Origin of the sequence: Xylanibacter ruminicola (assembly GCF_900142525.1) — a bacterium.
In the GTDB taxonomy this organism is placed as follows: Bacteria; Bacteroidota; Bacteroidia; order Bacteroidales; family Bacteroidaceae; genus Prevotella; species Prevotella ruminicola_A.
The window spans coordinates 1-57,671 of record NZ_FRBD01000022.1; the positions used below are offsets into that span (position 1 = coordinate 1).

General features: G+C 47.4%; 41 protein-coding genes and 1 pseudogene (1 of these 42 running past the window's edge). 15 read left to right on the forward strand and 27 right to left on the reverse strand.

The features are described 5' to 3' along the window. Nucleotides 1-69: 69 nt before the first annotated feature. From BUB86_RS18045 to BUB86_RS13730, 3 genes and pseudogenes are all read left to right on the forward strand, one after another. Nucleotides 70-123 (forward strand): annotated as a pseudogene (locus BUB86_RS18045) (hypothetical protein); the annotation flags it as partial. 16 nt (nucleotides 124-139) lie between these two features. Beyond that, on the forward strand, nucleotides 140-631 hold the full coding sequence (locus tag BUB86_RS17870; protein WP_254795180.1) for a hypothetical protein: 492 nt from the start codon (nucleotides 140-142) through the stop codon (nucleotides 629-631). Between the two features lie 55 nt (nucleotides 632-686). Beyond that, nucleotides 687-1,034, forward strand: a complete 348-nt coding sequence (locus BUB86_RS13730; protein WP_254795176.1) for a D-Ala-D-Ala carboxypeptidase family metallohydrolase — start codon at nucleotides 687-689, stop codon at nucleotides 1,032-1,034. Nucleotides 1,035-1,309: 275 nt separating this feature from the next. Here BUB86_RS13730 and BUB86_RS13735 read toward each other — a convergent pair whose 3' ends face one another. The 18 genes from BUB86_RS13735 to BUB86_RS17285 all read right to left on the reverse strand — a co-directional run bounded on the left by BUB86_RS13735 (nucleotide 1,310) and on the right by BUB86_RS17285 (nucleotide 31,348). Beyond that, a complete protein-coding gene (locus tag BUB86_RS13735; protein WP_073210505.1) occupies nucleotides 1,310-2,842 on the reverse strand; it encodes a glycoside hydrolase family 32 protein in 1,533 nt (510 codons plus the stop codon). Nucleotides 2,843-2,868: 26 nt separating this feature from the next. After that, nucleotides 2,869-4,374 (reverse strand): DUF4960 domain-containing protein, encoded by a 1,506-nt coding sequence (locus BUB86_RS13740; RefSeq protein ID WP_073210507.1) that lies wholly within the window; start codon nucleotides 4,372-4,374, stop codon nucleotides 2,869-2,871. A 43-nt stretch (nucleotides 4,375-4,417) separates the two neighbouring features. Continuing rightward, nucleotides 4,418-6,154, reverse strand: a complete 1,737-nt coding sequence (locus BUB86_RS13745; RefSeq protein WP_073210509.1) for a RagB/SusD family nutrient uptake outer membrane protein — start codon at nucleotides 6,152-6,154, stop codon at nucleotides 4,418-4,420. Between the two features lie 37 nt (nucleotides 6,155-6,191). After that, a complete protein-coding gene (locus BUB86_RS13750) occupies nucleotides 6,192-9,305 on the reverse strand; it encodes a SusC/RagA family TonB-linked outer membrane protein (protein ID WP_073210627.1) in 3,114 nt (1,037 codons plus the stop codon). A 178-nt stretch (nucleotides 9,306-9,483) separates the two neighbouring features. After that, nucleotides 9,484-11,649, reverse strand: coding sequence for a substrate-binding domain-containing protein (locus BUB86_RS13755; protein ID WP_073210511.1), 2,166 nt, complete (start codon nucleotides 11,647-11,649; stop codon nucleotides 9,484-9,486). Nucleotides 11,650-11,733: 84 nt separating this feature from the next. Beyond that, nucleotides 11,734-13,338, reverse strand: a complete 1,605-nt coding sequence (locus tag BUB86_RS13760) for a glycoside hydrolase family 32 protein (protein WP_073210513.1) — start codon at nucleotides 13,336-13,338, stop codon at nucleotides 11,734-11,736. A 15-nt stretch (nucleotides 13,339-13,353) separates the two neighbouring features. Continuing rightward, nucleotides 13,354-14,742, reverse strand: coding sequence for a DUF4960 domain-containing protein (locus tag BUB86_RS13765; RefSeq protein ID WP_073210515.1), 1,389 nt, complete (start codon nucleotides 14,740-14,742; stop codon nucleotides 13,354-13,356). Between the two features lie 45 nt (nucleotides 14,743-14,787). Then, on the reverse strand, nucleotides 14,788-16,533 hold the full coding sequence (locus BUB86_RS13770) for a RagB/SusD family nutrient uptake outer membrane protein (protein WP_073210517.1): 1,746 nt from the start codon (nucleotides 16,531-16,533) through the stop codon (nucleotides 14,788-14,790). Between the two features lie 15 nt (nucleotides 16,534-16,548). After that, a complete protein-coding gene (locus BUB86_RS13775) occupies nucleotides 16,549-19,659 on the reverse strand; it encodes a SusC/RagA family TonB-linked outer membrane protein (protein ID WP_073210629.1) in 3,111 nt (1,036 codons plus the stop codon). Nucleotides 19,660-19,811: 152 nt separating this feature from the next. Next, nucleotides 19,812-21,350: a substrate-binding domain-containing protein gene (locus BUB86_RS13780; protein ID WP_073210519.1), complete on the reverse strand. Its 1,539-nt coding sequence runs from the start codon at nucleotides 21,348-21,350 to the stop codon at nucleotides 19,812-19,814. A 129-nt stretch (nucleotides 21,351-21,479) separates the two neighbouring features. Continuing rightward, nucleotides 21,480-22,358 carry a carbohydrate kinase family protein gene (locus BUB86_RS13785; protein ID WP_073210521.1) on the reverse strand — a complete coding sequence of 293 codons (879 nt, stop codon included), beginning with the start codon at nucleotides 22,356-22,358 and terminating at the stop codon, nucleotides 21,480-21,482. Then, entirely contained in the window at nucleotides 22,355-23,521 is a 1,167-nt protein-coding gene (locus BUB86_RS13790; protein ID WP_073210523.1) for an MFS transporter, read from the reverse strand. The genes BUB86_RS13785 and BUB86_RS13790 overlap by 4 nt, the downstream gene beginning before the upstream one ends. 20 nt (nucleotides 23,522-23,541) lie before the next feature. Then, nucleotides 23,542-25,230, reverse strand: coding sequence for a DUF4980 domain-containing protein (locus BUB86_RS13795; protein ID WP_254795177.1), 1,689 nt, complete (start codon nucleotides 25,228-25,230; stop codon nucleotides 23,542-23,544). A 248-nt stretch (nucleotides 25,231-25,478) separates the two neighbouring features. Continuing rightward, nucleotides 25,479-26,330 carry a TIGR02172 family protein gene (locus tag BUB86_RS13800; protein WP_073210631.1) on the reverse strand — a complete coding sequence of 284 codons (852 nt, stop codon included), beginning with the start codon at nucleotides 26,328-26,330 and terminating at the stop codon, nucleotides 25,479-25,481. Nucleotides 26,331-26,373: 43 nt separating this feature from the next. Beyond that, nucleotides 26,374-27,468: a C1 family peptidase gene (locus BUB86_RS13805; RefSeq protein WP_073210528.1), complete on the reverse strand. Its 1,095-nt coding sequence runs from the start codon at nucleotides 27,466-27,468 to the stop codon at nucleotides 26,374-26,376. A gap of 31 nt (nucleotides 27,469-27,499) precedes the next feature. Next, nucleotides 27,500-28,603 (reverse strand): alanine dehydrogenase, encoded by a 1,104-nt coding sequence (gene ald / locus BUB86_RS13810; protein WP_073210529.1) that lies wholly within the window; start codon nucleotides 28,601-28,603, stop codon nucleotides 27,500-27,502. A gap of 90 nt (nucleotides 28,604-28,693) precedes the next feature. Then, nucleotides 28,694-30,958 carry a TonB-dependent receptor gene (locus BUB86_RS13815; protein WP_073210531.1) on the reverse strand — a complete coding sequence of 755 codons (2,265 nt, stop codon included), beginning with the start codon at nucleotides 30,956-30,958 and terminating at the stop codon, nucleotides 28,694-28,696. A 45-nt stretch (nucleotides 30,959-31,003) separates the two neighbouring features. After that, nucleotides 31,004-31,348 carry a hypothetical protein gene (locus tag BUB86_RS17285; protein ID WP_175549510.1) on the reverse strand — a complete coding sequence of 115 codons (345 nt, stop codon included), beginning with the start codon at nucleotides 31,346-31,348 and terminating at the stop codon, nucleotides 31,004-31,006. Between the two features lie 113 nt (nucleotides 31,349-31,461). Between BUB86_RS17285 and BUB86_RS13820 the strand changes: the two genes are divergently transcribed. Next, nucleotides 31,462-32,592 carry an SGNH/GDSL hydrolase family protein gene (locus BUB86_RS13820; RefSeq protein WP_073210533.1) on the forward strand — a complete coding sequence of 377 codons (1,131 nt, stop codon included), beginning with the start codon at nucleotides 31,462-31,464 and terminating at the stop codon, nucleotides 32,590-32,592. A 7-nt stretch (nucleotides 32,593-32,599) separates the two neighbouring features. Here the strand turns inward: BUB86_RS13820 and dusB are convergent, their stop codons facing one another. Next, nucleotides 32,600-33,547 (reverse strand): tRNA dihydrouridine synthase DusB, encoded by a 948-nt coding sequence (gene dusB / locus BUB86_RS13825; protein WP_073210535.1) that lies wholly within the window; start codon nucleotides 33,545-33,547, stop codon nucleotides 32,600-32,602. Between the two features lie 89 nt (nucleotides 33,548-33,636). Between dusB and BUB86_RS13830 the strand changes: the two genes are divergently transcribed. Both BUB86_RS13830 and dprA read left to right on the forward strand, forming a co-directional pair. Continuing rightward, nucleotides 33,637-34,932, forward strand: coding sequence for a DUF2851 family protein (locus tag BUB86_RS13830; RefSeq protein ID WP_073210536.1), 1,296 nt, complete (start codon nucleotides 33,637-33,639; stop codon nucleotides 34,930-34,932). A 4-nt stretch (nucleotides 34,933-34,936) separates the two neighbouring features. Then, nucleotides 34,937-36,061 (forward strand): DNA-processing protein DprA, encoded by a 1,125-nt coding sequence (gene dprA, locus BUB86_RS13835; protein ID WP_073210538.1) that lies wholly within the window; start codon nucleotides 34,937-34,939, stop codon nucleotides 36,059-36,061. Here dprA and BUB86_RS13840 read toward each other — a convergent pair. From BUB86_RS13840 to panB, 6 genes are read right to left on the reverse strand one after another with little or no spacing between them, the layout of a single operon-like run. Next, nucleotides 36,021-36,821 carry a Rossmann-like and DUF2520 domain-containing protein gene (locus BUB86_RS13840; protein ID WP_073210540.1) on the reverse strand — a complete coding sequence of 267 codons (801 nt, stop codon included), beginning with the start codon at nucleotides 36,819-36,821 and terminating at the stop codon, nucleotides 36,021-36,023. The two genes, dprA and BUB86_RS13840, sit on opposite strands and share 41 nt — an antisense overlap. Then, nucleotides 36,818-37,582: a type III pantothenate kinase gene (locus BUB86_RS13845; RefSeq protein WP_073210542.1), complete on the reverse strand. Its 765-nt coding sequence runs from the start codon at nucleotides 37,580-37,582 to the stop codon at nucleotides 36,818-36,820. The genes BUB86_RS13840 and BUB86_RS13845 overlap by 4 nt, the downstream gene beginning before the upstream one ends. A gap of 1 nt (nucleotide 37,583) precedes the next feature. Beyond that, nucleotides 37,584-38,774 carry a bifunctional phosphopantothenoylcysteine decarboxylase/phosphopantothenate--cysteine ligase CoaBC gene (gene coaBC / locus BUB86_RS13850; protein WP_073210544.1) on the reverse strand — a complete coding sequence of 397 codons (1,191 nt, stop codon included), beginning with the start codon at nucleotides 38,772-38,774 and terminating at the stop codon, nucleotides 37,584-37,586. Nucleotides 38,775-38,799: 25 nt separating this feature from the next. Beyond that, complete coding sequence (gene panD / locus BUB86_RS13855) at nucleotides 38,800-39,189, reverse strand: aspartate 1-decarboxylase (protein WP_073210546.1); 390 nt, start codon at nucleotides 39,187-39,189, stop codon at nucleotides 38,800-38,802. Nucleotides 39,190-39,195: 6 nt separating this feature from the next. Further along, nucleotides 39,196-40,041 (reverse strand): pantoate--beta-alanine ligase, encoded by an 846-nt coding sequence (gene panC, locus BUB86_RS13860; RefSeq protein ID WP_073210548.1) that lies wholly within the window; start codon nucleotides 40,039-40,041, stop codon nucleotides 39,196-39,198. After that, on the reverse strand, nucleotides 40,038-40,901 hold the full coding sequence (panB, locus tag BUB86_RS13865) for a 3-methyl-2-oxobutanoate hydroxymethyltransferase (RefSeq protein ID WP_073210550.1): 864 nt from the start codon (nucleotides 40,899-40,901) through the stop codon (nucleotides 40,038-40,040). The genes panC and panB overlap by 4 nt, the downstream gene beginning before the upstream one ends. 150 nt (nucleotides 40,902-41,051) lie before the next feature. On the opposite strand from panB, the gene dapB reads away from it, so the two are divergent. From dapB to BUB86_RS13905, 8 genes are all read left to right on the forward strand, one after another. Continuing rightward, nucleotides 41,052-41,768: a 4-hydroxy-tetrahydrodipicolinate reductase gene (dapB, locus tag BUB86_RS13870; RefSeq protein WP_073210551.1), complete on the forward strand. Its 717-nt coding sequence runs from the start codon at nucleotides 41,052-41,054 to the stop codon at nucleotides 41,766-41,768. Beyond that, nucleotides 41,765-43,198 carry a signal peptidase I gene (lepB, locus tag BUB86_RS13875; RefSeq protein WP_073210553.1) on the forward strand — a complete coding sequence of 478 codons (1,434 nt, stop codon included), beginning with the start codon at nucleotides 41,765-41,767 and terminating at the stop codon, nucleotides 43,196-43,198. The genes dapB and lepB overlap by 4 nt, the downstream gene beginning before the upstream one ends. Before the next feature lie 9 nt (nucleotides 43,199-43,207). Then, nucleotides 43,208-43,810 (forward strand): WbqC family protein, encoded by a 603-nt coding sequence (locus BUB86_RS13880; RefSeq protein WP_073210555.1) that lies wholly within the window; start codon nucleotides 43,208-43,210, stop codon nucleotides 43,808-43,810. A gap of 18 nt (nucleotides 43,811-43,828) precedes the next feature. Next, a complete protein-coding gene (locus BUB86_RS13885; RefSeq protein WP_073210557.1) occupies nucleotides 43,829-47,677 on the forward strand; it encodes a two-component regulator propeller domain-containing protein in 3,849 nt (1,282 codons plus the stop codon). Between the two features lie 168 nt (nucleotides 47,678-47,845). Then, complete coding sequence (locus tag BUB86_RS13890; protein WP_410543947.1) at nucleotides 47,846-50,890, forward strand: SusC/RagA family TonB-linked outer membrane protein; 3,045 nt, start codon at nucleotides 47,846-47,848, stop codon at nucleotides 50,888-50,890. A 23-nt stretch (nucleotides 50,891-50,913) separates the two neighbouring features. Then, entirely contained in the window at nucleotides 50,914-52,881 is a 1,968-nt protein-coding gene (locus BUB86_RS13895; RefSeq protein ID WP_073210560.1) for a RagB/SusD family nutrient uptake outer membrane protein, read from the forward strand. A gap of 175 nt (nucleotides 52,882-53,056) precedes the next feature. Further along, nucleotides 53,057-54,841 carry an arginine--tRNA ligase gene (gene argS / locus BUB86_RS13900; RefSeq protein ID WP_073210562.1) on the forward strand — a complete coding sequence of 595 codons (1,785 nt, stop codon included), beginning with the start codon at nucleotides 53,057-53,059 and terminating at the stop codon, nucleotides 54,839-54,841. 33 nt (nucleotides 54,842-54,874) lie between these two features. Then, nucleotides 54,875-55,339, forward strand: coding sequence for a reverse transcriptase-like protein (locus tag BUB86_RS13905; protein ID WP_073210564.1), 465 nt, complete (start codon nucleotides 54,875-54,877; stop codon nucleotides 55,337-55,339). 49 nt (nucleotides 55,340-55,388) lie between these two features. On the opposite strand, the gene ribD is transcribed toward BUB86_RS13905, so the two are convergent. Further along, on the reverse strand, nucleotides 55,389-56,306 hold the full coding sequence (gene ribD, locus BUB86_RS13910) for a bifunctional diaminohydroxyphosphoribosylaminopyrimidine deaminase/5-amino-6-(5-phosphoribosylamino)uracil reductase RibD (protein ID WP_073210566.1): 918 nt from the start codon (nucleotides 56,304-56,306) through the stop codon (nucleotides 55,389-55,391). Between the two features lie 54 nt (nucleotides 56,307-56,360). Between ribD and prmC the strand changes: the two genes are divergently transcribed. Continuing rightward, nucleotides 56,361-57,224, forward strand: coding sequence for a peptide chain release factor N(5)-glutamine methyltransferase (prmC, locus tag BUB86_RS13915; protein WP_073210568.1), 864 nt, complete (start codon nucleotides 56,361-56,363; stop codon nucleotides 57,222-57,224). Here prmC and BUB86_RS13920 read toward each other — a convergent pair. Then, on the reverse strand, nucleotides 57,221-57,671 hold the 3' portion of the coding sequence (locus BUB86_RS13920; protein WP_073210633.1) for a ComF family protein. Its footprint extends 251 nt past the window's final position; 451 of the gene's 702 nt are visible here — the last part of the coding sequence; its start codon lies off the right edge, out of view; the stop codon is at nucleotides 57,221-57,223. The genes prmC and BUB86_RS13920 overlap by 4 nt on opposite strands.

Consider the following 57,671-nt stretch of genomic DNA (forward strand, 5'->3'; position numbering starts at 1 on the left):
CCTTAATGACAATCATGACAATGACAATCCATGACAACGGTGTACAACATTATTAAAATAGAACAGACAATGACGTCGCTCGAGATTGCTGAGCTGACTGGTAAGCAACACAAAAACATTATGCAGGCTATCCGAAAAAATGGAGCCCGCGTGGGAAAAAGTACAAGGGCTGAAATTTCAGCTCTTGCAGAAAACCTACAATCTGCCGAATGGTGGAAAGAAGTTAATGCCCTACTACCAACTCACCAAAACCGAGACGCTCTATATCGCCACTAAGTTTAACGACGAGGCGCGAGCCAAGCAGTTCTCGATAGCACTAAAGGGTGCTGGTGTTACCCGCAACAGCGTTCAGCAGATGCTAAAGAACTGGCGTAGGCAGGAGCGCACAAGGCAGATGTTGGGCGGGCAGTACAAACGGTTCTGCATCCGCAATGTGTTGAAGGTGTGGTTCGGCCTGAAACCGCCATCGCTCTACCCGCGCAAGCATCGCGAGCTGCTTCGCGCCATCGTTGCCGTAAGCCTCGGCATCAGTCTGCGCAAGGTTGACCTCAAGGCCCTCGACGCCGCGTATAGCGTGGCATTCCCTAATAGTACACCGTTGAATATTAACAAGAAAAAGAGAAAGAAATAATGGAAACTCGCATCCCGAAGTATATAACATCCCCAGTCATGAGGCGATTGCAAATTTGAAGCGATTATGCGTGTGGCTGGAGGTTCTACGCAAGCGATACAACGAGAGGTACGGTCATGCTGAACCAGTGGTCATCAACTCAGGCTACCGCAGCCCTCAGCTCAACCGCAAGGTTGGTGGCGAACCCACCAGCAACCACCTTACCGGTTGCGCCGCCGACATCCGCGTATACGGAAAAGAGCAGCTACTGCGTTACGCCACTATCCTGCTAGACTACGCCGACGAAACCCATCAGGACTTCGACGAACTACTAATGGAAAAGAATCGCCATAACAAGCCATGGCTCCACTTTGCCGTCCGGCCCCAAGGAAATCGCCGCAAAACCGACTTCATGGTGGTGTAGAATCCCCCAACAACAAAGGCGCCACTCATCACGAGCGGCGCCTTTTCTTTTACTTTACCAACTACTAATAAACCTAAAACCAATTACTACAAAATCAAAACTAAATCTTTTACTCTAACTAAAAACAATATAACTAACGTATCCCAAAATTTTCTACGGCAAAGATACGATAGTTTCAATAGGAAGACGATAAAAAATGATTCAAAAAATAAAAAAAATCGTTCATTGTAACAATAATACATGCAATGAACGATTTTTTATTGTGACTGATAATATTACCAGATTCTGCTGAGCTGACGGACTTGAGCCTCGTAATCAGCACCAGACACTGTCAGAGTGTTATAAATGCTCTGGGGGAAGATGAGGTTGGTCATCGACATGGTGCCATTTTCTGTAAAGAGCTCTACCGACGACTGATCAACGTAGATGTCGAGCGTTACAGTAGTACCTGAAACATTCAGAGGGGCTCGCATTGAAGGAACTGAGAATGATCCGTTGAAATTAGTCTTACCTGTAGCAGAGGTGCGATGAACAGTAAGCATGCTGGATGAAGCATCAATATCGATGACGTATTTCTCATCGAACGAATTACCCAGCGTGATGGTAGAGTTCTTATCAAGATTGAGCTTGATTCTGAGCTGATAGGCATCTTTTACATCAAGACTTGAGCCTGCCGACAGCCAACTACCGGCTATCTTATCGATTTCGCTAACCACAGTGTTTGTCAACAAAGGAGTGCCGTTGTAGTTGATAAGTTTCAACTCGCGAGGCAAAGTCATTGCCGAACGCCAAGGCGAACAAGGCACAGCGTCAGCATAGCTCCAGTTGTTCATCCAACCAATCAGCACTTTTCTGTCGCCGGTATTGCTCCAGGTAACGCCAGCATAGTTGTCCATACCATAGTCGAGCCAGAGCGGATATTTGAGTGCATCGGCCTTGAATTCCTTGCCATCGAACTGACCAACAAAGTACATGGTGCCTGAGCCCAATACGGGGCCGCCTGGGTTAACACTTACTATCAGCACCCACTTATCGCCAAACTGCAGCAAATCGGGGCACTCCCACTGCAAGTCGGGACGACCAGGCAGGTCGACTACAAACGTGCTTAGCTTGGTCCAGGTCTTCATATCGGTAGAACCGAAGAACTCAATGCCCTTGCTCCAACCTTTGGCCAGCGACATAATCCATTGCTGGGAATCGGCATGCCAGAACACCTTGGGGTCGCGCTGACGGTCGTCATTATTCTTAATAACGGGGTTGGCGGCGTAGCGTGTAAATTTCTTACCGCCATCTGTAGAATAAGCCATGCTTTGCTGCTGTCCGGCATCGCCAGCCGAAGTATAGAATGCCACCATGGCGCCTGCACCGAAACCTGCGGTGTTGTTATGATCGATGACAGCCGAACCAGAGAAGATATCGCCTAATTCATCGCGTGTCAGGGCTACGGCCTGCTCTGTCCAATGAATCAGATCGGTGCTGGTGGCGTGGCCCCACGACATATTGCCCCAGCTGTTGCCTTGGGGATTATATTGGTAGAACAGATGATAAACGCCACCAACGTACACCATACCGTTGGGATCATTCATCCAGTTCTTAGCCGGCGTGAAGTGTATCTGCGGGCGATACAATTCGGTGTAGCTACCTGGTGTTGGCGTAGGTGGTGCAGGAGGATCAACAGGATCCACTGGCGTGGGGGGATTGGGAGCAGGCGGCTCCTTCTTGGGATCATCACTTGTACAACCAAGAATGGTAACCGCCATTGTAGCGGTTACCATCATTGCAGAAAAGAAATTCCAGAATTTCTTCATATAACTCAAAAAACCAATGCCATCTATTATCTTGTCTTCAGATATTCAAGAGAATTCTTGGCGAGAGTAAGGACATTGTCCTGATAGATATTGTTCTTTGGATGAGCGCTCTTGTCGGGAGTACCGTCGGCATTCTTCATAGAGAACTCGCAACCACCGTTACCGATGCAAAGCAATGTACCCTTGAACTCGGTATTACCCTGCTGAGCCTCCCAAACGTTCATCTGGCTAACCCACCATATCTGGCTGTCCCAGGTGCCGAGTGGATATACGCCGAAGGTCTGTGTGCACTGTGTGTAGCAGGCTTCCTCGGTATTACCAATACCTGTCCAGAGTGAAGGAAGATTGAAGAACAGACAGTTGTGGTCTTCAGTCCAACCTGGACCCTTGAAGGCGATAAGCTTGGTATCGGCATTTGTCTCAACCTCAAGACCCTTATAGATAGGATGTGATGAGTGATCCTTCTTGAACTTATGGTCAGGATACAGCTCTACAGCCATCTTCCATACATCGTTGTTGATGCCGCCAAAGCCTGTTCCGATAGCACGGTCGTTACTCTTCATCTCATCAAGACTGATACGGCCGAGATGTCCGGCATAAACAGTAGCATGGCTCCACAGCAGCAGGCTTCCACCTTCCTTATACCACTCCTTGATAAATGGTGTAGCAGCCTCTACAATCTCTGGCATAGCAAATACTTCACCTTCGCCAACACCTTCGAGATCGCGCAGCCAGAACAGTACACGGTATGGATCGATATCGTCGGTGCTATTTATATCGCCGAAGTAAACGTACTTAGCGGTTGGATAGGTCTCGTGCAGCCACAGCCAAGCCGAAGCCTCATCGTCGTCACCATTCTCTATCAACTCCTCAGGTGTAGCATAAACGCTCAGGAAACCGATAGCGGTCTTACCAATGCGGAGTGAAGACTTGGTTGACAGAGATGTACCCTTCTCGTTTTGGGCAACCAGTGTTACATCCCATGTGTCGCCTGTTTCTACATCGCTGATGGTATAGCTGGTTAAAGAACCGTTAAGCGTCTCATTGATGGTGCGCACGCCATTGGTTGCTGTCAGTAAGATAGATGTAGCATCTACAGCCTTGTCCCATTCTACGAGTGCATCGTAACCACCATCCTTATCAACCTGACTCATCTGTACGCCAGTAATGCTTGTGGCACCCTCGCGAAGATAGTTCTTGATGACACCTGTTGAGAAGTTTGTACCATCAGTAAGTTTGAACACATACTCAAAAGGTACATTGGTTGGTACATTCTTATGGGTATAGCTACTGCCGCTAACCATCTCGCTTGAAGAGAGTGTGCCATTACGATAGACCGACACCAACATCTGCGTTACCTGCGCATTGGATGATGACCATGTCCAAATATAATCGTCGCCAGAAAGCGAACCTGTTATCTGTGATGCATCGGGAGCGCTGAGCTTCATTGCCTCGCGGTCGATGTCCTTGTCCTGACATGCTGTCAGGACTAAGGCTACCATCGCCAATATAATGAATGATATTTTTTTCATAACTGTATTAATTATCTTCTTAACTACTTAACTTCTTAACTACTTAATTGTATCCCTTGTTCTGGGTGTAGAGACCAGGCACATAGTAGAGCTGGATATATGGCAGAGGGAAGTACTCATTCTTGCCTGCTGTGAAGTGGGCATCCTTGTAGTACTGTGCATATGTCTGCTTGCCATAGGTTACGTCCTTCTCGGTCTCAAAGAATGCATTCAGTGTCTGAGAAGCGATACCCCAGCGACGAAGGTCGAAGAAGCGGTTGCTCTCCATAGCCAACTCAAGGCGGCGCTCCCACTGCAGGCACTTACGTGCTGTTTCCTTATCCTGGAAGTAAGATGTAGGATAGAGAGCGATGTCACACTGGTCGGCAGCGTATGCAATGTGCTTTGCAACAGAATTCTTAGCGCGCTGACGGATATTGTTGATGATGGTACGTGCCTCTTCAAGAGAACCTGTCTCAATCAGAGCTTCGGCACGCATAAGCATCACGTCGGTATAGCGCAGTACATAGTCGTTCATAGCGAATGCCTGCCATGGGTTGTCGAAGGTCTCGCCCTTAGAACGCTGTGGCACTTCCTTCAGAGAGGCATAGTAGCCATAGGTGTTAGGTGTACGAGAGTTGTCGGTAGTCATGGTGTACTGAGCCTCGTATTTGTATGGGAATGTAGGCATACCTACTGTGTGGAATAAACGTGGATCCCACTTCTGTGCTGTTGGAACACCATTGATAGGATAAGCAATCTCCTTGTTAAAGTCGTCGAACATGGGCAGACCATCCTTTGTCTTAAAGGCATTTACCAGGTTCTGTGTAGGCTTGTGGAAGTCCCATCCGCACGACCAGATGCCCCAGCAACCATTCAGCATGTTACTCCAGTTTGCACGACCATACAGTGTATTATCGTCCTGATAGTCAGAGTGCTGTACGGCAAAGATGCTCTCCTTAGAGTTCTTATACTCAGGCAGGAAGATATCGCCAAAGTCCTCAAGATAGCCATACTGCGAGTTAGCCACGTCCTGTGTGTACTTCAGTACTTCCTGCATATACTGGCTGTTGATGTGGCTTACGCCGGTATTTGCCTCATATCCGTCGCCCCAAGCCATTGTGAGGTAGCACTTTGCCAGATAGGCAGCTGCAGCAATCTTATTGGCACGTCCGCCCTGAGCCTGGTGTGCTGGCAGTACATCGTAGGCAGCCTTAAAGTCGGCCACAATCTTCTTCATCAGTTCATCGTGAGTAAACTCATCATTACGAGTCTGCTCCTCGGTGTGGTTCTTATAAACCTCCTCATCAACCCAGGGCACCTGATTCCAAAGCTGAACCAGCTTGAAATAGAAGTGAGCACGGAGGAAACGAACCTCACCCTCGCGAATAGCCTTTGTCTGGGCATCCATACTCTCGCTGTTGGCCAAAGAAACCAAGGCACGGTTACAACGGCTTATTGAACAGTATAAGTGATACCACAGCTCATCCATGTGGTCGGGAGTAGAAGCTGTTAAAGTAGACCATACCTCTACTGGATGATAGTTTGTATCGGTGGTTCCTGAGCCGCCTTTCATAGCGTCGTCAGTCGATACATCGGCATAGGGCCAGAGATTAAACGGATAGGTGTACCAGTCATCACCAAGTTTTGCGTAAGCTGCTGTAACCATCTCCTCGGGCTGACTCATGGCCAGATCTTCGTTAATAACGCCCTTGGGTGTCACGTCTATGAAATCGTTGCACGAAGTGAGTGAACCGCAAACGATCAGACCTGCGCATATTGATTTATATATTGTTTTCATAACTCTATAATCTTAATTCTAAATTCTTAACTCTTAATTAAAACGTAGTCTGGATACCAAATGAAATGCTGGTGCTATTAGGATACATCCAACGTGGGTTCTCTGGATCCGAGCAAGTAAGTGAGCTACTCTTAATGGTGAGTAAGTTATGGCCAGAAACGTATACACGAGCACTGGTCATGTTCAACTTGCTGAGCAGACTCTTTGGGATGTTGTAACCAAGCTGTACCTGACGGAGCTTTCCATAAGAGCCATTCTCAACAAAGTAGGTAGAGGCACGGTTTTCGTTGCCAGTATTGTTGGTGGTCAAAGCAGGAATCTTGCTACCGGTGTTAGCAGTGGTCCATGCGCCAAGCATACGGTTACCCTTGTTAGAACCAGCATCGGTAATGCTATAGAAGTCGGTCTGGAACTTCTGGTCGTTGTAAACGTCCTGTCCAGCAACACCCTGCCAGAACATATTGAAATCGAAGTTCTTATAGCTCAGGTCAACATTAAGACCCCATGAGAAGTTGGGCACTGGATTGAAAATCCAAGTCTGATCCTGCTCGTTGATGATACCATTACCATCAAGGTCGGCATACTTCAGACCGCCTACGCGAGCGTTATCCTGGCCGCTTGCCAGAACTTCATCGCGATTCTGGAACAGTCCGTCAACCACATAACCTACGATAGAACCATAAGGATGACCAGACTCTACAAGATTCTCCTTTGCTGTGTGAACATACGAACCTGTAGTTGTTTCGGGCAGATAAGTAACCTTACTGCGATAGAAGTCCAGATTACCATTTACATTGTAAGTCAGGCCGTATTCTGTTGTATGACGATAGCCAAGGGCAAATTCCATACCCCAGTTCTTGAGACTTGGACCGTTAAGCCAGCTGGCACCACCTTCACCCATCGAACCCAGGTAAGCAGGGTTGATAAGCATATCCTTTACCTTTTTAATATAGGCGTCGACTGTACCATAGAGTGAGCTGCCGAAGAAACGGAAGTCAAGACCCAGGTTCCACTGCTCGGTTGTTTCCCACTTCAGATTGTTGTTCTGAGCCTGTGTGGCACGGAAACCAGAAGGGAAGATACCGCTACCAGCCAGATTCAGGTCGTAGGCTGTTGACTCGTTGCGGCCGCCACCGTATGTAGCTGCATAAAGACCATAGCGAGCATAGTTTGAGATAGCCTGGTTACCAGTCTGACCCCAAGAAGCACGAATCTTCAGATCGTCGATCCAGCTCTGCTTCAGGTGCTGAGAAATACGATAACCGAGTGTAGCAGCTGGGAATGTACCGTAGCGGTTGTTCTCACCAAAGCGGCTAGAACCGTCGTGACGGATAGTGAACGAAGCCAGCAGCAAATCCTTGAAGTTATAGTCGAGCTTACCGAAGAACGATACCAGGTTGTAGCCCTCCTGAATACCGGTTGCACGCTGTGTGCCAGTAGCAGCATCGGGATACATATAGTCGTAGTTCTCGATAGCAAACATCTGTGCGTATGCATTCGACCACTCGTTGATATCTCTGTGAAGCTCCATACCACCCAGTACGATAAATGAATGATCGGTACCAAGGGTGAAGTTATAGTTTGCGGTGTTTGACCATGTCCACTTAACCGATGTCTTGGCGCCCATATTAGCCGATGGAGTAGAGTTGTTTACAACATCAGAGTGCCAGGTATATGTTACACTGTGGATATTCTCCGACCAGAGGTCGAGACCGAAGTTTGAACGGAGAAGCAATCCCTTGATGGGCTCAATGTTAACAAATGCGTTACCAAATACGCGCCACATCTTCAGGCGATTGTCGCGGTTGTGATACAACTCACGCAGTGGGTTCTGACGGTCGCTCATACCACCTACAGGACCTGAGAATGTTACACCATCTTCCTCATATACAGGGAGTGTTGGCGACATCTTCAAGGCATTTTCCAGAGGCTGCAAGTCAACCTGATTAGAATATGTAATTGTAGCATTCTCACCGATAGTTACCAACTTGTTAATCTTGAAACTAGTGTTGATACGACCAGAGAAGCTCTCGAAATCGGTGTACTTCAGGATACCCTTGTTCTTCTTATAACCAAATGAGAACAGAGCCGACGACTTATCGGTTGCGTTCGAGATAGAAAGGTCGTAGTTCTGTGAGAAACCTGTGCGAGAAATGGCCTTCAACCAGTCGGTATCGCTAAAGCGCATGGTTCTCTTCGAGTTCATGTAGCCGTCGTACAGACCATTTACGGTAAAGTTCTCCATCTGTTCTGTTGCGGGGTTATAGGCAGAGATTGGTGTGCCGCTGCCTGCATGCAGAGTCAAACCGTAGTTGTTGGCATAAGCTTCAGGATCAAGTCCGTCGTTCATAGCAGCCTGAGCCATAGCTGTAGCATACTCAGCTGTATTCGACAGATCCATCATGCTCTGCTTGTTGTAGAACTGTGCAGTAAGATTTGCAGAGAAATCAATCTTTACCTTGTCGCCCTTCTTACCGCTACGGGTGGTGATGATAATCACACCATTGGCAGCACGGCTACCATAGATAGAAGCCGAAGCAGCGTCCTTCAAAACCTGCATCGACTCAATGTCGTTCATGTTCAGTGTGTTCAGATTGGTTGTGGTGGGCACACCGTCGATAACGAACAATGGATCCTGTGAAGAGTTGAACGATCCAATACCACGAATGCGAACGGTACCAGCACCTACAGGCGAACCGTTACTGGTAATAGTCATGCCTGGCACTTTTCCCTGCAGAGCACGCATGGGGTCGGTATCAGCCGATGTCTTCAGGTCTTTCGTCTCTACTACAGAAACCGAACCTGTCAGGTCGGCCTTACGCTGAGCCTGATATCCAGTTACTACGATTTCTGCCAGCTCCTTAGCATTGTCTTTCAAGGTTACTTGCATGCCATTTTTAGCAGGCAACTCCTGGGTTTTAAATCCAATGTACGAGAAGACAAGCGTTTTACCAGCTTCTACCTTTAGTTTAAAGTTACCATCAAAATCGGTAATCGTACCGTTCGATGTTCCTTTCTCCATTACTGTGGCTCCAATTACGGACTCGCCAGAGGCGTCGACCACGGAACCACTGATCTCCGTTTGCGCGTACATTACAGTACTAGCAAGGAGAGCAAAGAAACTCAGAATCAGTTTTCTTAGTTTTTCCATTGTTGAATGTTTAAATTGGTTAGTACTCATTGTGAATTTGATTGCTGCAAAAGTACTAACAAAAGCGGCTTGAACCTTTAAAAAAACGTTCAAACCGCCATAAAAAATGTTGCATGTATCAATATTGCGATGCTTTTTATAATATTTGTTATCGTTGCGTTTTCAAATGTATTATAGGCTATTCTCTTAATTCCATCGGCAATTTGCCGAACTGCTTCTTGAAACAATTCGAGAAGTAGCTCGACGAACTGAAACCTACCTCGTATGCTATTTCAGCTACTGTCTTGGTTGTGGTGTTCAGTAGTATCTTGCTTTTCTGTAGTCGCATCTGTCGTAGCAGTTCTACTGGTGAGAGGTCTGTCAGTGTCTTCACCTTGCGGTACAGCTGCACACGACTGATGCCCAACTGCTCGCCCAGCTCGTCCATCTTTAGGTTGGGATTGGACATGCTCTGGTTGATGGCTTCCTTCAGTTGGTCCATAAACAGTTTGTCCTGTGTTGTCAGCTTTACATCTGCTGGTGCATTCTCTTGTTTGTCGTCAAACAGGTTGCGCAGTTTTCTTCTCGATGACAGCAGATTGTAGATGCGGCTCACCAGCAACTCGGCGCTGAAGGGCTTGGTGAGGTAGGCATCAGCACCACTCTCATAGCCTTCCATCTGCTGGTGCTCTTCGCTGCGGGCCGTCAGCAGGATTACTGGTATGTGGCTGGTGATTAAATCTTCTTTCAGCTGTTTACAGAGTTGCAAACCGTCCATCACTGGCATCATCACGTCGCTTACTATTAGGTCGGGCACGCTCTCACGGGCCAGTTTGAGTCCGCTCTGTCCGTCGCTGGCCTCCAACACGTAGAATCTGTCGGCTAGCAGCGTGCGCAGATAGCGGCGCATGTCATCGTTGTCCTCCACAATCAGTATATTGGGCAGTTCTTCGGCATCTGTCTGATTCAGCATGTTGAGATGCGATTCGTGGACAATGTCTTTCGATGCCGCCAGGCTCTTTTCGTCGGGCACACTATCATCGCTGACGGTGTTTTGAACTTCACGTCGGAAGTTTAGTACATCCGACACCAGCGACTCCAGTTGCGAAACATTGCGGTCAACTATCTCCAGCAGTTCTTTATCGCTGTCTTTGAGCGTGTTTCGCTTCAACAACTGCTTCAGTGGCCCTGTGATGAGCGTCAATGGTGTCTTCAGCTGGTGGCTGGCATTGGTATAGAATTGTGTCTGTTCCTTGTTGAGCGCTTTCTGTTTGCGATGTGCCTTACGTATCTGCTTTACTGCAAGCCATGTAATCGCGATGGCCACCACCAGCAGCACGATGGCAAACACGCTGGCCCAGATAATCTTGCTCTGCACATGGTAGAGCCCGAAGTAGTTGTCTAGTTTCTCTTGTATCACCACCAGGTCTTCGTTCTGGTGCATCAACTCTGTGGCATAGCGGGATATCATGTCCACATTTTGGGGCGTGATTATCAGACTGTTCAGGTAGTTGATGCGTTCGTAAGGTTTCCTGTTCAGGATGTCGAGAGCTAGCCGCACGATTTCTTCACCGTGGGTGGGGTAGACGCAGGTGCCGGCCAGCCAGCCTTTCTGCACATATTTTATGCCTTCGATGGGCAGTCCGTCAACGCCTATCACCTTAATCTTGTTTTCAAGTCGTGCCTCAACGGTAGCGCGGTGGGCACCCAGAGCCATGAAATCGCTGTGGCAGAATACTACATCGGGTATACGGCCTGCTTCTATTTCTTTCTTCAGAATGTCATGAGTGTTGTTGTCGTCCCAGTTGCCTATGATGTAGTGATAGTTCGCGTCTTGGTGCTGCTTCATTACACGCTCAAAACCTTGGTGGCGCTCGCGTGCTGGCGATGTGTTTTGCAGGGCGGCAATCTCCAGTACGTTGTGTCCCTCCGATTCAGCCGCCAGCTGTACAGCATAGTTTGCTGCCATCTCGCCTATGGCCACATTGCTGCCGCCAATAAAGGCTGTGTAGTCGTTGCTCTCCACCATGCGATCGAAGAGCACTATGGGGATGCCCTTGTCCTTAGCACGCTTCAGGGCTGGGGCTATCTTATAGTCGTTGGGGGCTACTACCAGCAGGTCGATACCGCTGGCCACCAGACTATCTATCTGTCGTATCTGGTCGTCCGACTGGTCGTAGCAGTCTACGATTTCCACTTTCACGTCCTGGTCGAAGAGGTGCTGTGCAGCCAGCATCTCATTGTTCACCTTTGAGCGCCACAAGCCTATTGAACATTGCGATACACCTATTTTGTAGATATGGTCTGGCTTAGAGCATGCTGTCAGCAAGACCATGAGCATCAAAAAAGCCGTTATCTTTTTCATCTTCTACACATTTAATGCTGCAAATATAGCACTTTTTTTTGTGAAAGATGAAAAAGATAACAGCTTTTTTTAGGATACTATTGATTATTGCTGTGTAACCTTTACATCACTGACGGTGATTGACCCGCCGTAGTTGTTGATACTCCAGCAATTCTTTTGGATACCATAGATGCGCTGGGTATAGCATACTGTGTCGTTGATATACATGACAATCACGCTATTGTCGGTGTAGATATCAATATTGTAAGTGTTGTCGGCAGGACGCTCGAACCAGTAGCCGTCAGCAGCATCGATGAAACCTTTGCCTTCTTCGCCTTCCTGCTCGAAATTAACCTTGCGTCCGCGTCCATCTTCCCCCTCAGGGTTAACTACCATTGTATAGTACTTCTTTGAATCAGTGCCGCGTACAAATGATACACCGAACTTATCCAAGTTGTTCGAGGTCTTTACAGTAAATGAGATGTGATTGGCAGTGCCCAGACGGTTGTAGAGCACGTATGCTCCATCGCCGCTAAGCGTACCATTGTTATATCCATTAGACTCCATAACCTTCAAGTCAACGGTCTGATTATACTTGGTTGCCATTGCTGGTACAGCACCAAGCGTAAGAGTGCCATCGCTGTGCTGGATAATCTTGTGACATACCAGTGCTCCACTCCAGTTAGGTTCATTGCCGTCGCCAGCACCTACGTTGGTATTCTTCTCGTGAATATCGCTACCAGAACGGAATGGGCACCATCCCCAGATGTAACGGTCTGTGCCGTTAGAAGCAGTCTTGGCGGCATAGAGCGAACGGCTGTCGAGCACACCCTCGTGTCCGTCAGGAGCCCACTTTGGTCCGTCGTTCAGACAGCTCTTCAGGTCCTCGTAGGTAGAGGCTACCATATACTTCACCTTACGGCTCCAGTTGGCGCGATAGCTCTCGCTGAACACGATGTACCAGTAGTTGCCCATCTTGAAGATGTCGGGACACTCCAGCATACGGTCCCAGATCATACGGATACGTCCTACATGCTCCCAGTTCTTCAGGTCGCTCGACTTGAACTCTGCAAAACAGGGGTCGCCACCACCATTGGGATAGGTAGAGATAACCATGTGGTAGAGGTTGTCGTCGGCTACGAATATCTGTGGATCGCGGAAGTCATTACCTGAGTAGCCAAAGTCAGGACCATTCAGAGTCCAAAGCTCGTCCTTAGCCCAGGTCTTGAAGTCGGTAGATGTAGCTCGCATCACCACTTCGCGATTCTTGCAGTTTCCGTTGTGACCTGTGTAGTAGATATAATATGTACCATCCTTCTCGTATGCGCAACCTGTACCCAGTGCCGCATCCTGCTGATAGTCGTTAGCACCATATGCCAGTAACTCGCCCAGCGACTCGTAGTTGGCACCATCCTTGGTAGAAACTGCCCAAATGGGGTGGAAGCGATAAGTCATGTTGTTGATGAACTCCTGCAGATAGAGCACCTTGAAGTCGCCGCTCTTCTGATCGTAGAAAGGCATTGGGTCGCCTACACGGCCAACAGCTGGTGTATAGAATGTGCCAAAGCCGGCAGCATCAGTCGAAGCGAAGAATGTGGCAGTGCCGTTCCAGTCCTTTGCGGGATCGCCGCTGAACTTCTCGTCGCTGCACGCCGTCAGCACAGAGGCTGACAGCATGAGTGCGAATACTGAATATATCATTGTCTTCATAACTTACAGTTTTTTTTATTTGGTTAGATAATTGAATGCGTTGAGCAGGATAGTGCCCATGTTGTCGTGATAGTTCGACTCGTAAGGAGTTGGAGAATTCCAATCGTATAGACCTGAGCCCAGACAGATGATACCACCCTTACCAAACTCGCCGTTAGCAGCCTTCAACTCCCATGCGTTCACGCTGTTGTCGCCAGTCAGAGCGCGACCACCAGTCTTAGCTTCCATAGCATCCTTACCACCCTGATAAGTATCCCAGAATCCATACTGTGATGTGGTGTTACAGATGGTGTAATCCTTATCGAGTGTGTAGATAGCATTGTCTGGAGCATCTGGATAGGTTTTCAGATTGTTCCACAGTGGATGAGTGGGGTCGTAAGCAAATGTATGCCAAGGGTCGTCGCCCATCAGGTCGGAGCCTTCGCCGCCTCCGCCGCCCCAAACATTGTTTGGATAAGCGTCCTCAGGCATAGCACCCAGAGCAATAGCGTAGTTCACCGCGCTACGACCCAGTACGAATGCACCACCCTTCTGCCAGTATTCCTTCATCTTGGCCAGTGCTGTCATTGCTCCCTGTTCAGCCTCAGCAAATCCATTGTAATTGCCGTATGATGAGCAATGACGGTGGAAGAATATCAGCTTACACTTCTCAAGTGAGATATTTCCGCCAGCTACATCGCTCCATGATGCGTAGGCTGCACTTGCAATGTTACCAGTGAGCCACTTGGCAGCAGCCTTCTCCTCATCGTTCAGCAGTTCGATGTTTTCAGCATCGCCAACAAACAGTGCGATAGGATCCTCAATCAGTGTTACATATACCGTATATACTGTAGTAGCAGTATTGTCGTTAAGTGTAATCTGGAACGGCTCAGTGAAGTTGCCCTTAGTGCCGCTAGCTGGACTACATGTGGCATCCTCGCTGCATTCAACTTCGAAAGTAGCATTGCTAAGGTCGATACCGCTGTTGGCCATCACGCTTACGGTGATAGTCTTGTCCTGCTGGTTGATGGCACCTTTCACACCCTCAAGTATGAAGAGCGACATCAAGGCCTCGTCGTTACGTACGCTTACCTGATAGTCCATTACCAAGTCGCCATTGCTGATGTGAAGATTGCGATCGGCATCAAAGTTGATGTGGTCACCCACCTTCATATTGGTCTGTGCGCCAGCAGATACTGTCAGACTTGTTATCTCCATATCACCCTTCTGGGCGAAATCTACGGGCACTTTTACTTTTACCAGTCGCTTCTCTGTGTTGATGGTACCTTCGTATTGTCCGTTCAGGACAAACTTCTCAACCAAGCATGAACCGCTTACGTCGATGCTGCCCGTATGATCATCGTTACAAGCGGTGAGCCCGCATACGATGCATATTGCGCAGATAATGCTATATATCGTTTTCATAACTCTTAACTCTAAATTCTTAATTTTTAAATCTTAACTCGATTCTTACCACTGTCCACAGTTCTGAGTGTAGTGTCCGTTAGATGCTGCCATCTGCTCGAATGGTACAGGCAGGTACTCATTCTTGTTGGCTGTAAACTGCGATCCATTCAGGAAGTTCATCTTCTCACTCTCTGTAGAGTAGTACTTGTTGAGTACTGTAGCTGCATCGCCCCAACGTACCAGATCGAAGAAACGCTCGCTCTCCATAGCTAGCTCCAGTCGGCGCTCCATCTTTATTATCTTCATGGCCTCGTCCTTGCTGTAGTTACCGTTGTACTTACCTACTGCATAGTGTACGCCATATTTATTAGGATAGTTAGAAACGATGCTGTTTGTTGCCATACCTGCTGCACGATCGCGAACCTGATTAACCAGTGCGATGGCCTCTGAGGTTTGTCCTAGTTGAGCCTGAGCCTCAGCACGCATCAACAGAACGTCAGCATAGCGTAGAACGATGCGGTTCATCGAACTTGCCCACTGTGAATCGCACAGATACAGATAGCTGTCTGTCAGCGCAGGATCAACATTCTGCTTCAGCGATACAAAGTATCCGAATGTACCACCACTGCGGCTCCAAGCGTTGCTCTCGGCAATCATAAAGCTTGGGTTAAACATATATGGAGTACCAGGTACGCCTACTGTTACAAACAGTCTCGGATCTACAGTTTGGGGTGAACCAACGGTATATTCCTCGTCGGCATAAGTGTCAAGCATTGGCAGACCGTCGCTGTTGGTGCGATAGGCGCTCACCAGATTGTGAGAAGGCTTGTAGAAGTCGCAACCAGAGTCGTGAACCTTAGGAATACATGGCACAATCAGGCGGTAAGAGAAGTTCAGGTTGCCATAAACGGTACCGTCGTTTCTAGAGTACTGTATGGCCCAAAGACTCTCCTTACCGTTCTCATACTGCTCTTCAGGACGGAAGTTGTTGTGCATATCTGGCTCCAGACCATAGCCGGCCTTGGTATAGATGGCTGGATTGGTGTAATCTACAACCTTCTGCAGATCTGCCTCGTTGATGGCTGTTACCTGATTGCTGCTGGCATCGTCCTGACGATATGCCTTATACAGATATACCTTAGCCAGGAATGCTGCACAAGCGGCCTTTGTTGGGCGTCCCTTCTCAGTCTGAGCTTCTGGCAGTACTGCGTAGGCATCCTCCAGATCGTTGATAATCTGCTGCCACCCCTCGTCGTTGGTATACTCTGTGTTCGAGAGATTATTGTAGTCCTCTTCCTGCATGTTTGGCTTGTTCACAAATGGAATCTTCTTAAATAGTCGCTTCAGCTGGAAGTGGCCGTATGCACGCAGGAACTTCATCTCGGCAGTACGCTGCTGTATGGTAGCATTCTCCTGATCGGCACTTGCCAGAATGTCTATCGACAGACTTACGCGGCTAAGGTAATTGTAGAATCGAGTCCAGATAGAGCTGAAAGGCCAGTCGGTAGTAAGAATACCAACACCTTTTTCCAGTCTGTGGAAAGGTTCTCCATCAGAGAAGTCCGAACCGCCAACATATGCGTCGTCGCTTCGTGTGTCGTAGTTCCAGAGTGAGAACGATGCGTTCATATCCTCAATCGAAACCAGTCCAGCGTATGCTGAAATCAGCACGTTGTCGATATACTCAGGGTTCTTTACCTCGTCCTGAGTCAGCGTTGCCTGTGGCACCTGTTCCTCCAGGAAATCAGAGCAGGCAGTAAGACCACAGATTACGCAGATTGCGCAGATTGTTCTATATATCGTTTTCATAATCGTTGCTATATTTTAGAATGAAACATTAAGTCCGAATGTAAGATTGAGGGGGATAGGATAGTTGAATCCTGGGTTCTCAGGATCGGCACCTGTAAACTTATTGCTCTTGATGGTGAGCAGGTTCTGGGCCGATGCGTAGAGGCGTATACGATCCATACATAACTTCTCAGTAACCTTTTTGGGCAGATTGTAACCCAACTGTATGGTGCGCAGCTTCACGTAACTACCATTCTCTATATAGTAAGATGAAACACGTCCCTCATTGTTTGTATCCGATGTGGTGAGTGCAGGGATGTTGCTGCTAGGATTAGCTGGGCTCCAGGCATCGAGTGCTCGCTTACCCTTGTTCAGATAAGGTACGTTGATGGCTGAATTTGCCCAGAAGTCGGTCTGCGACTTATATCCGCGACAGTCTACATCAACACCCTGTACGCCTTGCCAGAACATAGTCAAATCCCAGTCCTTATACTGCAGATAGATGTTCAATCCCCAAGTGAAGTCGGGTGTTGGATCGTAAATCCAGTCCTGATCGGCCTCGGTAATAACACCGTCGCCATTCAGGTCTTTATAGCGTATGCGGCCCAGGCCAGCACCTTCCTGTGTGGCATGATTATCAATCTCCTCCTGACTCTTGAAGATTCCGTCGTAGATGTAGCCTACCTGCGAGAACATTGGATGACCTACAACACTCTTCACGCCGTTACCACCATACTTACCGTTGGCAGCTACTGTCTCAGGCAGTTTTGTAATCTCATTCACATACTTACTGATGTTTCCGTTGATATCCCACGAGAAACCGTTCTCCAACTGATGACGATAACCAATACTCAGTTCCCAACCGTTGTTCTTTACCTCGCCGGCATTGATCCACTGACCAGAGCCTTCACCCATAGCAGCGATACCTTCCATGAAGAGCAGAATGTCTGTGGTCTTCTTATTGAACCAATCAAAACTACCGTAGATTTCGTTTCTCAGCATTGCGAAATCAACACCGATGTTATGTTGTGTGGTGGTTTCCCACTTGATATCGTCGTTGCCGCGCTGATTACGCACGTAACCGTTAGCCAGATCGTAGCCGCCGTTCTTACCGCTGATGTCGTATGATGAACCTGCTTGTCCACTGCCCCATAGTCCAGTAGATACTACCGACTTGTAGAGGGTGTATCGTGAAGTGTTTGAGATTTCTTGGTTACCAGTCTGTCCCCAAGAGTAGCGCAGCTTCAAATTGTCGAGCCAGCTCTTTGTCTTAGCCATAAACTTCTCTTCTGAGAGACGCCAACCTGCTGATACTGATGGGAATGTACCGTACTGGTTGTTTGTACCAAATCGGCTCGAACCATCTCGACGGATAGTAAAGCTAGCCAGATACTTGTCATCATAGGTGTAGTTAACCTTTCCGAAGAAAGACACAAGACTGAAACCTTCGCCCGATCCTTCTGCCAGCTGCTTGCCTGCACCAGCACTTGGCCACATATAGTCTGTGTTCAGAATAGCCAACTCATAACGCTTGGCACTGTTCCACTTATAGTCCTGACGATTCACCTCAGTACCAATCATGGCGTCGCCGCGATGCTTGCCGATTTCAAGATTGTAGGTAGCTATGGCGTTCCACATCCAGCGCATCCAGTGCTCCTGCTTGCTCTCTACGGCACTATCGGTACGCTTTACCTTACCATTTTCGATAGGGTAGGTAAAGAATCGCTGCTCTTTCTGTGTGTAGTCCATACCAAGAGTGGTGCGAATCATGAAGTTCTTGAATGGAGTGATGCTCAGATGTACATCGCCGAATGAGCGCCACTGTGTATATTCATTGTCCTTTGCATTGTCGATCATGCTCAGTGGATTCTCGCGCTCAGAGTAAGCACCCAGTGCCTGAGCGTACTTGCCGTTTTCGGCATATATTGGGAAGTTGGGGTTAAACTCCAGTGCGTGCTCCAGTACGCCGCCAGGAGCGTCAACACCCTTTGTACGGTTCACTGTGAAGTTCTCGCCAATTACAACTTTACCATCGAATAACTTATAGTCTGCATTAGCACGAGCCGACAGGCGATTGAAGTTACTCTTCTTAATGGTTCCCTGGTTGTCGTAGTAACCTATTGAGAAGAATGAGCTGCCCTTTTCAGAGCCATTGCTTACTGAGAGGTTGTACTGCTGAACTACGCCTGTGCGGGTAATCTCTTTAAACCAGTCTGTATCACCTGCACGTACACTGGCGTTCTCGTCCAGATACATGTTCATAGTCATATTATTCAGTACGGGATTGCCTTTAGCGTCGTAGCTCCAGTCGTAGTTATATCCTAGGTTATTGTTGCTTGGGTTCACACCATCGTTCACGCAAGCCTGCCAATAGGCGCGTCCCCACTCGCTGGCATTCATTGTCTCAATCTTATTGGTATAGAATGATGTGGCAACGCTACCATCGAAGTTCACCTTCACCTTACCATCCTTACCCTTCTTGGTGGTGATAATGATTACACCATTGGCTGCACGCGAACCATAGATGCTGGCTGAGGCAGCATCCTTCAACACCTGGATGCTCTCGATGTCGTTTCCGTTCAGCTCATGCATACCAGCCTTGGTAGGCACTCCGTCAATTATGTAAAGCGGATCGTTGTCGTTCAGGGTTCCCACACCACGGATACGAACCGTAGCAGCACCTGATGGATTACCATCGGCTGTGATATTCATGCCTGGCACACGGCCCTGCAGGGCCTTCATCGGGTTGTTTTCGTTTTGCTTGGCAATCTCGTCCACACTTACAGTTGAGATGGCACCTGTCAGATCAGCCTTGCGCTGGGTAGTATAACCTGTTACCACCACTTCCTGCAGCATCTCGGCATCTTCCTTCAGTGTTACCTTCATACCCTGCTGTGCAGGCACCTCCTGTGTCTGATAACCGATGTACGAGATGACAAGAATAACACCCTCGTTAACCTTAATAGTGAAGTTTCCATCAAAATCGGTAATCGTACCGTTCGATGTTCCTTTCTCCATTACTGTGGCTCCAATTACGGACTCGCCAGAGGCGTCGACCACGGAACCTCTGATCTCCGTTTGCGCGTACATTACAGTACTAGCAAGGAGAGCAAAGAAACTCAGAATCAGTTTTCTTAGTTTTTCCATTGTTGAATGTTTAAATTGGTTAGTACTCATTGTGAATTTGATTTTCTGCAAAAGTACTCCAATTATAAACAAGAGAGGTTAAATATTCGTTCGTCTCATGCAAATTTTGTTTCAATGTAACAAATTTGCGCATAAATGAACGATTTTTTATATCAAGAAAGATCTGATGGACTGATGCCAAATTCGTCTTTAAAACACTTGGTGAAATAAGATGGAGCAGTAAAGCCTACGTCGTATGCCACCTCAGAAATATTCTTATCGGTTGTTGCCAGAAGCTGATATGCACGTTTCAAACGAGCTGTACGCAGGAGTTCCACTGGCGAAGAATCGGTGATAGCCTTCACCTTACGATAGAGTTGCACACGACTCAGGTTCATATCTGCAGCAAGGTCTTCAACACTCACCTCACTATCCGACATTCGAGCTTCGACTACTTCCTTGAAACGGGCAAGGAAACGTGAGTCGACAGTAGGTTCGGATGGTTCAGGCTTTACTACTCCTGATTCGGCTACCTCTGCAGGTTGCTCTGGTTCTGCTGGTTCTGCAGGCAACTCTTCAACAGGAATGTTCCACAAGGTATTAATAACGCGCTCACGCTGCATGGTTACCTTATTAAGATGGTAACGGTACAACAGTACGATGGCAATGAGCAACAATACTATAATACCAACAGCCATCCATGTGATGACACGCTGCGTGTCGAGCTGCTGCAAGTAATTGTCCGACTGTTCATGCAGGAAGTCTATATTATGCCCTTGGCGTGTAAGCTCTTCAGATTGCAATAATAGCACTCTGGCATTATCTTTGGTAACCAGCGATGCCATCAGGCGGTTATCCTTTTTATACGGCTTGCCCTCAAGTATGTCCATCGCTAGCTGAAGCACTTCGTCGCCATGGGTAGGATAGATATATGAAGCCTCGAGGATAGAGTCGCGAACACTTGCCAATCCGTTACCTTCACCTGGAAGGCCGTCGATACCGCAATATTTGGTATGGTGCGAAGCGGGGAGTTTTGAAAGTACTTTCGAGGCGCCTACAGCCATGCGGTCGTTCTGACCAAACACAAAATCAATGTTTGAAAGGTCACCATGATAAGCCTTAATGGCCTTCATGGCACTCTCTTCAGTCCAGTCACCTTGCAGTGAGGCTACAAGCACAATATCCGGATAACTACTGATGGCATTCAGGAAGCCGTTATGCCGCTCTATGGCCGGCGATGAACCTTTCAGACCCATTATTTCTAAAACCCTACCTTTGCCTTTTAGCTTGGTTGCGATATATTCTCCCATCAGGCGCCCCATCTCGAAGTTATCTGCGCCAATGAAAGCGGTAAACTTCTCAGAGTTAGTCTTACGGTCGAAAACAATAACAGGAATGCCTTTGTCGAAAACCTCATCTATAGCTGGCGACACAGTAGCTATCTGGTTGGGAGCCACAATAAGCAAATCCATACCGTCTTTCATAAATTGGTGTATTTGCTCTATCTGCTTCTCATCGCTACCATCGGCCGAAGCAAAGCTAAGTTCGACATTGTTGTGGACATAGGTGCCCATTTTCAGTTCCTCGTTCAACTTGTTGCGCCAAATGTCTTCGGAGCATTGCGACACGGCTATCTTATAAGTTTTCTCACTCTTAGAGCAAGAAGTAATAATTGCTATAATGGCAATCAGGTATAATACGGTTTTGCACATGGTTTTATGTCATTGTTAGTAAAGAACATGGCAAAGATAAGAAAAATACCCTTTACTTCCAAACTTTATGATGATTATTTGCCAAAAAAAGAGGTTCAGTGGGGAAACTGAACCTCATTTTGCGGGAATTTATACTGTTTTGAGTTTATCAGGAATAACAGGCATGGCGCCATTTTGTGTGCAGACATAGGCACTCACCTGAACGGCTGTTTTGTGAGCCTCCTGAACAGATTTGCCATTGATAATTGAGGCACAGAACGAACCTGTAAACGAGTCGCCAGCACCTACGGTATCAGCCACCTCTACCTTAGGAGTATCCTGGAACGAAGTCAGTCCATCGTCGGTAAATACGTAAGAACCATTGGTTCCACAGGTCAGCACAAGCATCTTGAGATGGAAGTCCTGAACTATTTTCTCACAAGTCTGGCGCATATCCAGGCTATCGTATCCGAACATACGACTAACAACAACCAGTTCCTCGTCATTAATCTTTAAGATATTGCAGATACAGAACGATTCTTCGAGTATCTCCTTCGAGTAGAACTGCTGTCGCAGATTAATGTCGCAAATACGGAGACAATCATTTGGTGTTGCATCAAGGAACTTGCGGATATTCTCGCGGCTAACCACATTGCGCTGAGCCAACGAGCCAAAACAAACGGCACGGGCATACTTGGCAATCTCTTCCATCTCGGAATTGAACGGAATGTTGTCCCAAGCAACATTCTCCTTAATGTCGTAAGTAGGGATACCGTCGCCTGTAAGAGTTACTTGAACCGTACCAGTGGGATAAGGCACACGTGGCATCAAGTAGTTCAGATTGTGCTCTTTCAGAGCCTCGATGGTTTCGGTGCCTAAATCATCATCACCCAATGCACTGATAGCGATGGTGTCGAGTCCAAACTGGGCTGCATGATATGCAAAGTTAGCAGGTGCGCCACCAAGTTTTTTTCCTTCGGGAAGTACATCCCACAATGCCTCGCCGAGGCCTACAACATAACGTTTCATGCTTTTACTGAATTAAGTTGCTTGATATATGTGAATAAATAAATGACACCGATAGCCATAACGATTACGGCACCAGCCTGGCCGATAGCATCGCTGGCAAAGCCCATCAACAGCGGGAATATGGTTCCACCAAAAAGGCCCATAATCATCAGACCGCTAACCTCGTTCTGCTTTTCGGGCATAGAGGTAAGAGCTTTAGCGAAGCAGATGGAGAAAATATTAGAGTTGCCATAACCCACCAATGCAATAGCAGTATAGAGCATCCACTTCTCTGTGCCCACAAAGAGTCCGCACATAGAGAGTGCCATCATCACCACGCTAATGATAAAGAAGGTACGTGTAGGCAGAACGCGCAGGAAGAACGAGCCTGTTAAGCAACCGATGGTACGGAAGATGAAGTACAGGCTGGTAGCAAAGGCTGCATCGTTCAGTGTCATGCCAAGTCGCTCCATCAAAATCTTTGGGGCTGTGGTGTTAGTACCTACGTCGATACCTACATGGCACATAATGCCAAAGAACGACAACAATACGATAGGAGTACCCAACAGCTTAAAGCACTCGGCAAAAGTAGAAGGTTTACCCTCGATTTTAGGTTCGTCAATTGGCGTAACTGCCAAAAGTGCTGTAGCAAGGAAACCTACAAACATATAGATTGTGAAGAGGATACGCCAGTCGTAGCCGAAAGATGGTATAACCTGTGTAGCACCCCACATGGCCAGATAAGGAGCCAAGAACGAAGCGATGGCTTTGATAAACTGTCCGAATGTAAGTGTGGATGCAAGATTTCCACCTCCCATCACTGTTGATACCAGTGGGTTCAACGAGGTCTGCATCAGGGCATTGCCGATACCTAACAACGAGAACGAAATGAGCATGATGGTGAAATTATTGCCAAACATGGGCATCATCAGCGACAGCACTGTTACCAAGAGTGAGAGAAGAACGGTCTTTTTACGTCCGATCTTGTTCATCAGCATACCTGTAGGAACACTGAAAATCAGGAACCAGAAGAACACCAGTGAAGGAAAGATGTTGGCAGTCGAGTCATTGAGCGCCAAGTCTTCTTTCACATAGTTCGAAGCAATGCCCACCAGATCTACAAAACCCATGCAGAAAAAGCAGAGCATGACTGGAATCAGGGCTAATTTGTTAACTTTACTCATAGATTTATTTAACTTTTTTACTATTTCACAATCTCATAAATAGTAGCCTTTCCGCCTTTTACCTTTAACATAGTATAAGGTATAGAAGGGAATACCAGATTAGTCATAGCCATCTTGCCATCGGCAGCAAAAGCTTCAATACTACAGCGGTCGATGAATATACGCAACTGTTTGAGGGCGCCATGTGTGGGTGCTGTTGTAACGGTTGCAAAGGCCTCGCTGAAACTACAATCACCGCTCTTGGTGCGATCCATAGAGAACGTTTGTTGCTGGGCATCGTAGCGCATTGTCACCTCTTCACCATTTGCATTACCTAATGTAAGTTCCATAGAACCCCTTACATCTATAACAAGCTCGCAGGCATCAGTCAACTTCTTTACCTTGTTGCCACGTAAAGCCAGCATCTCCTTAGAAGGAATAACGCCGCAATATGTTTCTTCGCCATCGGCAAACAGATCCAAATCACGAGGAATACTGTTGGAACTACGGAACTGATGAGTGGGCACCTGGTTTGCATACTGCCAGTTTGACATCCAAGCAATAACCACATGGCGATTCTCAGGAGCATTACTAAACGAAACTGTTGCATAGTGGTCTTTACCATAGTCCATCCACTTGGTGACCTCGGGCTTCGACTCACAAGTAAACTTATGACCATCGAACTGGCCTACAAAGTATTGTGTTGCGTTTCCGCCAAAAGGTCCTCCTGGGTTAATGTTGCACACCAGCATCCACTTCTGCTGACCAGTACCACGAACTGGCAGCTGCATCATATCGGGGCATTCCCAAACGCCACCATGGTTGCCGTATTCGCGACCAAAACTGCTTTCAAAGGTCCACTCCTTCAGGTTGGGCGAAGAATAGAACTGCATCTCCTGACCGGCAGCAAGAACCACAATCCACTTCTGAGTTGGTTCATGCCAGAATATCTTTGGGTCGCGGAAATCTGGAATATCGCTGGTTATCACAGGGTTCTTCTCATATTTAGTAAAAGTACGGCCTCCATCAGTAGAATATGCCATTGATTGCGTCTGAGCCTCTGCAGCAGAGGTATAGTAAGCGATAATGGCATTCTTACCGAAGCCAGCAGAATTACGAGTATCAACCACGCAAGAACCGCTGAATATGGTACCTATGGCATCTGCCTCTATCGCATTTGGCAGTGCCTCCCAATGAATCAGGTCTTTTGATACAGAATGGCCCCAAGTCATATTTTCCCACAGCGATCCAAAGGGATTATATTGGAAGTACAAGTGCCACTCGCCATCCTTATAGAACATTCCATTAGGATCATTCATCCAGCCATATACTGGAGAATGATGATACTCTGGACGGAATCGTTCAACGTTTGAGGTATCGAATGTATTGCTGAATTTCATTTCCTTCCAGCATGCAAACTCTTTAAGAACACCCTTTGTACGACGATCGCCATGGAAAATAATATCAAGTGTCTGCCCGTCTTTAATTTCTAATGGCACATAATAATCTATATGATCTACCGACAAGCGGACATTGGGTCGGCGATAAGACTGATTGTCTTTGCCTATCACCCTGACACTGGCATTCTCTGCCCTTTCTTCTACAGGCAGTAATACATACTTGTAGTTTGTGTCGATACTAACCATCACATGGTTATCACCGAGTACCCTGGGTTGTACCTGAGCCTGTGCCGAGGTCGCCATCAGTACTGCAGCTACGATCGTTGTCATTACCTTTTTCATAAAGTTATTCATTTTATTGTTTCAGATTTTTGCCACAAAAGTACATCAAAGACATGACACATACAATAAATAATGTTTCATTTACTAATAAAAATCGTTCATTGCAACAAAAATACATGCAATGAACGAATTTTTCAGGCTCTGTGGTTTTTCTCCCTATAGGACGTCACATCCTTAACATAGTCCTACAGGGCGGCCAGCACCCAATACATTATTTTTCATTGTCCTCGTCTTATTTATCCTATTACTTTTGGCAGTTGCTGCAGGGCCTCTTTGGGGAGTCGGCCCTGAACCAGTAGGTCTAACATATAGGGTAGCCTGACGGCATAGTAGGCCATGAGCCGTTTGGTGTACTGACCGATAGTTGCCTGGTCGTCCGTTCCCAAGTAGGCAACGATGAAGATGCTCCAATGGGCTTTGAGCATCTCTGGGGTGAGATGAAGAATGAAGTTGCTCCGCTGACCGTCTATATGGTTACAGATTGTCCACATCCAGCCTAAGTCCCACTCTGGCACACCATAACTGAACTGCTCTAGGTCGATCCAATAGTTATGCTGCCCGTTGGTGATGACATTGCCGATATGCAGGTCGCCGTGCAGGCAGGTGTCGGCATCGGGAGCCTTGTCGATGAATGCCAGTGCGCGCGCTTTGTACTCCTCCGTTACCCTATCGCCTTTCTCCTGATAGAAGCGACAGAGCCTCTCCTTGATCGATGTAAAGCGCGACGTATCTACCTTGGTACTATGCAGTTCCCGCGTCATGCAAGCAAAAGCCAACGAGATTTCATGTAGTCTTTCCGGCTCCTGCGAGATGATACGCGTGAACGAGCGCTTATTGCTGATGAGTTCGTATTCCACGCCTCGGCGCTCCCCGTCGGTTACCAACCGGAGGGGCTCTGGTGTCGGTACGCCCATCTCGAATACGGCACGGGCGGTCAGGAATTCCCGTTCTGCCATCTCGGCCTCGTTGACCAGATTAAAGAGTTTGGCCATCGTATGGCGCGTCTGATGTGTGTAGGTAAGAGATGTTCCTCCCTCGCCTGTCTGAACATAGTTGTTCAGGTCGATCCTCTGTACTTCTTTGTTCATATCTGTTGTCACTTGGTTAATCTTGTTGTATATTTTGAATGTTTCATAAGCTAAGTATTAACTGCTTGGGCAGGGCGTGGCGGTTTAGGAAAATGTAGGTGGTATTGAGGGCGATGTAATCGCGCGACATGTACCAAATGCCTTTATACAGACCACTCTTGCCCCATGAGTTCTTGACCATATAATAGGGTTTACCCTGCTCGTCGACAGCCTTACCATAGATGAGCATCACATGATCGTAAGTAAATCGCCAGTCATCCCACTGCTGTTGTCGCAGTTCCTGGGTTGGCACTACGCCATCGGGCAGCACGGCCAGACCGGTGCGAGTGAAGTCGCCCGTCACATCGCCACCCCATGCCACGGTGTAGCCAGCATCCAACGCTCTGTCGAGCACATCCATCAGCTGACTGATGGGGAGGTTATAGCTGGGTTTGAGTCGCCATTTGTAAGGCGCCTCGATGACAAACCACTGGTTGAAGGGATGGTGGGTGTAGCTGGTGAGACTGACGTAGTCGTCGAGGTTAAGTCCGAGCTTCTTGGCAAACGACTTGGGTGTGTAGGTCTTGCCCTCGTAGACAAACGATTCGGGACAGCGCCCCACATAACGCTCGATAACAGCCTGAACGCTATCCTGCCAATGAGCCTTAGGTGCTTTGGCACCCTTAACCACTATGCTGCTGATGGTGCGCTCTAACTCGGGGAAGAACACATTAAAGTTGGCCAACGAGTCGCCAGTGAGTGAGCCTGGAGCCGGCATGGCATTCTCCGGACAGATGCCATGCTGACGAATCACCTCAAGCACATCATCGCACGAGCCGCCCTCTGATATCTGGCTGTAGCCATGCATACGCACATAATGGGTGGCATTGTCCATATAATCCTTGTTTACCACAAACATCTCGCAGAGGTCGTAGGTCTTGCCAGTCTTGCGTAGTATCTCGCTCTCAAAATAGCCAAGCGTTGCATAATCCCAACAGGTGCCGCTGCGATACTGGTTCTTGATACTGGTGATAGGTAACTCCTTGATGGTGGCGAACTTCTTGTTAGCAGCCGAGGCACTGGCCTGACGCTGCAAATTCTCTTGTGCCGATGCCGTTAAGGCCATCAGCAGGGATGTTATTACAAAAATTTTTCTCATAATCTAAAAATAACTCTTTGCCGCTGAATGATTAGGCAATCGGTTGGTAAGGCAAGCCGAACACATCGGCCACCGCTTTATAAACTACTTTTCCTTCAACTATATTCAGGCCCTTTGCCAAGGCAGAATCGTCCTTACACGCCTGCTGCCAACCCTTATCGGCCAGCGCTATAGCATAACGCAGGGTGGCATTGGTAAGTGCCAGAGTTGAGGTGTGAGGCACAGCTCCCGGGATGTTTGCCACACAATAATGCACGATTCCATCGATGGTATAGACGGGTTCGCTGTGGGTTGTGGGGCGCGAAGTCTCGAAGCATCCGCCCTGATCGATAGCCACATCGACAAGCACTGTGCCGGGCTCCATCAGCTTCAGCATATCGCGGGTGATGAGGTGTGGCGTCTTGTCGCCAGGCACCAGAACAGAACCTATAACAATATCGACCGTAGACAACTGCTGACGGATGTTATGCTCGGACGAATAGAGGGTATGCACATTGGGAGGTGTCTCTAGATCGAGCTGACGCAGGCGGGGCAGCGACACATCGGTAATAGTTACCTCGGCACCCATGCCAGCAGCCATACGAGCAGCAGCCTCGCCTACTACACCGCCACCTAATACCAGCACACGCGTGGGCGACACACCTGGCACACCGCTGATAAGCTTGCCCTTGCCACCCTTGGTCTTCTGCAGGTAATAGGCGCCATTGAGTGTGGCCATGCGGCCGGCCACCTCGCTCATGGGCTGCAGCAACGGCAGCGATCCGTTAGGCAGCTGTACCGTCTCGTAAGCCAAGCACACTGCCCCACTCTTCAGCATGGCATCGGTGAGTTCCTTCTCGCAAGCAAAGTGGAAATAGGTGAACAACAACTGACCCTTACGAACCAGAGCATATTCGGGCTCGATGGGCTCCTTGACCTTCACAATCATATCGGCCTGCTGATACACATCCTCGATGGTAGGCAGGATCTTGGCGCCGACTTTAAGATAATCGTCGTCGCTAAAGCCACTACCCTCGCCTGCCATGTGCTGCACAAAGACCTCATGACCACGACGTGTAAGTTCGGCTACTCCCGCAGGGGTCATGCCCACACGGTTCTCATTGTTCTTAATCTCCTTTGGAATACCTACTCTCATAGTTATCAAGTTTTAGTTAATTATCATGGCGCAAATATACTAAAAAATCCGTTACGATGTAACACGCAAACGGATTTTTTAGTAAAATAATTATTTGAACGTGACTGGAATCAGTAACTTGATGCCAAACGAACGTCCCATGTTGCAGATGCCCGGACCATCGGCGTACTTCAGACGACTGAGATGCGACTGATAGGCACGATCTGTGAGGTTGGTGCCCGAGAGATATACCGAAGCCACCGTGCGGTTATGCCAACGTATATCGGTACCTGCCGTAAGGTTCAGCAACGTGTACGATGGTGTGGCAGTCTCGGTGCCATAAGCCGTATGGGCATGATCCTGACGCAGATAGCACTCCAAGCCTATTGACACGAAGGTATTGGTGAGTGTGCGGCCATCGCGGATGATGTCGTAACGCAAGTCGCTGTTCCATCGGGGTGCAGGCGTAAATGGCAGCCATCTGTTCTCTTCGGGTTGGTCAAGCTGGCGGGCATTGACATACGAGAAGGTGTTCTCGAAATGCAGTACCTCAACAGGATGGATATCTACCATAGCCTCGAAACCCAACAGGCGGGCAGTGCCCTGGCGGTATTGGTAGAGGTTGTCTTGGGTTGTCGACAGCAGTCGCTCTAAGAAGATATAGTTGGAGATATGGTTGGCAAAGAGCGACAACTGCGTAGAGAATATCTCGGACGAATAATCGATACCCAGATCCAGCTGCCAGCTATGTTCGGGCGACAGTTGCGAATTGCCCAGCTCGTAGCGGAACGTGCCCTCGTGTTCGCCGTTTGAGCCTAACTCGCTCAGGTTTGGGGCTCGGAAACCTTTCGACAGGTTCAATCGCATGTTGAGTCGTGGGGTGATATTGTAGATAGCACCCACAGAACCGGTGAGTCCACTGAAGTTGCGGGTAAAGTCGGTGAAACGCAGTTCGCCATCGTCTTCCTGTTCGTAGCTATGCAATCGGCGGATGTCGTAACGCAAACCACCGCTCAGCGTGAGACGGTCGAACTGGCGTGTGAGTGAGGCGAAAGCACCTACATCAAACAAGCGATATGACGGGATGAGGTATTCCTCACCCAGATTCTCAGAATACTGCCACATGCCCGAGATGCCTGCCGCATATTGCCAATCGGAGTCGGTTGACTTGAGATAGTGTACATCGTAATTAACGGTGTGCAGACGGAAGTCGAGTCCCAATTCATCGGCCTCTTCAAACTCACGACGTCTGTTCTGCTGGTAGCCTACCACGGCTTTCAGCGAGCCGTCGCCTATCAGAAACGAGTTATCGAGAACGGCCTTGTAATGGTCTATCTTCTGGAAGGCCTCGGATGGCTCTAGCAGACCTGTATCCTCATCGCGCTCGCCCTCTACCAGGCCTGGCTTCAGGTGGTAGTACGACAGTTTGAGGTGTGAGTAACCCCAACTGCGGTTGGTGCCGAGCATGCCTGTTACGGCGCGCTCATGGAACTGCGAGCCAGGCACGCGGCCATCTACCTTATTCTTATATTCTGAGGCATCCTTGTCGCTCCAGCGCCAGTTCCACACCCAGCCGTTCTGGTTGCCGGCAAAGTCGACGGTGTAGTCGAACAGGCGGTTGTTGGTCTGATATTCAGAGCCCACATTAAGCGCCATTGTGCCTTGGGGCATTACCGGAGTCTCGTGCAGCACCAGTACGCCGGCCATAGCATCGCTGCCGTACATGAGTGTGGCAGGGCCTTTCAGTATCTCGACCGAATGAACAGTCTGTGCATCGACTTCAATACCATGTTCATCGCCCCACTGCTGTCCCTCCTGACGGATGCCGTCGTTGACAGTCACAATGCGGTTGTAGCCCAGTCCGCGGATAACAGGCTTGGAGATGCCGCCACCAGTGGTAATCTGCGACACGCCAGGCTGATGTGCTACGGCATCGATGATATTTGTAGACGATGTGGCCTGAATCGTTCGAGGACCCACAACGGATATGGGGGCAGGAGAGCGGTCAGCCCGGGTAGAGCCAGTAAGTCCTGTAACCACCACCTCCTTCAGCATGGCGTTGTTTTCCTGCAATACGAAATTGCACTGTTCGGTATGACGCAGGTCTATGGTCTGTATGATAGTAAGGTGCCCCACGTAGGTTACCTGAATGGTGGTCTTAACTGCGGGCAGATCCTTCAATATATACTGTCCGTTAGCATTAGTCACTGTTCCCTGTTTTAGCTGTGGGAAATAAATACTTGCGCCAACAACGGGCTGACCGTCGATGGCATCGGTTACACAACCTTGTAGTACAACCTTCTTGGTTGTAGTTTCGGCTAATGCCGATGTGCACAGGCACACCAACATCAGCAATATTGATGATATTGTCTTCATGTTATCCTTTTTTATCTGAATATTGTTATACTTAAATATACCGTGTTATTCAAATAAGAAAGGAGGTGCTCGGGGGGAATGATAACGGCAAACTGCCGATGACAGTTGTGCCGAGGGTTCGACAACAGCTACGACATGCTGGCGCAATATAACAGGCAGTAACACTGCAGCTGCTATAAGATAAGGCAGCGACACGAACTGACAGAGCACACAGGCGTGCATAGAAACTGGCAGCTCGGCAATGTGACCATGACAGTGATGCTGTACACATCCGCTGCATTCGTAGTCTAATGATTCCGTTGTTTCATGAACGTGAACAGACGACATGATGAGCATTGGCAGGAACACTGCCAACAACACCCATGATGCGATATGTCTTCTAGTTTTCACTTTCACGGCGGCAAAATTACTAATAATTCTTCGAAATAAATGCTTAATTCGCCAGAAATATGTATATTTGCACCCTGAAAACTAGAAAGTAAACCTAAATAAGTAAAAAAGAGATGAAGAAGTATGCTTTATCAGCACTGCTGGCACTGGCCAGTCTAAGCGTTTCGGCTATCGTAACAGTACCTATTAAAGGAACCGTGGTAAGTGCAGCCGACCCACATATACAATATGCGGGACGTATCAGTTTTACCACCCCTGAGCGACCTGCGTTCAACTTCCCTGGCATCCAGATTACGGCAGCTTTCGAAGGAACATCGCTACGCATGATGGCTAAACCCAAGAGCGGCTATTTTATGGCACAGATTGACAATGCCGAACCTTTTAAAGTTTCGTTTATGGGACAGCGCGACTCCGTGGTTACCATTGCAACAGCCCTGCCCGAAGGAAAGCATCTGGTAAAACTGATGTATGCCATCGAGGGCTACGAACTGTTCCCAGAATTCTGGGGATTTGTGCTCGACGAAGGTAAGAAACTGGTAGATGCACCTGCATTTCCTGACAGAAAGATAGAATTCATCGGTAATTCTATCACTTGCGGTTATGGCAACGAGGGACTGAAAAAAGAAGAACACTTTGATTATGCCACCGAGAACCACTATTACAGCTATGCCTCGATAACAGCACGCAGTCTTGGTGCGCAGCATTGGGTGGTGGCTCGCAGCGGCATAGGAGCCTATCGCAACTATAATGGTCCTAAAACAGGTAATCCAGAGTCGAACATGTTGGCTCAGTATGAGTACATCGGTTATGCATGGAAGCCTGAACTCCGCCAAGGAGCATCTTTCCTAAAGGAGAATTGGGACTTCGGCCGTTATCAGCCCGATGTAGTCTGCATCAACTTAGGCACTAACGACCTCTCGACACCCAACTACGATGTGGAGCTGCTCAAGCAGAATTATCGTAAACTGCTCAAGATGGTGCGCCAGCATAACCCAAAGGCAAAGATTGTATTCTTAACGGGAACCATGCTATATGATAAAGAGATGGCTCTGCAGAAGCAGTTACTCAACGAGGTAGCTGCCGAGGCCAAGAAAGCTGGCGACAAGGAGGTTTATCGCTTTGATATGGATCCTATCTCAAGCGAAGAGTTGTACGGCAACGATTGGCATCCAAATGTATATATGGACGAGAAGATGGCTGGCGAACTGACAGCCTATCTGCGCAAGTTGATGAAATGGAATTAAAAACGGATTATCCGAGTAGCTTTCTTGTATCTTCGAGTATCTGCAAGAGCTCATCCATCGTCTCAGCACGAAGCATGGCAATACGAGTCTGACGGAAATCGGGTATTCCCTTGAATATAGGTGTTGCAGCGAGGTGTCTTCTGGTATGGAGGATGCCTCGTTTTTCGTCTATACGCTCTACGTTGATACGCAGCAGTTCTTCAAGAATATCCAGTTTCTGATTAAAGTCAAGCTCTTCGCGACTGAATATCCAAGGGCAGCCGAAGGTGGCACGACCTATCATAACGGCATCAACCCCATAGGTTTCGAATGCCTGATCAGCCTCATCGAGATTGTGGATGTCGCCATTACCTATAATAGGAATATGTATGCGGGGATTACGTTTTACCTCGCCTATCAGCGTCCAGTCAGCATTACCTGTGTACATCTGACTACGGGTACGACCATGGATAGTGAGAGCCTTGATACCACAATCCTGCAACTGTTCGGCCAGTTCGGTGATGATAAGCTGTTCGTGGTTCCAGCCCAAACGGGTCTTGACGGTTACTGGCAACTTAACAGCATCTACCACCTTACGGGTAATCTCCAGCATCTTTGGGATGTTCTGCAGCATACCTGCACCAGCACCCTTACCAGCAACCTTCTTGACAGGACAGCCGAAGTTAATGTCGATCAAATCGGGCCCAGCTTGTTCTACTATCTTGGCAGCCTCAACCATCGCATCCACATCGCGACCATAGATCTGTATGCCCACAGGGCGCTCTGTATCGCTGATGGTTAGCTTCTGGATGGTTGACTTCACATCGCGAACCAATGCCTCGGCACTAACAAACTCGGTATACACCATAGCCGCACCGAACCGCTTGCAAAGCAGTCGGAAGCCAATGTCTGTCACATCTTCCATCGGTGCCAGGAACACCGGTTTTTCGCCGAATTCTATCTCTCCTATCTTCATTTCGGGTGCAAAGATACAATATTTTCCTCTAATATTTGGTTGTTTCAAAGGATTGTTGTACTTTTGTGGTCAAAAAACAGGATTTTGCAATGGAACAACTGCTCCACTATGTGTGGAAACATAAACTTTATCCGCTTAAAGAACTAAAGACAAGCGACGGACAACAAGTAGAGGTGATAGACCCGGGATTGCACAACCGCAATGCCGGCCCAGACTTCTTTAACGCCAAAATCAGGATAGGCACTACCATGTGGGTGGGCAATGTAGAGATTCATGACAAGGCGAGCGACTGGTATCAGCACGGACACGACAAGGACAGCCACTACGACAACGTGGTGCTGCACGTGGCAGGTCTGCTGGATACCGAAGTTATGAAATCTAACGGACAGTATGTGCCTCAGATGCTGCTGAGCGTTCCTGATGATGTAATGCAACACTATGACGAGCTACAGAAAACCGACGAATATCCTCCCTGCTACAAGGTGATTCCAGACTTATCGTCACTCATCATTCATTCGTGGATGGCAGCTCTGCAGACTGAACGTCTGGAGCAGAAGACCGAGGCAATACGTAAACGTGCCGAAATGTGCAATGGCTCGTGGGAAGATGCTTACTTCGTAACCTTAGCAAGAAACTATGGTTTTGGTATCAATGGCGATGTGTTTGAGCAGTGGGCCTATAATATGCCGTTGAGCGCTGTGGCCCATCATCGCGATGACCTCTTCCAGATAGAAGCCATCTTTATGGGACAAGCAGGATTGCTGGAGCTGGACTCGATACCGGAGTATTACCAGAAGGAGGCGCTCAACGATGGCTATTTTGCCAAACTACGTAATGAGTACCAGTATCTGGCTCATAAATTCTCGATGAAACCGATAGATTTCAAACTTTGGAGGTTCCTCAGACTGCGTCCGCAGAACTTCCCACACATCCGCATATCGCAACTGGCCAACCTGTATTATCAGCAGAAGGCCGGACTAAGTCAACTCGTGGAGTGTGATACGCTTGATGAGTTGAAAAGTGTGTTGAGTTCGCAGGTAACACCCTATTGGGAAACTCACTACACCTTTGGCTCCACAAGTTCTAAGAACGAGAAGCATCTGTCGTACGGATCGCTCAATCTGCTGATGATCAATACAGCTATACCTATGCTGTTTGCCTACGGACGACATACTACCAAGGAAGTACTCTGCGATAGGGCTTTCGACTTCCTAGAACAGATAAAGGCAGAGAACAACTATATCATACGCATGTGGCAGCAAGTTGGTCTGCCTGTAAAGACTGCTGGCGACTCACAAGCGCTGATACAACTTAAAAAGGAATATTGCGACAAAAAGGACTGCTTGCGTTGTCGCTTTGGATACGAATACTTAAAACGGAGATAAAACAATGAATCAGGAGACATTTTATGCTATGGCGCTCACACGCCTTACAAACTTTAATTTCCAACAGGCTTTGGAACTGTATAAGGCAGCAGGAAGTGCTCAGAACCTATATGAACATCGCAACGAAGTGGGCGATATGATTGAAGGATGCACGCCACGACTCGTTGAGGCACTCAAGAACTGGGGCGATGCCATGAAACGAGCCGAGGTAGAAGCAAAATATATGGAGGAGCACAAAATCAGGGCCTACACGCTGCTTGACGATGACTATCCACAACGCCTGCTAGAGTGTGCCGATGCTCCGTTGGTACTATATTATATAGGTAATGCAGACCTGAATCAAACCAAGATTATCAGCATCGTTGGAACACGCCAGATAACCAGTTATGGCAAAGACATCTGTCGCAAATTCATCAGAGAGCTGCATGAGATGTGCCCTCAGGTGCTGATTGTGAGCGGACTGGCCTATGGCGTAGATATCTGTGCACATCGCGAGTCGCTAGCTAATGGCTATGACACATTAGGTGTGCTGGCACATGGATTGGACCAGATATATCCTTATCATCACCGTGATACAGCAGCCAAGATGGTGGAACATGGTGGACTGCTAACCGAGTTTATGACTCAGACCAATGCCGACAAAGTTAATTTTGTGCGTCGCAACCGCATTGTGGCAGGCATATCGGATGCCACCATCGTTATCGAAAGTGCCGCTAAAGGCGGAAGTCTGATTACGGCAGAGATAGCACAGAGCTACGATAGGGCCGTATTTGCATTCCCTGGTAATGTAAACCAGCCATTCTCTGAAGGGTGCAACAATCTGATTCGCGACAACGGAGCCGGACTGATAAGCAATGCCGAAGACTTTGTGAAGGCCATGGGATGGCAGAATGATGCCGTGCGCAGACAGGCTCTGGCCGAAGGCATCGAGCGTCAACTCTTCCCAGAACTTTCGCCCGAAGAACAAAAAATCGTTAGTCTGCTACAACAAACCAACGATCTACAGCTTAATATCATTAGTGTAAAGGCTGGCTTTGCCATCAACCAGGCAACCGCCCTACTCTTCCAACTGGAGATGAAAGGTGTTGTTAAGCCTTTGGCTGGCGGCATGTATCATCTGTTGATGTAGCATCCTCGTGTATGCTATCCGCCATTAACCGATAAATCTGCTTGGTACGATCATCGTTGAGCAGGTCTATCTGCATATTCATCACACCTACATCGTAGCGTACCATCGGGCCCGTCTGAGCCTGCTTGGGCGAGAGAACCGATACTTTTTTCGCCGTTTCATCGATAAGCGGCAGAAAAAGATTAAAATCTATCTGCTCTTCTTGCAGCACTTTCTCAGCCAGTCGATAGCAATGGTTTGTAAAGTTACAAGCCAGCACAGCAGCCAAATGTATCTTCTTTCGTTTAGCCGAATCAGCCAATACCACATGATCGGATACACTTTCGGCTAGCTGCCGGATAGTTTCGAGTGTCACATCATCCGATGCCTCCAGGAAACAAGGAATAGGACGGAAGTCAACTTGACGGTTCTTCGAAAACGTCTGCATCGGATACAACACTCCATAATGCTGGACCTTACCCTTGAATACATCCATACTGATGCTTCCTGCCGTATGCACCAGCACCCCTTTTACTACCATTTTACTCACTCTCTCGGCCAGTTCGCTGATAGCATCATCCTTCACAGAGATGACATAGATATCTGCATTTTTATCTATTTCATCGACATCGGCCGTATATCTGCACCCTATCTTCTCTGCCAACTCGCAAGCATGTTCTTCGGTACGACTATACACCTGCAGAATATGCTGTCCTGCATCCTTCATAGCCAACGACAACTGCGTTGCCAGATTACCAGAACCTATTAAAACAATATTCATTTTCTTGTTGCGTTAAAGATACCTTTGAAAAGTAGGTAGGGATCAATGGTTATTTGATGTTTGCAGTGGGGAACAATTGTCTTTGACATGCCGCCAGTGGCGATGATATGCGGGGGCGTGGGGAGTGTATTAGCTATTTTATCGATGAGGCCATCAATCATAGCAGCGGTGCCGTAAAGGATGCCGCTCTGCATGCACTCGAGAGTGTTGCGCCCTATCATGTGGGCTGGCTTCTCAATAGTGATGGAGGGGAGTTGAGAGGCGCGAGAACTGAGGGCGTTGAGCGATGTTTTGACACCAGGAATAATCAAGCCGCCCTTGAAAACGCTGTTTCCATCGATGACTCCGATGGTGGTAGCTGTACCAAAATCGATAACAATGGCTGGTACGCCATAGCAGGTTGCAGCGCCTATGGCATCGGCCAGACGGTCTTTACCTAACTGTGAGGGCGATTCGATATCAATAGAGATGATACCCTTAGCATCGTTGATACTTAAGAAATGTGGGGTGATGCCCGTCAGGTCGGATACGGCTTGGGCAATATCATCATTCACCTCAGGAACGACCGATGAAATGGTTACTTTTTCGATATCGGCATTCTCTATATTATACTTGCGAAGGCCTAGTTTCAACTCATAACGGAAGAAACTGGCAGTCTCTTCTTTCTTGGTCTTAAAACGCCATGTTGCAGTTATATCACCCTGACTATCAGCCAAGGCAATCACAACAGTAGAGTTACCAATATCTATGAGAATATTCATATCAGGAAAGGGTTACGATGAAATCGAGGATTTTGTCGGCCGTTTTTTCCTTAGAGCACAGAGGCAACTCCTTCACCTCGTCATGGGTTATCAACGTTACCTGGTTGGTGTCAACGGCAAAACCTGTGGTATTGCCTGAGATGGAGTTGGCACAAATGAGGTCGGCATGCTTCTTGATGAGTTTGGCACGCGAATTATCAATCAGATTCTCCGTTTCCATCGAGAAACCAACCAATGTCTGGTTGTCTCTCTTATGCTCTCCAAGCCAACCTAGGATATCCTGGGTGCGAGTGAGTTCAATTGATAGCTCACCATCGTGCTTCTTGACCTTTTGATCGGAATAGGTGGCTGGGGTGTAATCGGCTACAGCGCTACACATAATGATAACGTCATTATCAGTACTACGGCTGGTTACAGCCTCGAACATATCGGCAGCACTTTTAACTGGCACTAAATCGATACCGGTAAAGGGCTTTATGCTTACTGGACCTGAAACCAATGTTACGTCGGCTCCACGCAGACGGGCCATCTTTGCGATGGCATAGCCCATTTTGCCCGAAGAGCGGTTGGTGATATAGCGAACAGGGTCGATAGACTCTTGGGTAGGACCTGCAGTAATCAGTACCTTACGACCTTTCAGGTCCTGCTCTTTAGCCATAAAGGTTAGGATGTGCTCGATAATTACCTCCTCAGAGTTCATTTTTCCTGTCCCCGTATCGCCACAAGCCAAACGGCCTATGATGGGCTCGATGATGTGATAGCCGTAACCCTGTAGCTTGGTGAGGTTATCCTGTAGGATGGGATTCTCCCACATACCGGTATTCATGGCGGGAGCTATCAGCTTAGGCGCCTTGGTGGCCAGCATGGTGGTGGTGAGCATATCGTCGCAGATGCCGTGAGCCAGTTTGCCGATGACATTGGCTGTACAGGGAGCCACCACGAAGAGATCGCCTCGTTTAGCAAGCGATACATGTTTCACGTCGAACGAGAAATTGCGGTCGAAGGTATCGACAATGCACTTATTGTTGGTAAGTGTCTCGAACGTCATAGGGGTGATGAAGTGCGTAGCATTCTGAGTCATAATAACATGCACATCGGCATGGAGCTTTACCAGCATCGAAGCCAGATTGGCACTCTTGTAGGCTGCAATACCGCCTGTTACACCCAATACGATGGTCTTTCCTGTAAGCATCTTTTTATTTGGCTATTTCGCTATTTTACTGCTCTTTCAGCAGTCCGTGCTTCTCGTAATTAGCCTTGCGGACAATACGATTGTTCTCATCTACAAAGAGTACGGTGGGCTTGTGAGTCTTAGCCTCATCGGGAGTCATATAAGCGTAAGCCATAATGATGATTTTATCGCCTACGTTCACGCATTTTGCGGCAGCTCCGTTCAGGCAGATAACGCCTGAGCCCGCCTCGCCAGCAATAGCATAGGTCTCGAAGCGGTTGCCATTATCGATATCGGCAATCTCCACTTTCTCGTATTCCAGAATGCCCGACTCGCTCAGCAGGTTAGAATCAATAGTGATGCTACCCACGTAGTCGAGATCGGCCTGAGTTACTACAGCGCGATGTATCTTAGCTTTCAGTAGTGTGATGTCCATACCTTATTATATATTTACGATGAAATTGTCAATCAGTCGGGTCTTTCCGATATAAACAGCGATGGCAACAAGCACTTCGCCTTCAATCTTTGCTGTGCGCTGGATGTTCTCAAAGTCAACTACCTCAACATAGTCGATACGAGCCATTGGCTCAGTCTCAAGGTGCTGACGGATGATGTCAATCACCTTCTGTGAATCGCGCTCGCCAGCATCGATGGCCTCCTTGCCTTTCTTCAGGCTCTGTGAGAGGATGAGTGCGGCCTTACGCTCATCAGGATTCAGATAAGTGTTGCGGCTTGACTTGGCCAGTCCGTCGTCCTCGCGTACAATAGGGCAGGGAACAATCTCGAGTGGGAAGTTCAGATCGCGAACGAAACGCTTAACGGTAGCCAGCTGCTGAGCATCCTTCTGTCCGAAGTAAGCACGATCAGGGGTTACGATGTTGAACAACTTACCAACAACGGTGCAAACACCACGGAAGTGCACTGGGCGTACAGCACCACAAAGCAGTTCGGTTGTTTCGGTGGTATCGATAAACGATGTAAAGTGACCAGGGTACATCTCTGATGGCTCTGGGTTGAAGATCAGATTGCCACCAGCCTCCTCTACGGCTTTCATATCGCGGTTCAAGTCGCGTGGATAAGCCTCAAGGTCTTCGTTGGGACCAAACTGGATGGGATTTACGAATACTGAAACCACAGTGCGGTCGTTCTGACTGGCCGACTTGCGGATGAGGCTCTGATGACCCTCATGAAGAAAGCCCATAGTAGGCACCAGACCTACTGAAAGGCCTTCCTTTCTCCATTCTGCAACAATTTCTCTTACCTCCTTTACAGTCTTTACTACTCTCATATTACCTTTTTAAATAATAGTCTTTCTGTTTCTTCTTTCTTGAGTTGCTCCAAAACCTCGTCGCTAATGCTATAGGTCTGCCCCTCACCAGGGAAACTGCGGTTTTCACAGTCCTGCTTGTACTGACGGAATGCCTCGAGCATTACACTATGCAGGTCGGCATACTTCTTCACAAACTTGGGTACAAATCCAGCGTTATAGCCAAGCATATCCTGGTAAACCAGAACCTGTCCGTCGCAAGCACTGCTGGCTCCGATACCAATAGTAAGTGCATTGCTACGTTCTGTAACCATCTTGGCCAGTGCCTCGGGCACACACTCAAGGGTGATGGCAAATGCACCAGCCTCTTCTACTGCCTTAGCATCGGCTAACAGTTTCTGAGCCTGCTCAAGCGACTTACCTTGAACCTTGTATCCTCCCATGGCATTGACTGATTGTGGCGTAAGTCCGATGTGGGCCACTACAGGGATGCCAGCCTCGACAATAGCCTTGATACGATCAGCATATTCTACACCACCTTCTAATTTTACTGCCTGGCAATTGGTTTCCTTCATGATGCGACCTGCATTACGAACAGCATCCTCTACAGATGCCTGATATGACATAAATGGCATGTCGACAACAACAAAAGCCTCTTTGGCACCACGAACTACAGCCTTACCGTGATGAATCATATCATCAACAGTAACTGCCAATGTGTTCTCGTAACCCAGCATCACATTACCGAGCGAGTCACCAACTAAGATCATGTCGATTCCAGCCTCATCAATGGTACAGGCTGTATGATAATCATAAGCCGTCAGCATGCTGACTGGCTGCTTCCCCTTACGTTCAAGTAAGTCAAAAATAGATTTTCTCATTTCCTGAAATAGATTTCTTTGCTCTCTTCAAGGGTGCAAAAGTATTACATTATTTTAATATCAGCAAATTTTTTAGTTATTTTCTGTTGAAAATGGGGATTTGTTGACAAAAAGTAGTATCTTTGCGGCGTTTTTTAATTCGAATTAATTATGAAAATAGCTTTAATCGGCTACGGAAAGATGGGTAAGATGATTGAACAGATAGCCATCGACCGTGGTCATGAGATTGTAAGTATCATCGATATTGACAACCAGCAGGACTTCGACTCACCCGAGTTCGCCTCTGCTGATGTTGCAATCGAGTTCACAGCTCCACAGGCTGCATACGGCAATTATCTGAAGGCTTGGAGCAAAGGTGTAAAAGTTGTTTCTGGATCAACCGGTTGGATGAAAGAACATGGCGATGAGGTGCGTAAGGCCTGCTCAGAGGACGGCAAGACACTCTTCTGGGCATCAAACTTCTCTATCGGCGTGGCCATTTTCTCGGCTGTAAACCGCTATCTGGCCAAAATCATGAACCAGTTCCCTCAGTATGATGTTGAGATGGAAGAAACCCACCATGTTCATAAACTCGACCACCCCAGCGGAACAGCTATCACACTGGCTGAGGAAATTGTAGAGAATATCGACCGCAAAGAGGCTTGGAAAGAGGACACTACCGACAAGCAGTACCTACGTGTTGACCACATCCGTCGTGGTGAGGTGCCCGGCATTCATACTATCCGCTACGATAGCGATGCCGACCTGATTACCATCACCCATGACGCCCACAGTCGTAAGGGATTTGCCTTAGGAGCCGTACTTGCAGCCGAATACACCAGGGAGCATCAGGGACTGTTAACAATCTCGGATATGTTTAAATTCTGATTATGGAGAAGAAGAAAGAATTCAATCCTACAAAGCAGTGGGCAAAATTCATCGCCGTACTAGTGCTCTACCTGCTCTTTCTCTATTGGGTAGAAAGCTGGTGGGGACTGCTTGTAATACCTTTTATCTTTGATATCTACATCACAAAAAAGATAAAATGGCAATGGTGGAAGGAGGCCGAAAAGCCAGTAAAGTTTGTCATGTCGTGGATAGACGCATTAGTCTTTGCACTCGTTGCAGTCTATTTCATCAACCAGTTCTTCTTCCAGAATTACGTGATTCCATCAAGTTCGTTGGAGAAATCGCTGCTTACCGGCGATTACCTGTTTGTGTCGAAGGTGAGCTATGGCCCACGTATACCACAGACCCCATTGACAATGCCATTAACCCAACATACACTCCCCGTTGTTGAGTGCAAAAGCTATATCGAGTGGCCTCATTGGGACTATCGTCGTGTAAAAGGATTGGGACAGGTACAGCTAAACGATATTGTTGTGTTCAACTACCCTGCAGGCGACACCATCTGCACAGCCCTGCAGTATCAGACAGAATACTATAACCTGTGTTATGGATATGGTTACCCCAGCTATCCCAACATGCCTAATCTCGACTCGTTATCGGCCGAGAAACGACTGCAGGTGTTCAGCACCCTGTATGACATGGGAAAGAACGTGATCATGTCGAATCGTCAGGAGTTTGGCGAAATAGCCACACGCCCAACCGATCGTCGTGAGAACTATGTAAAGCGTTGCGTTGGTCTGCCTGGCCAAACTCTCCAGATTAAAGATCATATTGTATACCTAGATGGCAAGGCCAACAAGGAGCCAGACAATGTGCAGTATACATATAATATTAAGCTGAAGCGCCACTTCACCGAGGAAGAGATGGAAGAGTGGAACATTACTCGCGAAGAACTGGTATCGCTTAACAACAATGGATATATGCCGTTGACAAAGCGCGTAGTAGAGGAGATGAAGAAATGCAACGACTTGCTGGAGAGTATCTCATTCCATTACGACACCGAGGAGTGGAGTTTGTATCCACAGAACGGCAATATGCACTGGACTCGCGACAACTACGGTCCGATTTGGATTCCAAAGAAGGGCGAGAGCATAAAGCTGACACTCGACAATCTGCCAATCTACGAGCGATGCATTCGTGCCTACGAAGAGAATGATCTTCAGGTTCGCGATGGCAAAATTTTCATCAACGGCAAAGAGTCTAATCAGTATACTTTCAAATTGGACTATTATTGGATGATGGGTGATAACCGCCATAACTCTGCCGACTCACGTTACTGGGGCTTTGTACCCGAGGATCATATCGTGGGAAAGCCCATATTCATCTGGTGGAGCAGCGATCCTGACCGCAACGGATTCTCAGGCATACGCTGGAGCCGTATCGGCAACATCGTAGACAATATTAAATAAGGTAAAACCATGCAGGTTTTGCTCAGTACAACATACTTTGGCCCGGTGCAGTGGTATCAGAAACTGCATCGGGCTGACTTTGTGCAGATAGAAAAGTGGGAGAGTTTCCAAAAGCAGACTTATCGTAACCGCTGTCTCATTGCCACCACACAAGGTGTACAGGCTCTTACTGTTCCCGTGGTTCGTGGTGAATCTCCACTTATTAAGGACATCCGTATCAGCGACCACGGCAACTGGCGCCATCTGCATTGGAATGCATTACAAAGTGCATACGGAGAGTCGCCCTTCTTCGAGTATTATCAGGACGACATACGTCCATTCTTTGAAAAGCGCTGGGATTACCTGTTGGATTTCAACGAGGCCATCTGTCTAAAAATGTGCGAACTCATCGACATCCAGCCCAATATGGAATTTAGTTCCGACTATGCAGTTGAGCCAAGCGATAAGACAGACTATCGCATCGCAATAAACCCCAAGCACCCTGCACCCGATATGGATTTCACCCCAAAAACATATTATCAGGTCTACTCGGCAAAACATGGATTCCTGCCGAATCTATCGGTTATAGACCTTCTATTCAACATGGGACCTGAAAGCATTTTCTATTTGTAACTACCCAAAACAATAACAATGATACGTAAACTACTTCTAACATTATTATCAATATCAACACTGACTGCATCAGGCCAGTCGCACTTCTACACTTCGGAAAAACTGTCGAGTAACCAGATTACCCAGATTTGCCAAGATAAAGATGGGTATATATGGATAGGTACTGAATACGGACTGAACAAATATGATGGCTACCGTTTCACGAACTACCTACACGACAAGGCTAACCCTAATTCTGTTAGCAGCAATGTCATATCGCATCTGTTTCAGGATGCCAACGGCACACTATGGGTGGGCACCCAGATGGGATTGGACCGTTATGATGCATCCGAAAACAAATTTATCTCGGTAGAGATGAAGGGTGCTACAAGTATTCCACGTATTAACGCCATCACACAGGAAGACAAGTATCACCTTCTTATAGGTACTGCCGGCTATGGCTTATTCAGACTTGACACAAGAAATAACTCTACACAGAAAGTGGAAGGTTACGCTAAAGCCGACAATAACTACTTCAGCTATATCCATATCGATGAAAAGGGCTGTTTCTGGAAATCAGGATATGGAAATGTCATCTTACGACGCATGCTAAATGGAAAGATAGAAGAATTCCAATCGCCATACGGTACTGTAACAGGTTTTGTTGGCTATGAAGACGGTGTGCTGATGGTTTGTAATCATGGACTACTGTTTTATCGCGACGGTCAGATGATGACAGACTATCTGGATCCCGGTGAGCTACGAGGAAAAGATCTGCTATTACGTACGGCCAAGTGCGATAAGAACGGGAATCTATTCATAGGTACCATGGGTAATGGCTTATGGTGGGTTCCAAGAGGCGAGCATCAGATGAGACGTTACGACTTCCAGAATGCTTCGGTTGACCTTAACACAGCAACCATCTGGGCCCTGTTTCAGGATAATCAGGAAAACCTATGGATAGGCTGTCAGAAACGAGGATTATTGCTCATCCCCCAACATCAGTCACCATTCCGAACATGGAAATTTATCGATCAGCATATCACAACCGGCGGTTCACTCACCTCAATATGTGCAGGCGATAATGGCATAACATGGTGTGCCGTACAGAATAATGGTATCTTTGGTTTCGATGCTCAAGGACGCCTGGTGGCTCATCCTTCATCTCCCGAGGGTACATATCTTATTTATCGCGATGGAACGGGACAATTCTGGATTGGCACCAATACAGGTCTCTTCGCTTATAACCCTATCACTGGAGAATCAAAACAGAAGACTTCCTTTGAAAGCGGCTATATAAACACCATTACTGACGATGGAAATGGGCATATCTTCTATTCTGTGTATTCTAACGGTTTCTTTTCATACGATACACATAGTGGTGATTTGCGACATTTCAGCTTTTTCGATCCTGATGGTCCACGTGGGCGACTGCATAATGACTGGGTAACCAGATTAAAATTTGACAGTCGTGGAAAGCTCTGGATATGTACCGCTTCGGGTATCAACTGTTATGATCCTGTTGAAGATCATTTCCATCCATATGGTTGGGATGTGATTCTCGATTATAATGCCATCGAGACCGTATATGAGACTCACGATCGCAAGATCCTTTTTGGAACCAATACCGGACTATACGTTTACGATCCTCAGCAAAAAGCTGCAAAACCATTCCCCGATGCCAAGATTTTAAGTAATAAGGTTGTAGGTGGCATCATTGAAGACCAATTTGGCGATATTTGGGTAAGTACCACGATGGGTATCTGGCAATACAAACATACGGATCGTCAGTTTGTGGGATATGTCTATGGTAATGGTTTGGCAAGCCGCGAATACGTAAGCGGCGTATCCATGTTTACAGAAGACGGCAGGATATGGTTCGGATTCAGCGATGGTGTTACCTCTTTCAACCCAGAAGACTTAAAACAGGCCAACAACGATATCAGACAGATTCACCTAACGGGCATTTATGTGGGCGGCAAGGCACTACCTGGACAGAAACACTTTTCGCTCGATTTCATCGACAACACATTCTCAATGGAGTTCTCTTCGCTGAATTATGCCAATGCCGATAATGTGGTTTATGAATATCGCCTGAACGGAGCCCGCGAATGGGGACAGACCGAAGCTGGTCGTAATGTAGTATCGTTTACGCATCTTCAGCCAGGTTCATATATTCTAGAAGTAAGAGCCTATGATAACGGTGTATATACCGATACCGAGGTATATTACATCACCATAAAAGCCCCATGGTATCGTTCTTCATGGGCGTACATTATATATATTATGATGGCTTCGATTGTTTTTGGCTCGCTCATGTGGACCTATATCCGTCGTCGCCGTCAGGAACTTGATGAAGAGAAAATGAAATTCCTGATTAACGCCACCCACGACATCCGTTCGCCGCTAACGCTCATTATGAGTCCACTGCATAAATTACTGAAGCGTGACTTTGACCCAGAGATTAGAAACGATCTGAAAACGATTGAGCATAATGCCCAACGTGTTCAGAACCTGGTTAATCAGATTCTCGACATCCGTAAGATTGACAAGCAACAGATGAATCTTCAGTGTCAGCAAACTGACATGGTACAGTACGTAGGTAATCTGCTCAAGTCGTACGAATATACAGCCAAGGAGCGTGGTATCACATTCCGTTACTCGTCAAAACTAGACAAGTTGAATGTGTGGTTTGATCGTAAAGCAATGGATAAGATAGTGGACAACTTACTCTCAAATGCCTTTAAATACACCTACGACAATGGCGAGATAGAAGTGCGTGTATCTGAAGAAAAAGGAAAGAATGCAGTACTTCAGGTCATAGACAATGGCATGGGCATCAAGGGCGATCCACGCAAACTGTTTGACCGATTCTATCAGGGCAGCAGTTCTCGAAGCATGCACATAGAAGGCACTGGCATCGGACTTAATCTATGCAAGATGATGGTTGAAATGCACCATGGCACTATCGAGGCTGCTAATCGTAACGATGATCAGGGCAGCATATTCACAGCACGCATACCTTTAGGATGTGCTCATCTGAAAAAGGAAGAAATACTGATAGCCGAAGAGAAAGCAGCCAAGATAAAAACACAATCCAACTATCGTGTGATGATTGTTGATGACGATGAGGAAATTGGTAGCTACATTTCTCAAGAACTGGGCAGCTACTACCATATTACACCCGTTACAAGTGGTCGCAATGCTCTACGACTACTATTAGGCGCCGAACCCGGTAAGCAGTTCGACTTGGTAGTTAGCGATGTGATGATGCCAGAAATGGATGGCTTTACATTGTTGCGTATGATAAAGACCAATATGAACATCAACCATACTCCTGTGGTGATGCTCACGTCGAAAGCTGCTGTTGCTAATCGTCTTGAGGGTCTTGAGAAGGGCGCTGATGCATTCCTTGCCAAGCCTTTCGATATGGACGAACTGCACATGGTTATCAACAACCTGATAAGAAAAAATCAGCGACTGAAGGGAAAATTCTCTGGTGTACAACAGCAGAAAGACAAAGTAGAAGAGAAACAAGTAAAGGGTAACGACGAGAAGCTGATGGAGAAAATCATGAAAGTACTTAACGAGCATCTCGACGATAGCGAATTTAATGTTGACGCCCTTACTAAAGAGGTTGGCATCAGTCGTGCCCAGCTACATAGAAAGATGAAGGAAATGACAGGTCTGCCTGTCAGTGAGTTCATCAGAAACATACGTTTGGAGCAGGCAGTAAGACTGTTGGAAGAGCAAAAAATCAATGTAACACAGGTTGCATATTCCGTTGGATTTAGTAATCTAGCCCACTTCTCAACCGTTTTCCGCAAGCAGTTTGGAGTGTCTCCTACCGATTATTTAGAGCAAAAAGCACAAAAAAATCAAGGCTGATACAAAAATGAAATGAAACGAAACATACGTAGAAGCCACAATAAAAGAATCTGCCTACCTTTGCGGCAGATTTTTTTATTCTTAAAAATAATTATTAACTAACAAACCAAACGTATGAGTTTCAAAGCAAAGAAAACAGCCTTGTGTGTTGGATTGTGCTTCTTGGGCATGATCTCTGCACAGCAGGCTTCGGCAGCTACCGAATCAGTAGCTTCCGTACAGCAAACGAAGCAGGCTACTGGTCAGGTAAGCGACTCTCAGGGTCCACTGATTGGTGCCACGGTCATGGAGAAAGGTACTAGCAATGGTACTGTTACCGATTTCAACGGTAAGTTCTCTCTCAATGTTAAGCCGGGTGCAACACTCGTTGTATCTTATGTAGGTTACGTATCACAGGAAATCAAAGCTGGCGATAACGTACGCGTAAACCTTAAAGAAGACGGTCATGTAGTAAATGAGGTTGTAGTTATCGGTTACGGTACACAGCGTCGTGAGGCCGTTACTGGTTCTGTTGCCAACATCGGTGGCGAGAAGCTGAACCAGGTTGCTGCAACCAACGCTGCTCAGGCTCTGCAGGGCCGTGTAGCTGGTGTGCTGATGACACAGACAGGTTCTAAGCCTGGTGATGAGATGCAGATTCGTATCCGTGGTCAGCGCTCACTGAGTGCAAGTAACGACCCACTGATTGTGCTCGACGGTATTCCATTCATGGGTCAGCTTTCAGATATCAATCCTGCCGACATCAAGTCGATGGATATTCTGAAGGATGCCTCTGCAACAGCCATCTACGGTTCTCGTGGTGCTAACGGTGTTATCATCATCACAACTGTAAAGGGTAGCCAGGGTTCACCTGCAAAGGTTACATATAATGGTTATGTAAGCTTTAAGAAGGTGTTCCACAAATATCCTATGATGGATGGACCTACGTTCTCTAAGTTCCGTAAGTATGCTGGACAGTATCAGAATTCTCTGGACGAAGATGACAACACTAACACCGACTGGCAGGATCTTTACTATAAGACTGGTGTTAGTTACAACCACGACCTGAGCGTTGCTGGTGGAACCAATGGTGGTAGCTACAGCTTCGGTGCCGGTTATTATCACGACGAGTCAGTTCTTCCTACTGAGGGTTACGATCGTATTTCTATACGCGGTAACTTCGACCAGACTGTTGGCAAGTACTTCCGTTTCGGTTTGAGCACCAACAACAGCTATCGCAAGACTCAGGGAGTTAATAATATGTATGCTGTATTGAGCATGAGCCCTCTGGCAAGTCCTTACAATGCAGATGGTACTCTGAAGCGCTATATTAATATGCCTGCCGACAAGACAGTTGTAGTTACAAAGGACCTTTTGGAGAGTCAGAAAGATGTATGGCTCAACGAGAACAAGGGTATTGGCTCATACAACACATTGTTTGCAGAATTGAAGTGCCCATGGATTGAGGGATTGAGCTATCGCGTAAACGTTGGTCTGAACTTCCGTTCTTCTAAGCAGGGTGGTTTCACTGGAACAGGTGTTAATAACACTGAAGAGAGTGCGACTAACGGCGGATCTGTCTATGAGAACCAGACACGCAACTGGGCTGTTGAAAACCTGCTGACTTACGATCGCATCTTTGCTGAGAAGCATAACCTGAATGTAGTTGCCATGTACTCTGCTGAGCAGACTACTTATGAGCAGACCGGTGCTAGTGTTCAGGGTATTCCAGCCGACTACTTCCAGTACTATGCTCTCGACAAGGCTACTGGACAGTCAAATCTTACTGGCTATGGCTATTCTCAGAGCGGTTTAATCTCTTGGATGGGTCGTGTTATGTATTCTTATGATAATAAGTATATGCTTTCAGCCGCTGTACGTTCAGATGGTTCTTCACGTCTGGCTAAGGGCCACCAGTGGCACACTTATCCTGCAGTAAGTGCTGGTTGGAACATTGCTCGCGAAAGCTTCATGGAGAACCTCACTTGGATTGACAACCTGAAACTTCGTGTTGGTTATGGTGAGACCTCTAACCAGGCTATCGCTCCTTACTCAACACTTGGCGGTCTGGCTACACGCAATTATAACTTCGGACTTGATGAAGCTGGCCAGCAGTCTGGTTATTATGTAAACGCGCTGCCTAACACAGAGCTTGGCTGGGAGTATTCAAGAACTTGGAACTTTGGTCTTGACTTCTCACTCTTCAACGGCCGTCTGTCTGGATCGTTCGAATATTATACACAGCAGACCAGAGACATTTTGCTCGATGTATCTCTGCCCTTTACCTCTGGTGTAAACAGCTTTACCGGCAACATCGGTAAGACTCAGAACAAGGGATGGGAGTTCTCTCTGAACGGCATTATCATCGACAACAAGAACGGTTGGAACTGGGAGGCTGGTATCAATCTTTATCAGAACCGTAACAAGCTGACAGAATTAGCTTCTGGTCAGGATCGTGATGAGGGTAACCGTTGGTTCGTTGGCCATCCTATCGACGTCATTTACGATTGGGAGTATGTTGGTATCTGGCAGCAGGGTGAAGAAGCAGCTTTGAACATTCTGGAGCCAGGTGGTAAGCCAGGTATGATTAAGGTGAAGTACACCGGTGACTATGATGCAAATGGTCTTCCTACACGTGCAATCAACAACGACGACCGTCAGATTATGAGCATGGAACCAGATCTGATTGGAGGTTTCAATACAACTGTTGGTTATAAGAACTTCGACCTGACTGTTATTGGCGCCTTCCAGATTGGTGGTAAGTTGATTTCTGCCCTCCACTCTTCAGATGGTTATCTGAACATGCTCTCTGGACGCCGTGGACAACTTGATGTTGATTATTGGACAGAAGAGAATACAGGTGCTAAGTATCCTAAACCAAGTTCTGACCTGAGATCAGGCGATAACCCCAAATATGGTTCTACACTTGGTTACTTCAACGCAGGTTACCTGAAGTTCCGTACCATCACACTGGGTTACAACTTCCAGAACATTAAGGCCATCAAGGATCTTGGAATCAGCCGTCTGCGTGTCTATGCAACTGTTCAGAATCCATTTATTCTGTTCTCACCATACAATAACGAATGCGGACTTGATCCTGAAACAAACTCATGGGCTACCCAGAATACCGCTGTAGCAGTATCTGGATACACAGGCAAGCATAAGATGCCAATCGTTGGTTACAATACTCCTGCTACCCGCAACTTCTTGTTCGGCGTAAACGTTACATTCTAATAATCAATAAAGAATAAAGAGTTATGAAAACAAAAAATATTAAATATATCCTTGCTGCGGGTTTGGTATGCTGTGGTATTTCTACAACCATGACATCCTGCTCTGGTATCCTCGACGAGCAGCCACGCAGTCAGTTTGACCCAACTTTCTTTACCGAGAAAAAGGGTATTGAGGGTGGTTTGACATCGCTCTATGCACATTTGCGCTATTTCTATGGCGATGGTTATTACCTGAGTAGTAGTGAAACTGGTACCGATGAATATACCTATGCAGAGTCTGGTCAGGGTGAAAACTTTAAAGCTATGGATTTCACTGGGGTTCCACTAACAGCCAAGAATAGCGATGCCGGACGCCTTTGGGGAAATGTATTCTCTAATATTAATACTGCAAGTGGTATTATTGAGAATGGTGCAGATGCAGGCATTAGCGACGCTTTGTTAGCAGAGGCTTATTTCTTCCGTGCCTTCGACTATTTTATGCTTGTACAGACATTCGGTGGTGTGCCCCTCGATTTGGGTGCTGGCGAACTGAAGTTCAACACCTCTCCTGTACGTACATCTGTTCGCAATACTGTTCCTGAGGTATATGCTGCAATCTTCAAAGATCTGGAGAAGGCTGTAGCTGACCTGCCAGAGAATCCACGTCTCACAGGTACTGCTACCAAGAATCTGGCACGTCTTTTCCTCTCTAAGGCTTATCTTACATACGCTTGGTGGTTAGAGAATCCTAACAACATCCCAACCTATCCTGAGTGTACACGCGATGCCAGTCAGGCTCAGAGCTACTTCCAGAAGGCTTACGATGTGGCTAAGCAGGCTATCGACAATCCTGGACCATACGCACTGCAGCCAACATTCTACGATGTTAACGTAGCTACTAATGACCGCAACTCTGAGGTTATGCTCTATGCCGACCATAGTGAGGATGAGAAGTATGGTAACGGTGGCGCAGGTTACGGTTGGGGTAATGGTGGTGCTCCTGAGAACTTTGCCTATTGGTTTGAGACATGGAACTACACTGAGATGATTGCCAAGACCGATAGAAAGAATGATGAGGGTAAAACTGTTTATATCAACCCCGTTCAGCGTGAGGCTGTTCAGGCTCTTGGACGTCCTTGGACACGTATGGCTCCTATCGCCGACAACTTCATGGAAGGTGGTGTATGGGAAGATGCTGTAAAGGCTATCGACTCTCGTTATGATGCAACTTTCACACTGCGTTATCACACCAACTGGCATAAGGCAGGAGGTAGCGATGCATTTGTATATGGTGCCAATGGTGAGAAGATCTATCCAAACGATGTATATTTCAGCTGGGTTCCTGAAAGCGAGGATGAAAACATCAACTATACAGGTGCCGATGGTAAGCACGGTTTCGGTGAGATGCCTGGTCGCGCCGACTTCGTGGTTGCTGTAAATCACATCAGTCGTAAGAAGTACCCCATCAACTGGAAAATTGGTATCTACCGTACAGATAATGAAGGTACTTTGGGCTCAAAAGTTAATGGTGGAAGCCCACGTCCTTGGAACATTGCTAAGTTCTCTGAGTTCTACCTGATTGCTGCTGAGGCTGCTGTAAAACTGAACAAGCAGGCCGACGCTAAGGAACTGGTAAACGTTCTCCGTGCCCGTGCAGGTAAGCAGACATTCTCTCAAAATGATAATGTTGCTGTTTCTGTTGACAAGAGTGCAGAGATGGTTGCTGCTACACCTAATGAAATCACTATCGACTTCATCCTCGACGAGCGTAGCCGTGAGTTCTGGGGCGAGGGCTATCGTTGGTTCGATCTCGTTCGTACACAGACCTGGGCAAAGCGTGCTGGCACTTATCGCATCGCTGGCAACGGTCCCACCGACATGGAACTGAAAACTGAAACTCGTGATATTCCTGCTGGTTACTACCTTCGTCCTATTCCATCAGATCAGCTTGACGGTATGGAGATGAGCGAGGAGGAGAAGAAGCTCTATCAGAACCCTGCATACAGAAATTGATGATAATAGTTAGTTAGATTTTCTAGACAAAAACGAATCTCTTTAAAAAACCACTGGCCGTCGAGAGGACGACCAGTGGTTTTCTTTGTTATTTATGGGGTAATGGTAAAATTTTTGTAATTATGACAAAGATTACACATATTTTTCGTAACTTTGCACCCAAAAATCGAAAGATATGAATATTGAAGCATTAATCAGCAAGGCTGCAGGCGAGGCAGTAAAAGCTCTCTATGGCATGGATGCCACAGAAAAGATGCTGCAGTTGCAGAAGACAAGAAGTGAGTTTGAGGGTAACTTGACACTGGTGGTTTTCCCATTTGTAAAGGCCGCCAAGAAGAGTCCGGAGCAGACAGCACAGGAGATTGGCGAATACCTACAGGCCAATTGCGCTGCTGTAGAGAAATTTAATGTTGTAAAAGGGTTCTTAAACCTGAGTGTAGGCGACGGTGCATGGCTGCAGCTGCTCGAGACAATTGATAAGGACGAGCTGTTCGGCATGAAGCAGGCCAACGAAAATTCGCCACTTGTCATGATTGAATATTCATCACCTAACACCAACAAACCCCTGCATCTTGGTCATGTGCGTAACAACCTGCTGGGTTGGAGCCTGGCAAAGATCATGGAAGCCAATGGTAACAAGGTGGTAAAGACCAACATCGTGAACGACCGAGGTATTCATATCTGTAAGTCTATGCTGGCTTGGCTGAAATATGGCAACGGCGAGACACCAGAGACCAGCGGCAAGAAGGGCGACCACCTGATTGGCGACTATTATGTGGCCTTCGATAAGCACTATCGCGAAGAAGTGAAGGAGTTGGTTGCTCAGGGTATGGACGAAGAGAAAGCCAAGCAGGAGGCTCCACTGATTAAGGAGGCTCACGAGATGCTGGTAAAATGGGAGCAGAACGATCCTGAGGTTCGCGCTCTTTGGGAGAAGATGAACAACTGGGTATATGCCGGCTTCGATGAGACCTACAAGAAGATGGGCGTATCGTTTGATAAGATATACTACGAGAGCCAGACCTACCTGAAGGGTAAGGCCAAGGTTGAAGAAGGACTTGATAAAGGTCTTTTCGAGCGCCACGAGGATAACTCTGTATGGGCCGACCTTACCAACGAGGGCCTCGACCAGAAGCTGCTGCTTCGTAGCGATGGAACCAGTGTTTACATGACTCAGGACATCGGTACTGCCGAGATGCGTTTCCAGGATTATCCCATCGATAAGATGATATATGTAGTAGGTAACGAGCAGAACTACCACTTCCAGGTGCTCTCTATCCTACTCGACCGCCTGGGCTTCAAGTGGGGCAAGGAGCTCACTCACTTCTCTTATGGTATGGTTGAGCTGCCAAACGGTAAAATGAAGAGCCGCGAGGGAACCGTAGTAGATGCCGACGACCTGATGGCTCTGATGGTAGAAGATGCCTACAAAACCTCGATGGAACTGGGCAAATTCGATGATATGACCGAGGAAGAGCGCCGCGAAATCGCCCGCGTAGTTGGTATGGGAGCTCTTAAGTACTTTATCCTGAAGGTTGATGCCCGCAAGAACATGCTGTTCAATCCAGAGGAAAGTATCGACTTTAACGGAAATACAGGCCCATTCATTCAGTACACCTACGCACGTATCCGTTCTATTCTCCGCAAGGCCGAAGCTGAGGGCTTGCAACCTGCTGCAGCTCAGGTTGCACTCGCAGAGAAAGAGGTAGAGCTTGTTCAGAAGATGAACGAGTTTGGTGCTGCTGTAGAGCAAGCTGGTAAGGATTACTCACCAAGCGGCATTGCCAACTACTGCTACGAGCTTACCAAGGTGTTCAACCAGTTCTACCACGATTATAGCATCCTTAACGAGCCCGACGAGCAGAAAAAGGCTGTCCGCCTGATGCTGGCTAAGAATGTGGCTAAGATTATTAAGAACGCTATGAGTCTGCTGGGTATCGAAGTGCCCGAGCGCATGTAAAATAATTGATAATTGACAATTGATAATTAAAAATTGAAAATTATTAATCCCCCAACAAATCGTCATGATACCGTACTTCCATTACCTTTGGAAGTACGGGCTGACGCTTGGGCTGTAGATGCAGCATGTTCAGGCAACCCTGGACCGATGGAGTATCAGGCCATCGATTTGCAGACGGGATATCGTGTATTCCATTTCGGTCCCATACACGGTACTAATAATATAGGTGAATTCCTGGCTATCGTACATGCTTTGGCTCTTTGTTGGCAAAAGGGATTGCACAACAAAACCATTTATTCCGATAGCTACAACGCCATTCTGTGGGTGTCGAAGGGCAAATGCAAAACCACCCTTGAGCGCACACCACAAACCGAACAGCTCTACCAGATTATTGCCAGAGCCGAGAATTGGCTGAGAACCCACCAATACCGCAATCCCATCATCAAATGGGAAACAAGCAAATGGGGCGAAGTCCCCGCCGACTTCGGCAGAAAATAAAGAATTTCCCCTCCTGAGTAGGAGGGGCCAGGGGTGGTCTGAACAAGCACTATTTCTTCCGATAAACCACAATCACGTTTTTATCATAGATATTGCTGTTTACAACCTCCGCATTCGCAGGAATCTGTGGCGCACGAGTACCATCACTAACCGTCATCGTCGTATTCGTTTCCACACGAATCTCGTCCCATAATCCTTGCACCAAGAAAGAACGTAATGTCTCAGCACCACCTTCTATAATCAGCGATTGCACATTTTGCTCATGTAGACTCTCAAGATTCAGCGGGTGTGCATGATCTATCACCATTCGCTTAGGATCGGGGCCATACCACTCTCTGACATTCAGTAGTGGATGGTCGCGTTCATCAGTAATTCTGCCTACCAATATAGCATCCTCATCTGCACGCAGCTTGTGCGATAGCATTTTAGTAAAGTCGCTGGATATCTGAACGGGCTTGTGATGATCATCGATAAAACCATTGGCCGTCTGGGCCCACTTTAGTATAATATAGGGGCGTTTTTCGCGATGGAATGTGAAAAAACGACGATTCAATGACTTGCATTCTTCCTCTAGGATGCCTACTTCTACCTCTATCCCAGCCTCTCGGATTTTCTTTATCCCACGACCTTGAACTTCGGCGAATTCATCGATACAACCCACTACCACACGGCGCACGCCTTTCTCTATAATAAGGTCGGCACAAGGAGGCGTCTTGCCATAATGCGAACAAGGCTCAAGCGACACATAGATGGTAGACTCTGGCAATAAAGCCTCATCCTCTCTTTTCACGGAGGCAAAGGCGTTCACCTCAGCATGGGCCTTTCCACAACGCTCATGATAACCTTCACCAATTATTCGGCCGTTATGTACTATTACAGCTCCAACCATGGGATTGGGTTTTGCATTCTGCTGGCCGTTTTTAGCCAACTGAATACAGCGCTGCATGAATTTTTCGTCGATATTCATAAAATTATCAATTATCAATTGTCAATTATCAATTAAAATACCTACCTTTGCAGTATGAATTACGAACAACTCTGCCAAAGACTCAGCAACATCTATGATGCTGGCGAGGCCAAAGCCATCGTCCGTTGGGTGCTTGATGTCCGATTCGGACTATCAACAGCCGATATTTACTGTGGCAAAGTTACGCAATTATCCTCAAACGACCAAGCAGAACTCGAAAAAATCATGCTTAGACTCGAAAAAGCCGAGCCTGTACAGTATGTTTTAGGCGTTGCCGATTTCTGTGGCCGTCAGTTCCATGTGGCTCCAGGCGTACTGATTCCAAGACCTGAAACAGCAGAATTGTGCCGAATTATCGAGGAAGGAGGAAGGAGGAACGAGGAACGAGAATACCAAATCCTCGATATAGGTACAGGTAGCGGATGCATCGCCATCACGTTGGCGCTCAACATTCCTGATTCAAAGATAACCGCTTGGGATATCTCCGACGCCGCCCTCAGTATTGCCGAAGGCAACGCCAAAGCATTAGGTGCCAACGTCATTTTTGAACATCAAGACGCCTTGAACATTCATCACTCCACACTCCACACTCCTCACTCCTCGAGCCAATGGGACATCATCGTCAGCAACCCACCCTATATCTGTCGCAAAGAAGCCGATGAAATGGAAGAAAACGTATTGAAATACGAACCAGATACCGCCTTGTTTGTTCCTGACGACGACCCATTATTATTCTACCGTCACATCATGAACTATGCCTATTCTGCATTAAGAAGCGGAGGCCGTCTTTATTTCGAAATCAATCCGCTTTATGCCGATTCCATCGTAGAACAGTTGCAACAATTAGGCTTCACTGATGTCGAGAAGATCAACGACCAATTTGGCAAAGCTAGATTCATCAAAGCCAGTAAGAATTAATGCCTTGTTAGTCCTAGCGAGAGGACGCTGATTTTTACATTGCCGGCTTTTGCTAGTTCTTTGGCACATGCAATGATTGTGGCACCTGTGGTTACAACGTCGTCTACTATCAGGAGGTGTTTGCCTGCTATTGGTTCACCATGAGTCAGCTTAAATGCATATTCCACGTTTTCCTGTCGTTCCCATCGACTTCTACGAGTTTGGCTGCCCTGAAAAACCGTTCTTTTCACTACATCTTTATTGATAGGTAACCCCGTAATCTCGCAAACGCCTTTAGCTATCTCCTCACTTTGGTTGTAGCCGCGTTGGTGTAGTCGTTCTTTGGTTAGCGGCACGGGCACAATTTCGTCGATTCCATCGAAGAAATCGTCTCTTTTTAGTTCTGTAGCCACCATGCGCCCCATAAAAGGTCCTATCTCAGGATGATCCTTGTATTTAAGCTGATAG

What these genes read in the sequence shown, in the direction of transcription:
- BUB86_RS13845 (WP_073210542.1), bottom strand. Translation starts at nt 37,582, where the DNA reads ATGAATATTCTCATAGATATTGGTAACTCTACTGTTGTGATTGCCTTG.
- BUB86_RS13815 (WP_073210531.1), bottom strand. Translation starts at nt 30,958, where the DNA reads ATGAAGACAATATCATCAATATTGCTGATGTTGGTGTGCCTGTGCACA.
- BUB86_RS13795 (WP_254795177.1), bottom strand. Translation starts at nt 25,230, where the DNA reads ATGACAACGATCGTAGCTGCAGTACTGATGGCGACCTCGGCACAGGCT.
- BUB86_RS13830 (WP_073210536.1), top strand. Translation starts at nt 33,637, where the DNA reads ATGGAACAACTGCTCCACTATGTGTGGAAACATAAACTTTATCCGCTT.
- BUB86_RS13790 (WP_073210523.1), bottom strand. Translation starts at nt 23,521, where the DNA reads ATGAGTAAAGTTAACAAATTAGCCCTGATTCCAGTCATGCTCTGCTTT.
- dusB (WP_073210535.1), bottom strand. Translation starts at nt 33,547, where the DNA reads ATGAAGATAGGAGAGATAGAATTCGGCGAAAAACCGGTGTTCCTGGCA.
- BUB86_RS13885 (WP_073210557.1), top strand. Translation starts at nt 43,829, where the DNA reads ATGATACGTAAACTACTTCTAACATTATTATCAATATCAACACTGACT.
- BUB86_RS13770 (WP_073210517.1), bottom strand. Translation starts at nt 16,533, where the DNA reads ATGAAAACGATATATAGAACAATCTGCGCAATCTGCGTAATCTGTGGT.
- dapB (WP_073210551.1), top strand. Translation starts at nt 41,052, where the DNA reads ATGAAAATAGCTTTAATCGGCTACGGAAAGATGGGTAAGATGATTGAA.
- prmC (WP_073210568.1), top strand. Translation starts at nt 56,361, where the DNA reads ATGAATTACGAACAACTCTGCCAAAGACTCAGCAACATCTATGATGCT.
- panD (WP_073210546.1), bottom strand. Translation starts at nt 39,189, where the DNA reads ATGGACATCACACTACTGAAAGCTAAGATACATCGCGCTGTAGTAACT.
- BUB86_RS13895 (WP_073210560.1), top strand. Translation starts at nt 50,914, where the DNA reads ATGAAAACAAAAAATATTAAATATATCCTTGCTGCGGGTTTGGTATGC.
- BUB86_RS13780 (WP_073210519.1), bottom strand. Translation starts at nt 21,350, where the DNA reads ATGTGCAAAACCGTATTATACCTGATTGCCATTATAGCAATTATTACT.
- coaBC (WP_073210544.1), bottom strand. Translation starts at nt 38,774, where the DNA reads ATGCTTACAGGAAAGACCATCGTATTGGGTGTAACAGGCGGTATTGCA.
- BUB86_RS13735 (WP_073210505.1), bottom strand. Translation starts at nt 2,842, where the DNA reads ATGAAGAAATTCTGGAATTTCTTTTCTGCAATGATGGTAACCGCTACA.
- BUB86_RS13755 (WP_073210511.1), bottom strand. Translation starts at nt 11,649, where the DNA reads ATGAAAAAGATAACGGCTTTTTTGATGCTCATGGTCTTGCTGACAGCA.
- ald (WP_073210529.1), bottom strand. Translation starts at nt 28,603, where the DNA reads ATGAGAGTAGGTATTCCAAAGGAGATTAAGAACAATGAGAACCGTGTG.
- panB (WP_073210550.1), bottom strand. Translation starts at nt 40,901, where the DNA reads ATGAGAAAATCTATTTTTGACTTACTTGAACGTAAGGGGAAGCAGCCA.
- argS (WP_073210562.1), top strand. Translation starts at nt 53,057, where the DNA reads ATGAATATTGAAGCATTAATCAGCAAGGCTGCAGGCGAGGCAGTAAAA.
- BUB86_RS13880 (WP_073210555.1), top strand. Translation starts at nt 43,208, where the DNA reads ATGCAGGTTTTGCTCAGTACAACATACTTTGGCCCGGTGCAGTGGTAT.
- BUB86_RS17870 (WP_254795180.1), top strand. Translation starts at nt 140, where the DNA reads ATGGAGCCCGCGTGGGAAAAAGTACAAGGGCTGAAATTTCAGCTCTTG.
- BUB86_RS13765 (WP_073210515.1), bottom strand. Translation starts at nt 14,742, where the DNA reads ATGAAAACGATATATAGCATTATCTGCGCAATATGCATCGTATGCGGG.
- BUB86_RS13750 (WP_073210627.1), bottom strand. Translation starts at nt 9,305, where the DNA reads ATGGAAAAACTAAGAAAACTGATTCTGAGTTTCTTTGCTCTCCTTGCT.
- panC (WP_073210548.1), bottom strand. Translation starts at nt 40,041, where the DNA reads ATGAGAGTAGTAAAGACTGTAAAGGAGGTAAGAGAAATTGTTGCAGAA.
- BUB86_RS13840 (WP_073210540.1), bottom strand. Translation starts at nt 36,821, where the DNA reads ATGAATATTGTTTTAATAGGTTCTGGTAATCTGGCAACGCAGTTGTCG.
- dprA (WP_073210538.1), top strand. Translation starts at nt 34,937, where the DNA reads ATGAATCAGGAGACATTTTATGCTATGGCGCTCACACGCCTTACAAAC.
- ribD (WP_073210566.1), bottom strand. Translation starts at nt 56,306, where the DNA reads ATGAATATCGACGAAAAATTCATGCAGCGCTGTATTCAGTTGGCTAAA.
- BUB86_RS13820 (WP_073210533.1), top strand. Translation starts at nt 31,462, where the DNA reads ATGAAGAAGTATGCTTTATCAGCACTGCTGGCACTGGCCAGTCTAAGC.
- BUB86_RS13785 (WP_073210521.1), bottom strand. Translation starts at nt 22,358, where the DNA reads ATGAAACGTTATGTTGTAGGCCTCGGCGAGGCATTGTGGGATGTACTT.
- BUB86_RS13775 (WP_073210629.1), bottom strand. Translation starts at nt 19,659, where the DNA reads ATGGAAAAACTAAGAAAACTGATTCTGAGTTTCTTTGCTCTCCTTGCT.
- BUB86_RS13760 (WP_073210513.1), bottom strand. Translation starts at nt 13,338, where the DNA reads ATGAAGACAATGATATATTCAGTATTCGCACTCATGCTGTCAGCCTCT.
- BUB86_RS13890 (WP_410543947.1), top strand. Translation starts at nt 47,846, where the DNA reads ATGATCTCTGCACAGCAGGCTTCGGCAGCTACCGAATCAGTAGCTTCC.
- BUB86_RS13805 (WP_073210528.1), bottom strand. Translation starts at nt 27,468, where the DNA reads ATGAGAAAAATTTTTGTAATAACATCCCTGCTGATGGCCTTAACGGCA.
- BUB86_RS13745 (WP_073210509.1), bottom strand. Translation starts at nt 6,154, where the DNA reads ATGAAAACAATATATAAATCAATATGCGCAGGTCTGATCGTTTGCGGT.
- BUB86_RS13740 (WP_073210507.1), bottom strand. Translation starts at nt 4,374, where the DNA reads ATGAAAAAAATATCATTCATTATATTGGCGATGGTAGCCTTAGTCCTG.
- BUB86_RS13800 (WP_073210631.1), bottom strand. Translation starts at nt 26,330, where the DNA reads ATGAACAAAGAAGTACAGAGGATCGACCTGAACAACTATGTTCAGACA.